Below are 55,103 nucleotides of genomic sequence, written 5' to 3'. Positions count from 1 at the left end.
CCGTACACGTCTTCCACGCTCAGGCCGGCGCGGAAGGCCTCGGCCACCTGGAACAGGCGCTCCGGGCCCGGCTCCTTGAGCTCGCGGCGGATCTTGACCAGGCCTTCCTCGCCGCGGCCGGCGTCGCCGGTCGGGTCGAAGCCGCACTTGCCGGTCTCCAGGCCACGCAGGGCCTTCTGCATGGATTCCTGGAAGGTGCGGCCGATGGCCATTACTTCGCCCACCGACTTCATCTGGGTGGTCAGGCGGGCGTCGGCGGCCGGGAACTTCTCGAAGGCGAAGCGCGGGATCTTGGTGACCACGTAGTCGATGGTCGGCTCGAACGAAGCCGGGGTGGCGCCGCCGGTGATGTCGTTGCGCAGCTCGTCGAGCGTGTAGCCGACCGCCAGCTTGGCGGCGATCTTGGCGATCGGGAAGCCGGTGGCCTTCGAGGCCAGCGCCGAGGAACGCGACACGCGCGGGTTCATCTCGATCACGACCACGCGGCCGTTCTGGGCGTTGATGCCGAACTGCACGTTCGAGCCGCCGGTGTCCACGCCGATTTTGCGCAGCACGGCGATGGAGGCGTCGCGCAGGCGCTGGTATTCCTTGTCGGTGAGCGTCTGCGCCGGGGCGACCGTGATGGAATCACCGGTGTGCACGCCCATCGGGTCGAGGTTCTCGATGGAGCAGACGATGATGCAGTTGTCGGCGGTGTCGCGCACCACCTCCATCTCGAATTCCTTCCAGCCCAGCACCGACTCCTCGACCAGCACTTCGCTGGTGGGCGAGAGCTCGAGGCCGCGGGTGACGATTTCCACCAGCTCCTCGCGGTTGTAGGCGATGCCGCCGCCGCTGCCGCCCAGGGTGAAGCTGGGGCGGATGATGGTGGGGTAGCCCACCGTGGCCTGGATGCGGATGGCTTCGTCGAGCGTGCGCGCGACTTCGGCCTTGGGGCATTCGAGGCCGATCTCGCGCATCGCGACGCGGAACAGCTCGCGGTCCTCGGCCATGCGGATGGCTTCGCGCTTGGCGCCAATCAGCTCGACGTTGTACTTGTCGAGCACGCCGGCGTCCGCCAGGTCCAGCGCGCAGTTGAGCGCGGTCTGTCCGCCCATGGTGGGCAGCAGCGCGTCGGGCCTTTCCTTGGCGATGATGCGCTCGACCGTGGCCGGGTTGATCGGCTCGATGTAGACGGCGTCGGCCATCTCCGGGTCGGTCATGATCGTGGCCGGGTTCGAGTTCACCAGCACCACCCGGTAACCCTCGTCGCGCAGGGCCTTGCAGGCCTGGGCGCCGGAGTAGTCGAACTCGCAGGCCTGGCCGATGACGATCGGACCGGCGCCGATGATCAGGATGGTCTTGATGTCTGTGCGCTTGGGCATGGCCTTGGTTCGTCCGGGGTGTTCGTGGGGGTTGGCGCCCGCCGGGGCGGCGGGCGCCGGTGCTTCAGGGCGCGCCGGTGGCGGCGCGCGGGTTGCCGATGTGCTTGCCGAGGAAGGCTTCCAGGGCGGTGTAGAGCTCGACCTGGTTGTCGTAGTCGTAGAAGCCGTGGCCTTCCTTCTCCTCGACGATGGTCACTTCCGGCGGCTTGCCGGCCTTCTGCAAGCGGTCGAGCAGGAAGTCGTACTGCGAGATCGGCACGCGCGGGTCCTTGGCGCCATGCACCAGCATCACCGCGGCCTTGATGCGGTCGACGTTGAAGGCCGGCGACTGCGCGGCGCGGCCGGACTCGGAATCCGGGAACACGTCGCGCTGGTAGTTGCGGCCCCACTCGCTCTCGGCCACGTCGCTGTCCTTCATCCACAGCGACATGTTGTACAGGCCGACGTAACCGACGGCGCAGCGGTACAGGTCCGGCTCGCGAACCACGCTCTGCAGCGCGGCGTAACCGCCGTAGGACGCGCCGTAGGTGCAGATGCGGTTCTTGTCGGCGACGCCCTGCCCGACCACCCAGTTCACGGCGTCGGTCATGTCGTCGATCATCGTGGTGCCCCAGTTGCGGTAACCGGTGCCCTCGAATTCGTCGCCGTAGCCGCCCGAGCCGCGGAAGTTGATCTGCAGCACGGCGTAGCCGCGGCTGGCCAGGAACTGCACGTCGGGGTTGAAGCCCCACTCGTCGCGCGGGCCGTGCGGGCCGCCGTGCGGGTGCAGGATGAGCGGCAGGTCGCGGCCGTCGGTGTGCGCCGGCACGGTGAGGTAGCCATGCAGCTTGCGGCCGTCGCGCGCGGTCACCGTGATCGGCTGCATCGGCGACATCTGCTCGGGCTTGATCCAGTCGCGCGAGGCCAGCAGGAACTGGGCGCGCGAGGTCTTGCGGTCGAACAGGTAGTAGGCGCCCGGGTCCACGTCGCTGTAGGTGCGGAACAGCACCAGGCGGCCGTCGCGGCTGATGCCGTCGAAGCGCACCGCGTGCTGCGGGAAGGCGTTGATCAGGCCGGCGTAGGTCTTCGACTCCGGGTGGTCCGGGTTGATGAAGTCGTAACCCGGGGTGCCGTCCATGTAGGCGATGGCCAGCAGGTGGCGCTCGTCGCTGCTGGCCAGGTAGCCGATCGGGTCCACGTTCGGGTTGCGCGAGAGCAGGGTCTCCTCGCCGCCGGCCGGGTCGGCCAGCACCAGGCGCGCGGGTTCGCCCTTGTCGCTCTTGGAGAAGATCACGCGCTTGTTCTCGGCGTCGAAGCCCAGCGGCGTGCGGATGGCGTCGCCCAGCTTGGCGCGGCCCAGCACGTCCCAGCCCTCGCCCTTGCGGCGCAGGGTGACGCGCACGCCTTCCTCGTCCTGGCCCACGGCATAACGCACCTCGCCCTCGTGGTCGAGGATGAAGGTGCCCATGCGCAGCGGCGCGCTGGCGACGGTCGTCACGCGGCCGGTGTTGACGTTGAGCTTGGACAGGAAGGCCGAGTCGACCGAGCGCACGACCAGGATGTTGGCCGGGTCGTCCCAGGTCTTGTCGACGATGAAGTAGGTGCCGCCGTTGGGCACGTCCATGCGCTTGGAGCCGTCGACGTTGCTGGCGTACACGTCGGGGTTGCCCACGCGCGCGTCGAAGCGGCCGACCTTGCGCGAGACGTACATGAAGAAGCGCTCGTCGTTGACCCATTCGACGCGGTCGATGTGGCGCTTCTCGCCGTAGTCCCACTTGCCGACCAGCTGCATGCCGTCGACGCGGAAGGCGGCCAGCACGGTCCGGTCGCCCTGCGGCACCGAGACGGTGATGTACTCGCCGGTCGGCGACAGCGACACCGAGGTGAACTCCGGGTCCTTGAAGAAATCGCCCAGCGGCACCTGCGTGCCCTCGGCAGCGGCCAGTGCCGGCATCAGCGCCAGCAGCGCGACCAGCTCGAACATCCTGAACTTCATCATCGTTACCCTCTCCCCAGGGTGGTTTACTTACGCGCCGACATCATGTCGACGAACTTGTCGAACAGCCCCGCCACGTCGCGCGGGCCGGGGCTGGCTTCCGGGTGGCCCTGGAAGCTGAAGGCCGGGGCATCGGTGAGTTCGATGCCCTGGTTGGAACCGTCGAACAGCGAGCGGTGGGTGACCCGCACGTTGGCCGGCAGGCTGGCCTCGTCCACGGCGAAACCGTGGTTCTGGCTGGTGATCATGACCCGCTTGCTGTCGAGGTCGATCACCGGGTGGTTGGCGCCGTGGTGGCCGAACTTCATCTTCAGCGTGTTGGCGCCGGCGGCCAGGGCCAGCAGCTGGTGGCCCAGGCAGATGCCGAACACCGGCAGCTTCGCCGCCAGGGCCTCGCGGATGGCGGCGATGGCGTAGTCGCAGGGCGCCGGGTCGCCGGGGCCGTTGGACAGGAACACGCCGTCCGGGTTTTCGGCCAGCACCTGCGCGAACGGCGTCTGCGCCGGCACCACGGTGACGCGGCAGCCACGCTCGGCCAGCATGCGCAGGATGTTGCGCTTCACGCCGAAGTCGTAGGCCACCACGTGGAAACGCGGCTCGGCGCGCACGAAGGCGTCGGCGTCGAGGTCGAGCTGGCCCTCGGTCCAGCTGTAGCGCTCGCGGGTGCAGACTTCCTTGGCCAGGTCCATGCCCTTCAGGCCCGGGAACTTGCGCGCCAGCTCCACCGCCTGGTCGCGGTCGATGGCCTCGCCGGCCATCAGGCAGCCGTTCTGGGCGCCGCGGTCGCGCAGCAGGCGGGTGAGCTTGCGGGTGTCGAGGCCGGCGATGGCGACCACGCCGCGCGCCGCCAGCCATTCCGGCAGCGGCGCCTGGCTGCGCCAGTTGCTGGGGCGGCGCGGCACGTCGCGCACGATCAGGCCGGCGGCCCAGGGGCGCTCGGCCTCGTCGTCCTGCGCGGTGCAGCCGGTGTTGCCGACGTGGGGGTAAGTCAGGGTGACCAGCTGGCGGGCGTAGGAAGGATCGGTGACGATCTCCTGGTAGCCGGTCATGGCGGTGTTGAACACCACTTCGCCGACGCTGGTGCCGGGCGCGCCTACGGAAACGCCCTCGAACACGGTGCCGTCTTCGAGCGCGAGGATTGCGGGATGGGTCACGGGCTATCGCCTTGCATGGGGGAACCCGTTCGCTGGATGTGCGAGCACCCGCGGACTGGGCGAAACCAGGTCCGTGCGGGTGAGGGTTCAGGCGAGCCGGAATTTTAGCGGCACCGGGCCCAAAAGGGAAACGCGGCCTTCGTTCAGGCCCGGGGCTCGGCCAGCAGCAGCGCGCCGAAATCGTGCCTGCCCGGGCCCAGCCGGGCCACGCGCGCCGCCGCTTCCAGCGCGCCGCGGGCGAAGATGTCGCGGCTGGTGGCGCGGTGGGCCAGTTCCAGGCGCTCGCCCGGCCCGGTGAGCTGCACCAGGTGCTCGCCGACGATGTCGCCGGCGCGCAGCGAGGCATAGTGCGGCGCCCTGCCCCGGCCGGCTTCCACCGCCGCGCCCAGCAGCAGCGCCGTGCCCGAGGGCGCGTCCTTCTTGTGCACGTGGTGCGACTCGACCACGTCGGCGTCCCAGCCCGGCACCGCCGCGGCTGCCCGCTGCACCAGCGCCCGCAGCACGGCCACGCCGATGCTGAAATTCGCCGACCACAGCACCGCCTGCCGCTCCGACAGGGCGTTGAAGGCCTCGAACTGGGCCTCCGACAGCCCCGTGGTGCCGCTCACCAGGCCCACGCCGCGGCGCCGGCACAGGCCCAGGATGCCGTCGAAGGCTTCGGGCAGGCTGAAGTCGATGGCCAGGTCGAAGACGGGCGCGGCGTCCAGCGCCGAGGTGGCCAGCACCGGCAGCCCCGGTGCTTCCGGAAGCGGCGCGCCGGCGCGGGTGGCGGCGGCGACCAGCACCAGGTCGCTGCGCTCGGGCGCGAGCCGCAGCAGGGCGCGGCCCATGCGCCCGGAGGCGCCGTGCACGAAGATGCGGAGGGGCGAAAGGTTCATCGGCGCCCACGCTAGCGGAAACCCGCCGGCACTGGCAAACGCTACACTCGGGGCGGTCGCGACGGGGGGAACGCATGGCGGGAAACAAGCAGGTGTCGGTCCGGCTGCCCTTGCTGGTGCTGGCGGCGATCGCGCTGGCGCTGCAGCTTTCCGGCCTGCTCGAGCGCGCCGACCACCGCCTGGGCGACTGGCTGCTGGCCCGCCACGCCGCTTCGCGCCTGCCTCCCGACGACATCGTGGTGATCGGCATCGACCAGCGCAGCCTGGAACTGATGCTGGAGGAAGCCGGCTCCTGGCCCTGGCCGCGCGCCATCCACGGCGAACTGCTCGAGGGCCTGGCGCCCTTCGAACCCAAGGCCATCGCCTTCGACCTGATGTTCAACGAGGCCGACGTGTTCGGCGGCGAGAGCGACGCCTATTTCAAGGATGTCGTGGCAGCGCAGGACAACCTGTTCATGCCCTCGGCCCTGATGGACAGCGGCAACCTCGCGCCGCTGTCGCGGCTGCCGCCCTCCTTCGGCGCCGTGCGCGGCCCGGGTGCCGATCCCGACGCCGCCGCGACCTTGCTGGTGCCGCTGGTGCTGGACGAAACCAGCTGGCGCGGCGGCCTGATCAACTTCGAGGCCGACGACGACGGCACCGGCCGCCACTACCGGCTCTGGAAGGAGATCGGCGGCTGGCGGCTGGGCTGGATGGCGCCCAACGTCGCCGCCTTCACGGGCGCCACCCTGCCCGACCAGGAAACCCTCCGCCTGCACTGGTTCGGCCAGGCGCCGAAGACGATTTCGTTCGTCGACCTCTTCCACGACCTGGGCCAGCGCGAGCCGCGCATCGCCCCGACCCTGCGCGGCAAGATCCTGCTCATCGCCCCGACCGCGCCCAGCCTGTTCGACCTGCGCCCCACGCCTGTCGCCACCGGCACGCCCGGCGTGCACATCCTCACCACCGCCATCGCCAACCTGCGCGCCGGCGACTGGCTGCGCGACCTGCCCAGCCGCTGGCCGCTGGCCCTGCTGCTGTCGGCCGCGGTGGTGGTGGCCTTCCGGCGCCGCGCCAGCCCGGTGCGCACCGGCCTGGGCCTGGGCCTGGCCAGCGCCCTCCTGGTGCTGGCGGCCTGGGCGCTGTTCCGGGCCAACCTGTACGCCCCCGTGGGCGCCGCCCTGCTGCTGGGCTGGGTGGCCTTCGCGGTGTTCACCGTCGAGGGCCAGCGCCGCGAGCGCCGGGAGCGCGAGGCCACCGTGGGCCTGTTCGGCCGCTTCCTCGACCCGCGCGTGGTGAAAGGCCTGGTCGAAAGCGGCGAACTCGACCGCGAGCGCCGCCCCGAAGCCCGCGAGATCACCATCCTGTTCTCGGACATCCGCGGCTTCACCACGCTTTCCGAAACCCGCAGCCCGGAGCAGGTGGTGGACCTGCTCAACCGCTATTTCACCCGCCAGGTCGAGGTGATCTACCGCCACGGCGGCACCCTGGACAAGTTCATCGGCGACGCCGTCATGGCCTTCTGGAACGCCCCTACCGAGAGCCCCGACCACGCCCGCCGGGCCGTGAACGCCGCGCTGGACATGCTCGAGGCCCTGGACGAGTTCAAGCGCGAACTGGCCGGGCGCGACGAGGGCCTGGGCGATTTCGACATAGGCATCGGCCTGCACACCGGCCCGGCCGTGGTGGGTTTCCTGGGCAGCGACAGCCGGATGGAGTACACCGCCATCGGCGACACCGTGAACCTGGGCAGCCGCATCGAGGGCACCACCAAGGGCGTGGCCCGGGTGCTTGTGTCGAACAGCACACGCGACGCGTGCGCCGGCAGCGCAGAATTGCGTTTTACCCATCGGGGGCAGTTCAAGGTCAAGGGCCGGGAACAGCCCGTGGACCTGTACGAACCCGAACGAGCCGACGATGCATCCTGAGGAGGAACCCGCGATGCGACACCCCAACCCCCCATCCGCCCGGCGCCACGCGCCGCTGGTGCTGGCCCTGGCCGCCGTGCTGGCGGCAGGCGCCGCGCTGGCCGAGTCCGGCACCGTGCTCAAGCCCACCGAACTGCGCAGCGAGCCCCTGGGCTCGGCCGGCGTGGTGGGTCGCCTGGCCGCCAAGGAATCGGTGGACATCACCGAACGCAAGGGCGCCTGGGCCGGCGTCAAAACCCCGGCCGGCGCCGCCGGCTGGGTGCGCATCCTCAACCTGCGCACCGGCACCGCCGACGGCAAGGCCGCCGGCGGCGGCAATTCGCTGGCGGCGGTCTTCCAGACCGGCTCCAGCGGCGGCGCGGTCACCACCGGCGTGAAGGGCCTCTCGCCCGACATCCTGCGCGGCGCCTACCCGGCCATGTCGGAAGTCGAGATGCTCGAGACCCTGGCCGCCTCTACCGACGACGCCCGCCTGTTCGCCATGACCGGTGGCCTCTCGGCCCAGAAGGTGGATTACCTCAAGGAAGGCCGCGGCGGCCGGAGGAAGCAGCGATGAACCGTACCCGCAACCGTGCCTTGGTCGCCGCGCTGGCGATCGCCCTGGCCGCGCCCGCGGCCGCCTTCAGCCGCCTCGGCGACGCCGAGCGCCTGTTCGGCCTCGGCAAGAAGGCCGCCGACGCCACCGCGCCCATCACCGACGAGCAGGAAATCGAGCTCGGCCGCGGCATCGCCGCGAACCTGCTGGGCGCCCGCCCGCTGGTGCGCGACCAGGCCCTGCAGCAGTACGTGAACCGCATCGGCCTGTGGCTGGCCCTGCAGACCGAACGCCCCGACCTGCCCTGGCGTTTCGGCGTGATGGACAGCACCGACGTGAACGCCTTCGCCCTGCCCGGCGGCACCATCCTGATCACCCAGGGCCTGTACGACCGCCTGCGCGACGAGGCCGAGCTGGCCTCGGTGCTCTCGCATGAAATCGCCCACGTGGTCGAGCGCCACCAGGTGAAGGCCATCAAGAAGGAAATGGGCCAGGCCTTCGCCACCGAGCTTGCCGGCGAAGCCGCGGGCCGCAGCGACAACACCATGGTGCAGATGTTCGGCGAGAAGGCCTTCAAGGCCGGCACCGAGGTGTTCGTGCGCGGCCTGGACAAGGGCGACGAGTACCAGGCCGACGTGCGTGGCATGGTCATCGCCGCGCGGGGTGGCTACAACCCCTACGCCCTCGCCGGCGTGCTGCAGACGCTCGACGGCACCCACGCCGACGACACCGGCGTGGCGCTGATGTTCTCGACCCACCCCACCTCGGTCAGCCGCATCGAGCACCTCGAGAACGTGGTGGGCGACAAGCTGGAGGCGTTCGCGAACGTCGAAACCCCGGCGCGCATGGTGCGGCCGCAGCAGCCCTGAAACGAAAACGGCGCCCGGGGATCCCCGGGCGCCGCGTTGTTCAGGAGGTCATGCGTTCCCAGAACGCCTTGACGCCGTCGAGGAAGCCGCTGGAGCGCGGCGAATGGCGGGCGCCGTGTTCGCCCTCGAAGGTGGACTCGAAATCCTTGAGCAGCTCGCGCTGCTTCGCCGTGAGGTTCACCGGCGTCTCCACCACCACCCGGCACAGCAGGTCGCCCGGCGCGTGCGCGCGCACCGACTTCACGCCCTTGCCGCGCAGCCGGAACAGCTTGCCGGTCTGGGTTTCGTGCGGGACCTTGATCAGCGCCTCGCCGCCCAGCGTGGGCACCACGATGTCGGCGCCCAGCGCGGCCTGCGAGAAGCGGATCGGCACTTCGCAATAAAGGTCGTTGCCGTCGCGCTGGAAGATGGCGTGCTGGCGCACGTCCACCTCGACGTACAGGTCGCCCGGTTGCGCGCCCGGCGGGCCAGCCTCGCCCTCGCCCGCGAGGCGGATGCGGTCGCCGGTGTCGACGCCGGCCGGGATCTTCACTTCCAGCACCTTGTCCTGCTGCACCCGGCCGTTGCCGTGGCAGCTCTTGCAGGGCTTGGCGATGGTCTGGCCGCGGCCGCCGCAGGCCGGGCAGGCCTGCTGCACGGCGAAGATGCCGCGCTGCATGCGCACCTGGCCGCGGCCGGCGCAGGTCTTGCAGGTTTCGACCTTGCCGTCCTCGGAACCGCTGCCCTTGCAGGGTTCGCAGGCCACGAGCGTGGGCACCTCGATGCGCTTCTCGACGCCGAAAACCGCCTCCTCGAGGTCGAGCTCGACCACGTAGCGCAGGTCGGCGCCGCGACGCGGGCCGCGCTGGCGGCCGCCACCGAAGATGTCGCCGAAGATGTCGCCGAAGATGTCGTTGACGTCGGCGAAACCCGGGCCGCCGTTGCCGCCGCCCATGCCATTTTCGAAAGCGGCATGGCCGTGCTGGTCGTACATGCGGCGCTTGCCGCCGTCGGACAGGACTTCGTAGGCCTCCTTGGCCTCCTTGAAGCGCACCTCGGCCTCGGCGTCGCCCGGGTTGCGGTCCGGGTGGAATTTCTGGGCCGCGCGCCGGTAAGCCTTCTTCAGCTCATCCTCGGTCACGCTCCGGGAAACCCCGAGAACTTCGTAGTAGTCGCGCTTGCTCATCAACCCATCCCAAACCCATCAATCCCGGAAAGTGGCTCGGGCCGCATCCGCGGCCCGGCCCCGTCGGCGTTGAGCCGCGCAAAGCGCGGCTCGAACGCCGACACATATTCGGGCCGCGCGCAGCGCGGCGGGAACATGCTTATTTGTCGTCCTTGACCTCGGTGAACTCGGCGTCCACCACGTCCTCGGCCTTGCCCTTCGGGCCGGCGTCGCCGCCGTCCTGCGGGCCCTGGTTGCCAGCCGCGGCCGCCGCGTAAAGCGACTGCGCGGCCTGCTGCAGGGCGTTGGTCTTGGCCTCGATCTGGCCCTTGTCGTCGCCCTTCATCGCGGTCTCGAGCTCGGACAGCGCGGTCTCGATGCCGGCCAGCTGCTCGCCCGGCACCTTCGAGCCGTGCTCGGTGATGGCGGTGCGGGTGGCGTGGATGAGGCCATCGGCGGCGTTGCGCGCGGTCACCAGCTCGTGGAACTTCTTGTCCTCCTCGCGGTGCGCCTCGGCATCGCGCACCATCTGCGCGATCTCCTCCTCGCTCAGGCCCGAGCCGGCCTTGATCTCGACCTTCTGCTCCTTGCCGGTCTTCTTGTCCTTGGCCGACACGTGCAGGATGCCGTTGGCGTCGATGTCGAACGACACCTCCACCTGCGGCATGCCGCGCGGCGCCGGCTCGATGCCGCTGAGGTCGAACTTGGCCAGCGACTTGTTGAAGCGGGCCTGTTCGCGCTCGCCCTGCAGCACGTGCACGGTCACGGCCGACTGGTTGTCCTCGGCGGTGGAGAACACCTGCGAGGCCTTGGTCGGGATGGTGGTGTTCTTCTCGATGATCTTGGTCATCACGCCGCCCAGGGTCTCGATGCCCAGGCTCAGCGGGGTGACGTCGAGCAGCAGCACGTCCTTGACGGTGCCGGCCAGCACGCCGCCCTGCACCGCGGCGCCGATGGCGACGGCTTCGTCGGGGTTCACGTCCTGGCGCGGCTCCTTGCCGAAGAACTCGGCCACGGCCGCCTTCACCTTGGGCATGCGGGTCTGGCCGCCGACCAGGATGACGTCGGAGATCTCGCTGGCGCGCAGGCCGGCGTCGTTGAGCGCGACGCGGCAGGGCTCGATGGTCTTCTTGACCAGGTCTTCCACCAGCGCCTCGAGCTTGGCCCGGGTGAGCTTGATGTTCAGGTGCTTCGGGCCCGAGGCGTCGGCGGTGACGTAGGGCAGGTTCACCTCGGTCTGCTGCGACGAGGACAGCTCGATCTTGGCGCGCTCGGCCGCGTCCTTCAGGCGCTGCAGGGCCAGCGGGTCCTTGCGCAGGTCCATGCCCTGCTCCTTCTGGAACTCCTCGACGAGGTAGTCGATGACGCGCTTGTCGAAGTCTTCGCCGCCCAGGAAGGTGTCGCCGTTGGTGGCCAGCACCTCGAACTGCTTCTCGCCGTCGATCTCGGCGATCTCGATGATGGACACGTCGAAGGTGCCGCCGCCGAGGTCGTAGACGGCGATCTTGCGGTCGCCGCCCTTCTTGTCCAGGCCGTAGGCCAGCGCGGCCGCGGTGGGCTCGTTGATGATGCGCTTGACGTCGAGGCCGGCGATGCGGCCGGCGTCCTTGGTGGCCTGGCGCTGGCTGTCGTTGAAGTAGGCCGGGACGGTGATCACTGCCTCGGTGACGGCCTCGCCCAGGTAGGCCTCGGCGGTCTTCTTCATCTTCTCGAGCACGCGCGCGGAGATCTCCTGCGGCGCCATCTTCTTGCCATCGGCGGTCTGCACCCAGGCGTCGCCGTTGTCGTGCGCGACGATGCCGTAGGGCACCAGGTCGAGGTCCTTCTTCACTTCCGCGTCGGCGAACTTGCGGCCGATCAGGCGCTTCACCGCGTAGAAGGTGTTCTTGGGGTTGGTGACGGCCTGGCGCTTGGCCGAGGCGCCGACGATGACCTCGCCGTCCTTGGTGAAGGCGACGATGGAGGGCGTGGTGCGGTCGCCCTCGGAATTCTCGATGACCTTGGCCACGCCGCCTTCCATCACGGAAACGCAGCTGTTGGTGGTGCCCAGGTCGATGCCGATGATCTTGCCCATGGTGATGCTCCCTGAAGGATCGGATTCTGTGGTTGCGGCGGCGGCCGCGGATGGTTCGAAGATGGGGCCCGCCGCGGGTTGTTCAAGGCCCGTGAAGGGCTCAGTCGGCGGCGACCACCACGAGGGCCGGGCGCAGCAGGCGCTCGTTGAGCGCGTAGCCCTTCTGGAACACCTGCACGACCGTGCCGGGCGCCGCGCCCGGGGACGCGAGCTGGCTGATGGCCTGGTGCCATTCGGGGTCGAAGGCCTGGCCCTGCGGGTTCACCTGGGTCAGGCCGTTGTCCTCGCCCACCTTCAGCAGCTGGCGCAGGGTCAGCTCCAGGCCGTCCTTGAGCGGGCCGGACTCGCCGGCGGCGGCCACCAGGCCGGCCTCCAGGCTGTCGAGCACCGGCAGCAGCTGGGACAGCAGCTTCTCGTTGGCGAAGCGGCGGGCCTGGTCGACGTCGCGGACCAGGCGCTTGCGCTGGTTGTCGAGCTCGGCGCGCTCGCGCAGGGCTTCCTCGCGCAGGTTGGCCAGGGCATGGCGCAGCTGCTCGAGCTCGTTGCCCAGGGTGTCGGTGTCGAGGTCGGGGACGTCGGCGGGCGCCTGCGCGCCCGGGGTCGGGTTTTCGCTGTGCATGGGTTTCCAGTGGCTGCCCCGCGTCCGGCGGGGGTCGGCAAGGCTATGGGGCCGAGGGCTCGGGATTCAAGGCGGCGCCCAGCAGGTCGGCCGTGGCCTGGACCATCGGGATGACCCGCTCGTAGGCCATGCGGGTGGGGCCGATGACGCCCAGCACGCCCAGCACCTTGCCGTTGGCGCCGTAGGGCGCGGTGACCACGGTGCAGGCGTCGAGCGGCGCGAGGCCGGTCTCCTCGCCGATGAACACGCGCACGCCCTGGGCCTGCAGGGTGCGGTCGAGCAGCTGCAGGATCTCGCGCTTGCGGGCGAAGGCTTCGAACAGGTCGCGCAGGCGGTCGAGGTCGGAGAGGTCCTGCAGGCCCATCAGCCGGGTCTGGCCGGCCAGCAGCATGTCCTCGGCGCTGGCCGGGCTGGCGGCGGCGCCCAGGGCCTGCTCCGACAGCTCCACCGCGGCCGAGAGCAGGCGCTCCATCTCGCTGCGGGTATCGCGCAGGTCGCGCAGCAGCACGGCGCGGATCTCGGCCAGCGGGCGGCCGGCGAAGTTCGCGTTGAGGTAGTTGGCGGTCTGCTCGAGTTCCGACGGGGTGTAGGTGCGGCGCGGGCTGATGATGCGGTTCTGCACCTCGTTGTCGGTGAAGACCAGGATCACCAGGATGCGCTGGCCGTCGAGCGGCACGAAGTCGATGTGGCGGAAGGCGAACTGGCTGCGCTGCGGCACGGTGACCACGCCCACGAACTGGCTCATGGCCGAGAGCAGCTCGCTGGTGTTCGACAGCAGGGCCTGGGTGCCGGCGCCGGCCGGCAGCTGGGCGCGCAGCTGCATCACCTCGGCGTCCTGCAGCGGTTTCATCTGCAGCAGGCTGTCGACGAACACCCGGTAGCCCTGGGCCGTGGGCACGCGCCCGGCCGAGGTGTGCGGGGCCGAGACCAGGCCGATTTCCTCGAGGTCGGCCATGATGTTGCGGATGGTGGCCGGGCTCACGTCCAGCCCCGAGCGCTTGGCCAGCGTGCGCGAACCCACGGGCTCGCCGTCCCGGATGTGCTGGGAAATCAGGGTCCGCAGCAGGCGGCGGGCGCGCGGGTCGAGGCTCAGGTCCATCTGCCATAGATAAGGCCGCGATGCCCCGGGCGCAAGCCGGCGCATTCCTACGCCAGGCCGGGTCGGCGGCGTCTTGGCCCGTGAGACGGGGGCAGCGCAGGCTGCCGGCTTTCAGGCAGAATCTGGCCCGCCATGCTCAGCCACCTCACGCTCCAGGACTTCGCCGTCGTCAGCCGCGCCGAACTGGCCTTCGGGCCCGGCATGACCGTGGTTTCGGGCGAAACCGGCGCCGGCAAGTCGCTGCTGGTGGACGCGCTGATGTGGCTCACCGGCGCCCGTGCCGACGCCGGCATCGTCCGCCACGGCGCCGAGCGCGCCGAATTGGCCGCCGAATTCCGCCTTTCCGACGCCCCGGCGGCCCTGGACTGGCTGCGCGAGAACGAACTCGACGACGGCGACGGCTGCCAGCTGCGGCGGGTCATCCGCGCCGACGGTGGCTCCCGCGCCTGGATCAACGGCCGCCCCGCCACCCTGGGCCAGCTGTCGGAGCTGGGCGGCCTGCTGGTGGAAATCCACGGCCAGCACGAACACCAGGCCCTGCTCGACCGCGGCCAGCAGCTGGCCCTGCTCGACGCCTTCGGCCAGCACGCCGGCCTGCTGGCCGAGGTGCGCGAACTGGCCCGCCGCTGGGCCGCGCTGGACCGCGAACTGGGCGAACTGGCCCGCGCCGGCGACGTCGGCGACCGCATCGCCTGGCTGCAGCACCAGGTCGAGGAACTGGCGGCCGAAAACCTCGACGCCGCCGACCTGGGCGAACTGGCCGCCGCGCACCGCCGCCAGGCCAATGCGGCCGGCCTGCTGCAGGGCTGCCAGGCCGCCCTCGCCCGCCTGGCCGGCGACGAGGGGCTGTCGGTGCAGCGCCTGCTGCACCAGACCCGCGGCGACCTGCAGCGCCTGGCCGCCGACGAACCGCGCCTGGCCGAGGTACTGGGCCTGCTCGAATCGGCCGGCATCCAGCTGGCCGAGGCCGCCGCCGGGCTGGAGCGCCTGCACGACGATTTCGACCTCGACCCCGAGCGCCTGCGCCGGCTCGAGGAGCGCCTGGCCCGCCTGCACGAGCTGGCCCGCAAGCACCGGGTGCCGCTGGACGCGCTGGCCGCGCGCCGCGACGCCCTGCAGGAGGAACTGGACGGCCTGAGCGGCGCCGGCGAACGCGCCGCGAAACTCGGCCGCGAACTCGACGCCCTCGCCCGCGACTGGCAGGCCGCCGCCAGCCGCCTGGGCCAGTCGCGCGCCGCCGCCGCGGCCCGTCTGGGCCAGGCCGTGGCCGCGCTCATGTCCGAACTGGGCATGGGCGGCGGCGTGTTCACGGTGGCGCTGGAGCCGCTCGACACGACCCGCCCGGCCCCGCAGGGCGCCGAACGCTGCGAATTCCTGGTGTCCGCCAATCCCGGCCAGCCGCCGCGCGCGCTGCGCAAGGTGGCCTCGGGCGGCGAACTGGCGCGCATCAGCCTGGCCATCGAAGTGGCCGCGCTGGGCCTGGACGCGGTGCCGACCATGGTGTTCGACGAGGTGGACACCGGCATCGGCGGCGCCGTGGCGGAAGTCGTGGGCCAGAAGCTGCGCGCCCTCGGCGCCGAGCGCCAGGTGCTGTGCGTCACCCACCTGCCCCAGGTGGCGGCCCAGGGCCACCACCACTACCGGGTCAGCAAGGCCGTCGAAGCCGACGCCACCCACAGCCAGGTCGAAGCCCTGGACCCGAAGGCCCGCGTCGAGGAACTCGCCCGCATGCTCGGCGGCGTCGAGATCACCAAGGAAGTCCGCGCCAACGCCCGCCAGATGCTCTCCCGCGCCCAGGAAAGCTGATTTTTTCCCGCAACTATTTCTTTTTCTTGGCGCGGACGTAGAGCACCAGCGAGTGCTCTTCGATGACGTAGCCGTGCTTGGCGGCGATTTCGTGCTGCAGGCGCTCGATCTCGGGGCTGGTGAACTCGATCACCTTGCCGGTGTCCACGTCCACCATGTGGTCGTGGTGCTGGCCGCGGTCGAGTTCGTAGACGGCCTGGCCGCCCTCGAAGTTGTGCTTGAGCACCAGGCCCGCGGCCTCGAACTGCGTGAGCACGCGGTAGACCGTGGCCAGTCCGATGTCGTCGCCCTTTTCCAGCAGCTGCCGGTAGATGTCTTCGGCGGTCAGGTGCTTGGGGCTGGTGCTTTCGAGCACATCGAGGATGCGGATGCGCGGATGGGTGACCTTGAGGCCGGCCTTTCGCAGGTCCTGGGATTCCATGTCGTCTCCTGAATACCGTCCGTCGCGCGGCGCGGGCGTGGCTGGCGGCTGCAATCGGTAGTGTATCATCGGGCCGTCACCGACCCCGGATCAGCACGCAATGCGCAAGGCCCTGACGCTCCTCCTCGCCACCGCCCTGATCGGCGGCTGCGGCATCATCTACCGACAGCCCGTCTTCCAGGGCAACCTGCTGGAATCGAAGAACGTCGAACAGCTGCAGGTCGGCATGACCCGCGGCCAGGTGTTCAGCCTGCTGGGTTCGCCGCCCATCGCCGACCCGTTCCACCAGTCGCGCTGGGACTACGTTGCCACGGAACGCCGTCGCGTCGGTGACACCGAGGTGAAGAACCTGACCCTGTGGTTCGAAGGCGATTCGCTGGCGCGCTGGGAAGGCGAGTATTTCCCCGAGGCCGATTCCAAGCTCGCCGCCGAGATGCGCCGCTTCGGCAACCTCGCGCGCGACAAGGACAAGCCGCGCCGCCCCGCCCCGAGCGGCGGCTAAGCCTTCCCGGCTTCGCGGGCGCGGCGCCGCCGCGCCTGCTTCGGGTCCGCCAGCAGCGGCCTGAGCACCTCCACCCGGTCCCCGTCGCGCAGCAGCGTTTCCAGCGCCACCGCCTGCCCGAACACCGCCAGGCCGGCCGGATCCGCCACCCAGCCCGGCACCACCGCGGCGATGTCGGCCGCGGCCAGCGCGTCGGCCACCGTGGCCCCCGCGGGCAGCCGCAGCGGCCAGCGCCAGCAGCGCGCCGGCAGCGCGTAGACCACTTCGACGGAAAGCGCGCCGGCCGCCATCTCAGGCCCGGTCGGCCTCGCGGCAGAAATCGTCCACCATGCGGTCGGCCACGCCCTGGAAGCCGATGGCCAGGGCCGAACCCAGCACCTTGCCGGCCACCTCGAAATCCATGGCCAGGCTGACCTTGCAGGCGTCCTCGGCGAGGCTGTGGAAGTGCCAGGCGCCGGTGAGCTTGCGGAACGGGCCCTCGACCAGCTGCAGGTCGATGCGGGTCGGCGCCTCCAGGGTGTTGCGGGTGGTGAAACTGGTGCGCAGGCCGGCCAGGCGCAGGTCCAGCCGGGCCAGCATGTGGGTCTCGGAAACTTCCAGCACCTGCGAGGACTCGCACCAGGGGAAACGCGCCGGATAGGCAGCGACGTCGTTGACCAGGTCGAACATGCGCCGGGCCGAATGCCGCACCAGCGCGTGCCGTTGGATGCTCGTCATGGGACAATGGCCGCCAAGGAAAGGACATGTCGAAGAAAAACAGCGCCAAGAATACCGGAAGCGGCAAGGACAAGGCGGAAGCCAACAAGACCATCGCCCTCAACCGCAGCGCCCGGCACGACTACCACCTCGAGGCCCGCTTCGAGGCGGGCATCGCCCTGCAAGGCTGGGAGCTCAAGTCCATCCGCGCCGGCCGCATGAACATGGGCGACGCCTACGCCGTGGTGAAGAAGGGCGAGATCTTCCTGTTCGGCGCCCAGATCACCCCGCTCAGCCAGGCCTCCACCCACGTGGTGGCCGACGACCGCCGCACCCGCAAGCTGCTGCTGCACCGGCACGAGATCGACAAGCTCGTCGGCAAGGTCGAGCGCGACGGCTACACGCTCATCCCCACCGCGGCCTACTGGAAGGGCAACAAGGTCAAGCTGGAACTGGCCCTGGCCAAGGGCAAGCAGTCGCACGACAAGCGCCAGGCCAGCAAGGACCGCGACTGGCAGCGCGACAAGCAGCGCGTCATGCGCCGCGCCAACAAGAACGCCTGATCCCGCGGGAGGGCCTCCAGGGCCCCGCAAGCATCAATCGCGCCTGAAGGCGTCCCCGCATGGCCTTGTGGCGGGGCGGGGCCAGCCCCATACTGGTGATGTCGGTTGATCAAAGATTTCCGAGTTTCCGGGGGTGTCCTGGCTTCGACGGGGGTCGCAAAGTCGACTGGCGCATGCCGAGGGGGCAGCTTTCCTCGTTAATCCAGCGGCAAAACCTTAGTTGCCAACGACGACAACTACGCTCTCGCCGCTTAAGGCGTAAGCCCCGAACCCACTTGTGCCCGTGCTCGTGGATGTAGGGTCATCATCACGGAACAGCTCCCGGCGGCGACCCGCCAACCGGGAGTGAACTTAGCGGGTGTGGACGACGGTGTGCCTCGCACGTTGTGTTGCCGTCGTACGAGAACCAACAACGAGCTAAGCATGTAGTGCCGGAGATGGAGTGCTCTCGGACGGGGGTTCAACTCCCCCCACCTCCACCAAACACGCCAACGCCGCCCCCGGGCGGCGTTGCCGTTTCCGCGGTGGCTCACCCGCCGAGCTTGCGCAGCGACAGCGCGTTGACGCAGAACCGCAACCCGGTGGGCGGCGGGCCGTCGGGGAACACGTGGCCCAGGTGGCCGTCGCAGGCGTTGCAGGTGATCTCGACGCGCCGCATGCCGTGGCTTTCGTCCATCCGGTAGGCCACGGCGGCATCGGCCAGCGGCGCCGTGAACGATGGCCAGCCGCTGTGCGATTCGAACTTGCTGCCGGCGTCGAACAGCGGCGCGCCGCAGCAGGCGCAGCCATAGCGGCCGGGCTCGAACAGGCTGCACATCGGCGAACTGAAGGCACGCTCGGTGCCGGCCTCGCGCGTGACGTGGAAGACGTCCGGCGGCAGGAGCTCGCGCCATTGCGCCGGGCTGCGTTCGACCCGTGCCGGCGGCATGGGGTTGCCACGGGCCAGGCGTTCGAGGACGTCTTTCCAGGTATGCATGCGCGCTATCCTAACCCCGGCCTGCGTCGAGGCTGCGTACAAGGGGACAGCGCGTGGAGACCATCAGCTTCTGGCCGCATGTCGGGGTTTCCATCATCGCGATCGCGCTGATCGCCGTCGGGTTCACCCTGCGGGCAAGGCCCCGGGGCATCTTCCTGCTCTGGCTGGGCGTCGCGGCGATGCTCGGGCTGGTGCTGCACACCATCCTGGCCGCCGTCGGCCCCTGACCCGGGCTGGCGACCATGTTGCGAGGCATCGCCACGCTCCCGCGAACCGTCTGGCTGGTCGGCCTGGTCAGCCTGCTCAATGACAGCGCCAGCGAGATGCTCTATCCGCTGGTGCCGCTGTACCTGGCTTCGGTGCTGATGGCGGGCCCCAAGGCCCTCGGCCTCATCGAAGGCCTGGCCGAGGCCACCGCCAGCCTGCTGAAACTGGTGTCTGGCGTCCTGAGCGACCGGACGCGGCGGACCAAGCCCTGGCTGGTGTTCGGCTATGGCATCGCCGGCTTCGCCCGCCCGCTGGTGGCCTTCGTCACTTCCTGGCCCTGGCTCCTGTGCATCCGCGTCGCCGACCGCGTCGGCAAGGGGCTGCGCAGCTCGCCCCGGGACGCGCTGCTCGCCGGCAGCGTGGCCCCGGGCCAGCGCGGGCTGGCCTTCGGCCTGCATCGCGCGATGGACAACGCCGGCGCCGTGGCCGGCCCCCTGCTCGCCGCCCTGCTCCTGGCCGCGGGCATGCCCTTGCGCGACATCTTCCTCTGGTCGGTCCTGCCTGCCATCGCCTGCCTGGGCCTGACCTTGCTGATGCGCGAACCCGCGGCCCTGCCCTCCCCGGCGCACCGCGGCTTCGACTGGCGCGTCCGGGACATGCCGCCGATGCTCCGGCGCTACCTGGTCGTGCTCGCGCTCTTCACCCTGGGCAATTCCTCGAACATGTTCCTGCTCCTGCGCGCGAGCGAGCTGGGCGTGCCCGCGTCGCAGGTTCCCCTGCTCTGGGGAGCCGTGTCCGCCGTGGCCATGGTGTTCTCGACGCCGCTCGCCGCGCTTTCCGACCGTTGGGGGCGGAAGCGGCTGCTGGTGGGCGGCTATTTCGCCTACGCGGCCTTCTACCTGGCCCTCGGCTGGACCACCCCCGGCCTGGGGATGCTGTTCGTCCTGTTCGCGGGCTACGGGCTGTTCCTGGCCGCGACCGAAGCCACCGAAAAGGCGCTCGTCGCCGACCTCGCCCCGGCGGACCGGCGGGGCACGGCCTTCGGCTGGTTCAACCTGGTGGCCGGCGCACTGCTGCTGCCGGCCTCGGCCCTGTTCGGATGGCTGTACGAGGCGGTGTCACCGGCCCTCGCCTTCGGCGTTTCGGCAGCCTGTTCCGCCGGCGCCGCCCTGCTGATGCTGGGCTGGGTCCAGGGCGCCCCGGCCAGGCCCTAACCTTCCCCGTCCTGCCCCAGGTAAGCGGCGACGCCGGTTTGCGCCGCGGCCACCGCCGACTGCGCCGCCACGATGGTGGCCTGGGCCTGGGTGATGGCGGCCTCGGCGGCGGCGATCTCGGCCCGCACCTCGCCGACGCTGGCGATGGCGCGCTGGACCATGCCCTTGAGTTCGTCCACCTGCGCCCGCGTGGCCTTGCCCTGGGCCGCCTGGGCCTGCGCCTCGGCCAGCCGCTGGGCGGCGACGTTGCGCGCCGACTCGGCGCGGGTCAGGTTGGCCCGCGCGGCCTTGAGCTGCGTGTCCCGGGCCTGGAACTCCACCCTGGCCGCTTCCACGGCTTCGGCGGCCAGCTTCAGCTGGGCCTCGACTTCGGCGCGGCCCGGGGCCGGCGTTTCATCCGTGCGCGCCTGCGCCGGAACGGCGGCCAGCAGCGCCAGCAACAATCCACCCGCGGCCAACGGCCGCCATGCTTTCGTATCCAAGCGACTCCTCCCGTGAACAGGCAGGCCGCCCCCTTCGGACCACGCCAACGGCCGGAGTCTAACCGGTTTTCACACGAATGCGACCCTGCCTCAGGCCACGTAGACGGTCTTGATGTTGGTGAACTCGTGGATGCCGTGGCCGGCCAGCTCGCGGCCGAATCCGCTGGCCTTGGTGCCGCCGAAGGGCAGCCGCACGTCGCTCCTCACCAGCGAATTGACGAAGCAGGCGCCCGCCACGACCCGGGCCGCGACGCGCTCGCCGCGGGCTGCGTCGGCCGTCCAGACGCTGGCGCCCAGGCCGAAGGCGGTGTCGTTGGCCACGCGGATGGCCTCGGCCTCGTCGCGCACGCGGATCAGGCTGGCCACGGGACCAAACAGCTCCTCGTCCCAGGCCGGCATGCCGGGCGCGACGCCATCGAGGATCGTGGCCGGATACACCGTGGCGCCCTGCCCCGGCTCGCCGCCCAACAGCACCCGCGCGCCTTTCTCCACGCTGGCCCGGACCTGCCGGTGCAGTTCGTCGCGCAAGTCGGCGCGGGCCATGGGCGCCAGCGTGGTGGCCTCGTCGTTCGGGTCGCCCGCGCGCAGCGCCGAAGCCGCCGCGGCGAAGGCCTGGATGAACCGGTCGGCCACCGCCTCCACCACGATGAAGCGCTTGGCGGCGATGCAGGTCTGGCCGGCGTTGCCGAAGCGCGAGGCCACGGCCACCGGCACGGCCTTGGCCAGGTCGGCGTCCTCCAGCACGATGAAGGGGTCGCTGCCGCCGAGTTCCAGCACGCACTTCTTCAGGTGCTTGCCCGCGGTGGCGGCTACCGAACGGCCGGCGCGTTCGCTGCCGGTGAGCGTGACGGCCTTCACCCGCGGGTCGGCGATGACTTCCGCGGCCTGTTCGCTGTCGATGTGCAGCACGCCGAACACGCCCTCCGGCACGCCCGCGTCCGCAAGCACGGCCGCAATCGCGTCGGCGCAACCGGGCACGTTGGTGGCGTGCTTGAGCAGGGCCACGTTGCCGGCCATCAGGCCCGGCGCCAGGAAGCGGAACACCTGCCACAGCGGGAAGTTCCACGGCATGATCGCCAGCACGCAGCCGATGGGCTCGTAGCGCACGTAGCTGCGCGCGGCTTCGGTGCCGATGGTTTCCTCGCGCAGGTAGTCGCCGGCGTGGCGCGCGTAATAGCGGCAGGCACCGGCGCATTTTTCGATCTCGGCCAGCGCCTCGCGGCGCAGCTTGCCCATCTCGGCCGTCATCGTGGCGGCGATGGCGTCGCGGCGGGCGTGCAGTTCGTCGGCCACGCGCAGCAGCAGCGCGCCGCGCTCCCCGAGCGGGCGCGCGGCCCAGGCCGGGAAGGCGCGGTCGGCGGCGGCCAGCTTCGCCTCCACGGCGCCGGCGGACATCATGGAATACGCGCGGACCTCCCCGGTCCAGGGATCGCGGTTCTCGACGGTCATGGCTTCAACCCTTCTGCAGCGCCAGCTGGATGTCGCGCTGGCGTTTCTTGTCTTCGCGCGTCATCACCCACCAGCCGATGACGGCGGCGACGGTGACGACCAGGATCATCAGGGTCGCCAGCGCGTTGATCTTGGGGCTGACGCCCAGGCGCACCGACGAGAACACCTTCATCGGCAGCGTGGTGGACGAGGGGCCCGAGACGAAGCTGGCGATCACCAGGTCGTCCAGGCTCAGGGTGAAGGCCAGCAGCCAGCCGGAAATCAGCGCGGGCGCGATGATGGGCAGGGTGATCACGAAGAACACCTTCAGCCGGTTCGCGCCCAGGTCCATCGCCGCTTCCTCCAGCGAGCGGTCCAGCTCCTGCAGGCGCGATGAGATCACGACGGTCACGAAGGCCATGCAGAAGGTGACGTGGGCGATCCAGATGGTCAGCATGCCGCGCTGCTCGCCGATGCCGATGACCGGGCCGATGGACACGAACAGCAGCAGGATGGACAGGCCGGTGATCACTTCCGGCATCACCAGCGGCGCCGTGATGAGCCCGCCGAACAGGGTCTTGCCGGGGAAATGGCGGAAGCGCGTCATCACCATCGCCGCCATCGTGCCCAGCACCACCGAGGCGCAGGCGGTCCAGAACGCCACCTGGATGCTCACCCAGGCCGCGTCCATCATCTGCTGGTCGCGGAACAGTTCGCCGTACCACTTCACCGAGAAGCCCGACCACACCGTGACCAGGCGGGACTCGTTGAACGAATAGACCATCAGGCTGAGGATGGGCGCGTACAGGAACACGAAGCCCAGCACCAGCATGGCCCGGGTGAAGCCGGAATTGCCGCGGCCGGGGCTCATGTCAGCTTCGACTCCATTTCCTTCGACTGGTAGCGGTGGAAGATGGTGATGGGAACGATCAGCAGCACCAGCATCACGATCGCCACGGCCGAGGCCACCGGCCAGTCGCGGTTGTTGAAGAATTCCTGCCAGAGCACGCGGCCGATCATCAGGGTGTCGGCGCCGCCGAGCATCTCCGGGATGACGAACTCGCCCACCACCGGGATCATCACCAGCATCGAACCGGCGATGATGCCGGCCTTCGACAGCGGCAGCGTGACCGTGAGGAAGGCCTTCCAGGGCCGCGCGCCCAGGTCGGACGCGGCCTCGAGCAGGCGGTGGTCGTGCTTGACCAGGTTCGAATACAGCGGCAGCACCATGAACGGCAGGTAGGCGTAGACGATGCCGATGTACACCGCCACCGGCGTGTGCAGGATCTGCAGCGGCTCGTCGATGAGCCCCAGCCCGATCAGGAAGTTGTTGAGCAGGCCGTTGTTCTTGAGGATGCCCACCCAGGCGTAGATGCGGATCAGGAAGCTCGTCCAGCTGGGCAGGATGACCAGCATCAGGGCCACGTTGCGGGTGGCCGGGTCCATGCGGGCGATGGCGTAGGCGATGGGGTAGCCCAGCAGCAGGCAGAGCGCCGTGGACACCACCGCGATCTCCAGCGAGCTCAGGTAGGCGTTGACGTACAGGCTGTCGCGCACCAGGAACAGGTAGTTCGCGGTGTTGATGGTCAACTGCACCTTGTCGCCGGCCCACTGCACCAGGTCGGTGTAGGGCGGCATGGCGATGGCGGCGCTGGCGAAGCTGATCTTGAGCGCGATGGCGAACGGGATGGCGAAGAAAAGCAGCATCCACAGGTAGGGCACCGCGATCACCAGCCAGCGCGAGCCCGGCAGGCGCCTCCGCACCGAACGCAGCAGCCTGCCGGTCACGAAGTGAGCACCACGCCGGCCTGGTCGCCCCAGCTCAGCCAGACGCTGTCGTTCCAGGTGAACTTCTCGCTGGCCCAGCGCTGGCTGTTGACCATGTTCGCCAGCAGCTTGGTGCCGCCCGGCAGGCGCACGTGGAATACCGAGTGGCTGCCGAAGTAGGCGATGTCCTCGATGGTGCCGCGCACCTTGTTGTGCGGCTGGGCGGGTTCTTCCTTGTCCACCTGGATCTTCTCGGGGCGCAGGGCCAGGGCCACCGCCTGCCCTTCGAAGCCGGTGACGCCGTGGCCGACGTAGACAAGGTGCTCCATGGCCGGGCTGGCGATGGTGACGAAGTCCTTCTCGTCGTCCTTGATCTGGCCCTCGATCAGGTTCACCGAGCCGATGAACTCGGCGGTGAAGCGGCAGCTCGGCTGCTCGTAGATCTCGTCGGGGGTGCCGACCTGGCGGATCCAGCCGGCATCCATCACCGCGATGCGGTGGGCCATGGTCATGGCCTCTTCCTGGTCGTGGGTGACCATCACGCAGGTCACGCCCAGGCGCTCGACGATGTTCACCAGCTCGAGCTGCATCTGCGAACGCAGCTTCTTGTCGAGCGCGCCCATGGGCTCGTCGAGCAGCAGCAGCTTGGGGCTCTTGGCCAGCGAACGCGCCAGCGCCACGCGCTGCTGCTGGCCGCCCGAGAGCTGGTGCGGCTTGCGCCTGGCGTACTTGCCCATCTGCACCAAGGCCAGCATTTCCTCCACCCGCCGGGCGATGTCGGCCTTGGCCATGCCGTCCTGCTTGAGGCCGAAGGCCACGTTCTGCTCCACGCTCATGTGCGGGAACAGCGCGTAGGACTGGAACATCATGTTGATGGGCCGCTCGTAGGGCGGCAGCCCGACGATGTCCTGGCCGTCGAGGATGATCTGGCCCTTGGTGGGCCGCTCGAAGCCGGCGAGGCAGCGCAGCAGCGTGGACTTGCCGCAGCCCGAGGCCCCCAGCAGGGCGAAGATCTCGCCCTTGCGGATGGACAGGCTGACGTCGTCCACCGCGACGAAACCGTCGAATTCCTTGCGGACCGACTCGATGCGGAGGTAACCCTCCGCACCGAGCATGTCGTTCTTCGGGGCGCCGGCGAGGGCGCCGCTTGCCGTTGCTGCCATCGTGGCTTACTGCCCGGTCTTGAGTGTGGTCCAGTGGCGCGTGAACAGGCGGTCCACTTCCGGCGGCAGCACCGCCAGGGTGAACAGCTTGGCCTTGGTCTCCTCGGTCGGGTAGATGCCCGGGTCCTGGAGCACGGCCTCGTCCACCAGCGGCAGCGCCGCCTGGTTGGCGCTGGCGTACATCACGTAGTTCTGCACGCCGGCCATCACCTCGGGGCGCATCAGGTAGTCGAGGAACAGGTAGGCGTTGTCCACGTTGGCCGCGCCCTTGGGGATGGCCAGCATGTCGAACCACATGGGCGCGCCTTCCTTCGGGATCGAATAGGCGATCTCGATGCCCTTGCCCGCCTCGGCGGCGCGGCCCTGGGCCTGGATGATGTCGCCCGACCAGCCCACCGCCACGCAGATGTCGCCGTTGGCCAGGTCGTTGATGAACTGCGAGGAATGGAAGTAGGTGATGTGCGGGCGCAGTTCCTTCAGGCGGTCCACGCCCTTCTGGATCACCGCCTCGTCGAAGCTGTTCGGGTCCTCGCCCAGGTAGCGCAGCACCGGCGGGATGATCTCGGACGGGGTGTCGAGGATGGCCACGCCGCAGCCCTTGAGCTTGGCCAGGTTCTCCGGCTCGAACACCAGCGCCCAGCTGTCCACCGGCGCGTCCTCGCCCAGCGCTTCCTTCACCTTGGCCACGTTGTAGCCGATGCCCGTGGTGCCCCACAGGTAGGGCAGCGCGTGGGCGTTGCCCGGGTCGTTCTGGGCCAGCAGGGACATGAAGGCCGGGTCCAGGTTGCCGTAGTTGCTGAGCCGGGACTTGTCGAGTTCCTGGAACACGCCGGCCTGGATCTGCCGCGAAAGGAACGTGAGCGACGGAACCACGATGTCGTAGCCGGTGTTGCCGGCCATGAGCTTGGCCTCGAGCACCTCGTTGGAGTCGAACACGTCGTAGGTGACCTTGATGCCGGTCTCCTTCTCGAAGTTGGCGATGGTGTCCTCGCCGATGTAGTCCGACCAGTTGTAGACGTTGAGGACCTTGGGCGCGGCCTCGGGCGCGGCGGCGGCCTGTTCCCCGGCCCCGTCGGCGGGCTGCTCGCGGCCGCAACCGGCGGCGAGCAGGGCGACAAGCAAAGCGGACATCCTGAGTTTCATCGGCACTCTCCCCAAAAAGGTGAATGAAACAGCGGTTCCTGCGGATTGCATCATACACACGGCCCGCCAGGCCCCGGCACGCCGGGGCGGCGGGCTCAGCCGGTCGGCATGCCCAGCTCCTTCGCGGTCATGTCGAGCGATTTCCAGGCCTTCTCGGCCAGCTCGTCCACCTGCGCCCGGGTGATCACCAGGGGCGGCGACAGCAGCATCGAATCGTTGGTGGCGCGCAGGATCAGGCCGTTGCGCAGGGCGACGTCGCGGCACAGCTGCCCCACCCTGCCCCGGTCCGGGAAGAATTCCCGCGCCGGCTTGCGCGGCACCAGTTCCAGCGCGCCCACCATGCCGGCGATGCGGGCCTCGCCCACCAGCGGGTGTTCGCCCAGCGCCTTCCACTTTTCGGCCAGGTAGGGGCCGGTGTCGGCCTTGCAGGTCTCGACGATGCGCTCGTCCTGCAGGATGCGGATGTTCTCCAGCGCCACCGCCGCGCAGACCGGGTGCCCCGAGTAGGTGTAGCCGTGCGCCAGTTCGCCGCCCTTGGTGGCCAGCACGTCCGCCACCCGGTCGTTGAACATCACGGCGCCCAGCGGGATGTAGCCCGAGGTGATGCCCTTGGCCAGGGTCATCACGTCCGGTCGGAAGTCGTAGTACTGGCTGGCGAACCACTCGCCGGTGCGGCCGAACCCGCAGATGACCTCGTCGGCCACCAGCAGCACGTCGTACTTGCGGCAGATGCGCTCGATTTCCTTCCAGTAGTTGCGCGGCGGGATGTAGACGCCGATGGCGCCCATGATCGGTTCGCCGATGAAGGCGGCCACGCGGTCGGGGCCGAGTTCGAGGATCTTGTCCTCCAGCCGCTTCGCGCAGTGCAGGCCGTATTCCTCCTCGCCCATCTCGCCGCCGTCGCCGAACCAGAACGGCGGGTCGATGTGGTGGATGTCGGGGATGGGCAGGCCGCCCTGCTTGTGCATGCCCTTCATGCCGCCCAGGCTGGCGCCGGCCACGGTGGAGCCGTGGTAGCCGTTGTGGCGGCCGATGAAGATGTTCTTGTGCGGCTGGTCCTGCACCGCCCAGAAGTGCCGCACCAGGCGCAGGATGGTGTCGTTGGCCTCGGAACCGGAGTTGGTGAAGAACGCGTGGTTGAGGTCGTGCGGCGTGAGCTCGGCCAGCTTGGCGGCCAGGTGCACCGTGGGTTCGGTGGTGCAGCCGAAGAAGCTGTTGTAGTAGGCCAGCTGCGTCATCTGCCGCGAGGCCACCTCGCCCAGTTCCTTGCGCCCGTAGCCGACGTTCACGCACCACAGGCCGGCGAAGGCGTCGAGCAGCTTGTTGCCCTCGGCGTCCCAGACGTAGCAGCCCTCGCCCTTGGTCAGGATGCGGGTGCCCTTCTTGGCCAGCGCGGCGTTGTCGTTGAACGGGTGCAGGTGGTGGGCGGCGTCGAGCGCCTGCAGGGTCCGGGTGTCGATCGAGTCCATGGGTGCTCCGAGGGGTTCAGACGTTCAGCAGCAGGAACTCGCGTTCCCAGGAGCTGATGACGCGCAGGTAGGTCTGGTGTTCCTTGTCCTTGACCGCCGTGTAGGCGCGCACGAAGCGTTCGCCCAGCAGCTGGCGCAGCGGCTTGCAGGCGCGCAGCTCGGCGATGGCCTCCTCCAGCGAACGCGGCAGGTCGTAGCCCTTGGCGTGCGCGCTGCCGGCCAGCGGCTCGGTGGGCTGCAGCTTTTCCTTGATGCCCAGGTAGCCGCAGGCCAGGGTGGCGGCCAGGGCCAGGTAGGGGTTGACGTCGGAACCGGCGAAACGGCTTTCGACGCGGGCGTTTTCCGGCGTGTCCAGCGGCACGCGCAGGCCGCAGGTGCGGTTGTCGTAGCCCCACTGCACGTTCTTGGGCGAGACCTCGCCGAAGGCCAGACGCCGGTACGAGTTCACGTTCGGGCCGAAGAAGGCCATGGCCGCCGGCACGTACTTCTGCAGGCCGCCCATGTAGTTCATGAAGACCTCGGTGTGGGCGCCGGCCTTGCCGCTGGAGAACACGTTCTTGCCAGTCTTGAGGCTGTGCAGGCTCTGGTGGATGTGCATCGAGCTGCCCGGCTCGTTTTCCATCGGCTTGGCCAGGAAGGTGGCGTAGATGCCGTGGCGCATGGCCGCCTCGCGCATGGTGCGCTTGAACAGGAACACCTGGTCGGCGCGCGACATCGGGTCGGCATGCACGAAGTTCACTTCCAGCTGGGCCGCGCCGGATTCGTGCACCAGCGTGTCCACGTCCAGGTCCATGGCCTCGCAGTAGTCGTACATCAGGTCGAGGATGGGGTCGAATTCGTTGACCGCGTCGATCGAATACGACTGCCGCGCCGTTTCCGGGCGACCGTTGCGGCCCGCCGGCGGCTGCAGCGGGAAATCGGGGTCGGTGTTGCGCTGGACCAGGAAGAATTCCAGCTCGGGCGCGATCACCGGCTGCAGGCCGAGGCCTTCGTACAGCGCCAGCACGCGGCGCAGCACGTTGCGCGGGGCCAGTTCGTGCGGGCGGCCGTCCTTGGTGAAGCAGTCGTGGATCACCTGCGCCGTCGGGTCGGTGGCCCAGGGCACCATGCGGATGGTCTCCGGGTCCGGGCGCAGCACCATGTCGGAATCGGAGGGGCTGACCAGGTCGTCGTACTCGTCCGGGTATTCGCCGGTCACCGTGGTGGCGAAGATGCCCTCGGGCAGGCGGGTGCCGTAGTCGTGCGAGAACTTCGCGGCCGGGATGATCTTGCCGCGCGCGTTGCCGGTGATGTCGGGCACCAGGCACTCGACCTCGGTGATGCGGCGGTCCTTGAGCCAGCGCTTGAGCGTGCTCTCCTGCTGTTCCTGCTCGGTCTTTACTGGTTCTTTCTTCTTGGCCATGGGGCTACTGCCTGTTCGCTGCGCGTTCGCGGCAGGCCGCCGCGAATGCCTGGAAAGTGCCCAGGTAGAAGGGATTTTCCGTGACCCTCCACTCCGGGTGCCACTGCACCGCCAGCAGGAATGGGTCAGGCGCGTCCGGGCGGCCGCGGTCGAGCCGCACCGCCTCGACCAGGCCGTCGGGCGCCGTGGCTTCCACCACCAGGCCTTCGCCCAGGCGGCGGATGCCCTGGCCATGCAGCGAATTCACCCGTGCCTCGCGGCCGCCGGCGATGCGCGCCAGCAGCCCGCCTTCGGCCAATTCGACCACGTGCGAGGGCGCGTACTGCACGCCCAGCGGTTCGTCGGGATTTTCGCGGTGGTCGTCGAAGCCGGCGATGTCGTGCACCTTCTGGTGCAGGCTGCCGCCGAGGGCCACGTTCACTTCCTGCAGGCCGCGGCAGATCGCCAGCACCGGCAGGCCCAGCTCGATGGCCAGGGGCACGATGCCCAGGGTGGTGGCGTCGCGGGCGGGGTCGTGCAGGTTGCCCTCGAAGCTGGGCTCGTTTCCGTAATGGTGCGGCTCGATGTTGCTGTAGGCGCCGGTGAGCAGCAGCCCGTCGAGCGACCCGAGCAGCGCCCGCAGGTCCAGCGGCGGCGACAGCGAGGGCAGCAGGACCGGCAGGCAGCCCGCCCCGTCCACCACCGCCCGGATGTATTTCTCGCCCACGGCCTGGAACGGGTGGTGCCCGATCTGCTTTCGATCGCATGGCAGGCCGACCAGCGGGGCTCGACGCATACAGGGGCTCGGCGAAGGGATGCCCGACCTTACTCCCGGCGTTCGATTTTATCAACGCAAGGCCCCAAATGATGAGGATTCTTTACAAACGGGCGCCGGTGGTATGCTCCCGCCACCTCCGTGGATGCCCCGCCATGACCCAGCTCGCCCTGCCCGCCGCCGACGCCGCCGTGCTCGACCAGCTCAAGGACTGCGAGCAGGTCGACCTGCTGCTGCCCGACATGAACGGCCTGATGCGCGGCAAGCGCATTACCCGCGACGCGCTGGAAAAGGTCTACCGAGACGGCGTCTGCCTGCCGATGTCGCTGATCGCCACCGACATCACCGGCAACACCGTCGAGGAAACCGGCCTCGGCTACGACATCGGCGACGAGGACCGCATTTGCCGCCCGGTGCCGGGCACGCTGCGCCCGGTGCCCTGGCAGCCCCGCCCCGCCGCCCAGCTGCTGCTGCAGATGGAAGACGGCCAGGGCGGCCTGTTCGAAGCCAACCCGCGCGAAGTGCTCAAGCGCGTGGTCGAACGCTTCAAGGCCCTGGGCCTGACGCCGGTGGTGGCGGTGGAGCTGGAGTTCTACCTGCTCGACGCGGAGCTCGGCGCCGACGGCCGGCCGCAAACCTCGGTGAACCCGGCCACCGGCGAGCGCAACCGCACCACGCAGGTCTATTACATGCAGGACCTGGACGATTACCGCGGCTTCACCGACGCGGTCACCCGCGCCTGCTGCGCCCAGGGCATCCCGGCCGACACCGCGGTGGCGGAATACGCGCCCGGCCAGTTCGAGATCAACCTCAAGCACCGCGCCGACGCCGTGCAGGCCTGCGACGACGCCATCCTGCTCAAGCGCGCGGTGAAGGCCGTGGCGGCGCAGCAGGGCCTGATGGCCAGCTTCATGGCCAAGCCCTTCGTGGACCAGGCCGGGAGCGGCACGCACATCCACGTGAGCCTGCTCGACGCGGCCGGCAACAACGTGTTCGCCTGCACGCCCGAGGCGCCGTCCGACGCGCTGCGCCACGCGGTGGCCGGCCTGCAGCGCGCCAGCACCGACTGCATGCTGCTGTTCGCGCCGCACGCCAACAGCTACCGCCGCTTCGTGCTCAACGCCTTCGTGCCGCTCAACGACGCCTGGGGCTTCAACAACCGCACGGTGGCCATGCGCATCCCGCACAGCGACCAAGCCAACGTGCGCATCGAGCACCGCATCGCCGGCGCCGACGCCAACCCCTACCTGGTCACGGCGGCGGTGCTGGCCGGCATCCTGCAGGGGCTGGAGGACAAGGGCGACCCGGGCGCGCCGATCGTGGGCAACGCCTACGAGCAGACCGAACACCGCGAGCTGTTCTGGCGCGACACCCTGCGCGATTTCATGGCCAGCGACTTCGTGCTGCGCCACTTCGGCGAACGCTTCCGGCACATCTTCGGCCAGCAGAAATTGAAGGAACTGCGCAGCTTCCACCGGGAAGTCACCACGCTGGAAGTGGACTGGTACCTGCGGCAGGTCTGACATGGCCGTGCGCAACCCATCGGCGCACGTCGACTCCTGGTATTCGCGCAGCGCCACGCCGTCGCCGGCGCGGCCGCCGCTGCAGGGCCGCGACACCGCCGACGTGGTGGTGCTGGGCGCCGGCCTGACCGGCCTTTCGGCCGCGCTGGAGCTGGCCCAGGCCGGGCTGAAGGTGATCGTCCTGGAAGCCCGGCGCACCGGCTGGGGCGCCAGCGGCCGCAACGGCGGCCAGGTGATCTTCGGTTACGGCTGCGACCAGGCGAAGATCGCCGCCATGGTCGGGCGCGAGGCCTCGAAGGCGCTGTTCGACTGGTCGGTCGAAGGCGTCGACCTGGTGAAACAACGCATCGCCGACCACGGCATCGACGCGCACTGGCGCGACGGCCACGCCCACGTGGCCATCAAGCCGCGCCACGTCGCCGAACTGAAGGCCTGGCAGGCCGACCTGGCCGACACCTACGGCTACGGCGTGCAGTGGTGGGACCGCGAGCAGCTGCGCGCCCAGCTCGACAGCCCGCGTTACCTCGGTGGCCTGTACGACCCGCGTTCGGGCCACCTGCACCCGCTCAACTACACCCTGGGCCTGGCCCGCGCCGCCGAAGCCGCGGGCGTGCGCATCCACGAGGGCAGCGAGGTGCTCTCGCTGCAGCGTGGCGCCCGGCCCGTGCTGCGCACCGCGAAGGGCGAGGTGCAGGCCGGTTTCGTGGTGCTGGCCGGCAACGCGCTGGCCTACCGCATCGCGCCCGAGCTCGACGACAAGATCATGCCGGTGGGCACCTACGTGGGCGCCACCGAGCCGCTGGGCGAAGAGCGCGCGCAAGCCCTGATCCGCAACGGCATGGCCGTGGCCGACATCAACTGGGCGCTGGACTATTTCCGGCTCAGCGCCGACCACCGCCTGCTGTTCGGCGGCCGCGCCAGTTATTCCACCCTGCCGCCGCCGAACCTGGCCGGCACCATGCGTGCGCGCATGACGCGGGTGTTCCCGCAGCTGCGCGACGTGAAGTTCAATTCGGTCTGGGGAGGGCTGATCGACATCAGCCTCAACCGCGCGCCGCACTGGGGCCGGCTGGGCGACAACGTGTATTTCGCGCAGGGCTTCAGCGGCCATGGCGTGGCGGCCACGGGCCTGGCCGGGCGCGTCATCGCCGAAGCCATCCGAGGCCAGGCCGCGCGCCTGGACGCCTTCGCCCGCATCCCGCACCGCAACTTCCCCGGCGGCCGCGCCCTGCGCACGCCGCTGCTGGTGGCCGCGATGGCCTGGTTCAAGCTGCGCGATGCGCTCTGGTAAGCCGGCTCAGCGGAACTCGAACTGCTCGTAGCGAAGCTTGGACGCCGGAATGCCGTGCCGGGCCATTTCGGCGCGCACGGCGGCGAGCAGGCCGGCCGGGCCGCAGAAACGGATGGAAATTTTCGCGGCGCCCACCTGCCCCACCAGCCACTCGAAGCGCTCGCGGAATTCCGGCGCGCCCGGGCCGCCGGCCACCGGCACCCAGTCCACGCCGCGCTTGCGCGCCAGCGCGCCCAGTTCGTCCATGCCCGGGAACTCGCGCCCCGGCGTGTAGAAATTGAACAGCGTGACGCGGCCCAGTCCCTCGGCGCCATCGTCCTGCAGCCAGGCGATGAAGGGCGACAGGCCCACGCCGCCGGCGATCCACACTTCGAAATCGCCCGTGGCATAACGCTGGAAGCGGCCGAAGGGCGCGTATACCTCGGCGTGCATGCCCGGCGCCGCCTCGGCCACCAGCTTGCTGGTGTAGTCGCCGAGCGCGCGGATCACGAACTGCACGGGCTGGCCGGGGCCGCCGGCGCTGGCCAGGGTGAACGGATGCGGCTCGCGCAGGCCCGGCTGCAGCAGGCGCAGGAAGGCGAACTGCCCCGCCTCGAAGGCGATGCCGCGCCCCACCGGCGCCAGTTCCAGCCGCACCGAGGACGGGCCCGGCGTGACCGCCGTGACGCGGTACTCGGCATGGCGCGAGAAGAAGGGATACAGCAGCAGCTTCCACGCCGCGCCGGCGATGCCGAGCGCCGCGCACAGCGCCAGCCAGAGCCCCGCCGGCGACGCCAGCGCGATCGGCGACTTGAAGCTCAGCCAGTGCAGCACGACGATGAGGAACAGCGGCCCGGACAGCTTGTGCCACCAGCGCCAGGTGCCGTAGGGAATCTTGCGGTTGAGCGCCAGCAGCACGATCAGCCCGAGCGCCACGTAGCTCAGCTGGCGCACCAGCCGCGTCCAGTACGGCGGCAGCGGCAGGATGGACGCCGTTTCCCAGCCCGGCGCGCCGGCCTTGAACACCAGGTGCACCGAGGCCAGCGCGAGCGCCCACACGCCCAGCCACTTGTGCACTTCGTAAACGCGGTCGAGCCCGCCGAACAGGTCCTCGACCCAGCGCCAGCGCGCGCCCAGCAGCGCCGCCAGGCCCATCATGGCCAGGGCCGCCACGCCGGCGGCGAGGCTCAGTGCAGCGGTCGAGGCCCAGGTGGCGGCCGGCACCTCGGCCAGCACCAGCCCGGTGGAGACCACGACGATGGCAGCCAGGAAAGGGGCGGTGGTCAGGCGCATGAGAGGCCAATCCTTCGGGTTCCAAGCGTTGCGCAAAGACTGGACCCGTTCGACGGCCTGGCCCTTGATACGCATCAAGCAGGCCTGAGCCGACGGCCGGCGCCCGCCCCTTGACCCACGTCAATCCGGGAGTCTCGCCACGGGAGCAGTGTTTGGCTGCCGGACAAGTCCGGCCATCCCCCCCAAGGTGATCCCCATGAAAAAGACATCCGCGTTGTTGTTCCTGTGCCTGGGCTTGGCGACCGCGTTGCCCGCATCGGCACAGACCCCGCAGGACCCGTCGCCGGCCGGCGCGGCCCAGGACCAGGATCGCGACCAGGATCGCGACCAGGACCGTGACCAGGACCGCGACCAAGACCGCGACCAGGACCGCCTCCGCGATCCGGACCAGGACCGCGACCAGGACCGCACCCGCGATCGCGACATGATGTACGGCTACGACCTGATGACCGACGAAGAGCGTGCGACCTACCGCAACCACATGCGCAGCCTCGCCACCGAGCAGGAACGGCAGGCCTTCCGCACGCGGCACCACGAGCAGATGAAGGAGCGCGCCAAGGCCCGCGGCGTCGAGATCCCCGACGAGCCGCCGCAGGACCGCATGTACCGTCGCCAGGCCAGTCCGACTTCGCCGCCGGCCGCGCCGCAGCCCCCGCCGCCCCCCAAGCGCCGGAACCGCTGAAGCCCGCGCCACGGGAGGCGGCCAACGCTGCCTCCCGTGCTGCTCAGGCGTCGAGGTTGATCCAGGTGGCCTTGACCTCGGTGTACTTCTCGAAGGCGTGCAGGGACTTGTCGCGGCCGTTGCCGCTCTGCTTGTAGCCGCCGAACGGCGCGGTCATGTCGCCGCCGTCCCAGTAGTTCACCCACACGCTGCCGGCGCGCAGCTTGCGTGCCACGCGGTGGGCGCGGCCGAGGTCGGACGTGAATACGCCTGCGGCCAGGCCGTAGTCGCTGTCGTTGGCGATGCGCACGGCTTCCGCCTCGTCGTCGAAGGCGATCACGCTCAGCACCGGCCCGAAGATCTCCTCGCGGGCGATGGTGTGGCCGGGCTGCACGCCGTCGAAGATGGTGGGCGCCAGGTAGCAGCCGCCGGCCACGGTCTGCAGGCGCTGGCCGCCGATCACCACGCGCGCGCCCTCCTCCCGGCCCTTGGCGATGTAGTGCAGCACGCGTTCGGTCTGGGCCTCGTCCACCATGGCGCCCATGGGCGCGCCGGGCTCGAGCGGGTGGCGCGGCTGCATGCGCTCGCCGAACTTCGCCACCATCGCGACGAACTCGTCCTTGACCGAACGCTGCACCAGCAGGCGCGACGCCGCGGTGCACACCTCGCCCTGGTTGTAGAAGATGCCGCTGGCCGCGGCCTTGGCGGCGCGCTCGAGGTCGGGCGCGTCGGCGAAGACGATGTTCGGGCTCTTGCCGCCGCACTCCATGTAGGCACGCTTCATGTTCGACATGCCGGCGCACACCATCAGGTGCTTGCCCACCGCGGTGGAGCCGGTGAACACCAGCCCGTCCACGTCCATGTGCATGGCCAACGGCTCGCCGGCGCCGCGGCCGAAGCCGGGCAGCACGTTGAACACGCCGGCCGGGATGCCCGCCTCGATGGCCAGCTCGGCCAGGCGCAGCGCCGTGAGCGGGGATTTTTCCGAAGGCTTGAGCACCACCGAATTGCCGGTGGCCAGCGCCGGGGCCAGCTTCCAGCAGGCCATCAGCATGGGGAAGTTCCAGGGCACGATGGCGCCCACCACGCCCAGCGGTTCGCGCGTGACCAGGCCCAGTTCGTCCTGGCCGGTGGCGGCCACCTCGCCGTAGACCTTGTCGATGGCCTCGCCGGTCCAGGACAGGCAGCGTACCGAGGCGGCCACGTCCACCGAGAGGGCGTCGTCCACCGGCTTGCCCATGTCCAGCGCCTCGAGCAGGGCGAGCTCCTCGCCGTGCTCCTGCACCAGCTGGGCGAACTTCACCAGCACCTTCTTGCGGTGCGTGGGGCGGGCATTGGCCCAGCTGCCGGCGTCGAAGGCACGGCGCGCGGCGACGACGGCACGGTCCACGTCCAGCGAGCCGCATTCGGCCACCTTCGCCAGCACGCGGCCGTCGATGGGGCTGGTGCAGTCGAAGGTGCGGCCGCTGGCGGCGTCCACCCACTGGCCGTCGATGAAGGCCTGGTGGCGGATGGACAGCGCGGCGGCGCGCTGCTCCCAGTCTTCGCGGGTCTTGGGTCGGGTCATGGCGGCCTCAGAAGGTGGGCGGGGTGTTGGCGCTGACGATCACGGCGTCGTCGTCGCCGACGTTGCGGAAACGGTGCGGCTGGCGGCTTTCGAAGTAATAGGCCTCGCCGGGGCCGAGCACGCGCACCTGGTCGCCGACGGTGATTTCCACCTGCCCCTGCACGACGACCCCGCCTTCCTCGCCGTCGTGGCTGAGCATGGCTTCGCCGGTGTCGCTGCCGGGCGGCATCACTTCGCGCAGCACGCACATCTGGCGGTTGCGCCGGTGCTGGCCGACCAGGAAGTAGTGGATTTCGTTGTTGCCCACGTCGGGCTGCTCGTCGGCCGGGTAGAAGGGGCTGTCGCCGCCGTCGGCCAGGTCGAGGGTGAAGAAGTCGGCCAGGGAGATCGGGATGCCGTCGAGCACCTTCTTGAGCGAACTCACCGAGGGGCTGACCTTGTTCTGCTCGATCAGCGAGATGGTGCTGTTGGTGACGCCCACCCGCTTGGCCAGCTCGCGCTGGCTCAGCCCCTTGCTCTTGCGCACGGCCTGCAGCCGGATGCCGATGTCCAAGTTCGAATGCCTCGCCGCGGTTGCTGAATATTTAACGCCAATTGTAAAGTTTATTCAACGCTGCTAGCGTTTCACGCACCCCACGCCCTGCCCCGCGAGCCTGCCATGAGCCCCTCCGATCCGCACGCCGACGACGTCCTGGCCCAGGCGACCGAAACCCCGGAACGCACCGACGCGTTCTGGATGCCGTTCACCGCCAACCGCCAGTTCAAGAAGACGCCGCGCCTGCTGGCCAGCGCCGAGGGCATGTACTACCGCAGCACCGACGGCCGCGAGATCCTCGACGGCACCGGCGGCCTGTGGTGCGTCAACGCCGGCCACGCCCGGCCGCGCATCGTGCAGGCCATCCAGAAGCAGGCCGCCACGCTCGATTTCGCGCCCACCTTCCAGATGGGCCACCCGCTGCCCTTCATCCTGGCCGAGCGGCTGGCCGAGATCGCGCCGGACCCGCTCAAGCATGTCTTCTTCACCAATTCCGGTTCGGAGTCGGTGGACACCGCGCTCAAGATCGCCCTGGCCTACCACCGCGTGCGCGGCGAAGGCCAGCGCACCCGCCTGATCGGCCGCGAGAAGGGTTACCACGGCGTCGGCTTCGGCGGCATCTCGGTCGGCGGCATGGTCAACAATCGCAAGTTCTTCGGCGCCATGCTGCCGGGCGTCGACCACCTGCGGCACACGCTGGACCTGCAGCGCAACGGCTTCAGCCGCGGCCTGCCGCAGCACGGCGCCGAGCTGGCCGAGGACCTCGAGCGCCTGGTGCAGCTGCACGACGCCAGCACCATCGCCGCGGTCATCATCGAGCCCATCTCCGGCAGCGCCGGCGTGGTGCTGCCGCCCGAGGGCTACCTCAGGCGCATCCGCGAGATCTGCGACAAGCACGGCATCCTGCTGATCTTCGACGAGGTGATCACCGGCTTCGGCCGCGTCGGCAAGGCCTTCGCCGCGCAGCGCTTCGGCGTCACGCCGGACATGATCACCACCGCCAAGGGCCTGACCAACGGCGCGGTGCCCATGGGCGCGGTGTTCGCCTCGAAGGCCATCCACGACGCCTTCATGCACGGCCCCGAGGGCGCCATCGAACTCTTCCACGGCTACACCTACTCGGGCCACCCGCTGGCCTGCGCCGCGGCCCTGGCCACGCTCGAGGTCTATGCCGAGGAAGACCTGTTCGAGAAGGCCATCGAACTCGGCCCCTACTGGGAAGACGCCATCCACGCCCTCAAGGGCCTGCCCAACGTGGTGGACATCCGCAACTTCGGCCTGATCGGCGCGGTTGAGCTGGCCGCCCGGCCCGAGGGCGTGGGCCAGCGCGGCTACGAGGTGTTCAACCGGGCCTACCACCAGCAGAACCTGATGGTGCGCTGCACCGGCGACGTGATCGCCCTGTCGCCGCCGCTGATCCTGAACAAGGAGCACATCGACCGGATTTTCGACCGGCTGGCGGCTACCATACGCGCCACCGCCTGACCGGGCGGCCGCTCAAACCATCAGAAAGTACCGCCCCGGGAGGGCAGCTCCATGCTTATCGGCGTCCCCAAGGAAATCAAGAACCACGAATACCGCATCGGCCTGACCCCGGCCGGCGTCCGCGAACTGTGCGCGCAGGGCCACCAGGTGATGGTGCAGCGCGACGGCGGCAAGGCCATCGGCCTGACCGACGAGATGTACGAGAAGGCGGGCGCCAGCATCGTCGACAGCGCCGCGGCGATCTTCGCCAAGGCCGAGATGATCATCAAGGTGAAGGAGCCCCAGCCCGTCGAGTGCGCCATGCTGCGCCCGGGCCAGATCCTGTACACCTACCTGCACCTGGCGCCGGACCCGGACCAGACCGCGGCCCTGGTGAAGTCGGGCTGCACCGCCATCGCCTATGAAACCGTCACCGACCGCAAGGGCGGCCTGCCGCTGCTGGCGCCGATGTCGGAAGTGGCTGGCCGCATGTCCATCCAGGCCGGCGCGCACGCGCTGGAGAAGGCCCAGGGCGGCTCCGGCGTGCTGCTGGGCGGCGTGCCGGGCGTGAAGCCGGCGGAAGTGCTGGTGATCGGCGGCGGCGTGGTCGGCATCAACGCCGCCCGCATGGCCATGGGCCTCAACGCCCGCGTCACCATCCTCGACCGCTCGCTCGACCGCCTCAAGTACCTCGACGAGCTCTACGGCGACAAGATCACCACGCTCTACTCAACCCTCGACGCCATCGAGGAACTGCTGCCGCAGTCCGACCTGGTGATCGGCGCCGTGCTGATCCCGGGCGCCGCCGCGCCGAAGCTGGTGTCGCGCAAGCAGCTGGGCCTGATGAAGCCGGGCTCGGTGCTGGTGGACGTGGCCATCGACCAGGGCGGCTGCTTCGAGACCTCGAAGGCCACCACGCACCAGAACCCCACCTACGAGGTGGACGGCATCATCCACTACTGCGTGGCGAACATGCCGGGCGGCGTGGCCCGCACCTCCACCTTCGCGCTCACCAACGCCACCCTGCCCTACGCGGTGCAGCTGGCGAACAAGGGCGTGCAGGCGATGCTGGACGACCCGCACCTGCTCAACGGCCTGAACGTGCACGCCGGCAAGATCACCTACGAAGCCGTGGCCAGGGACCTGGGCTACGACTTCGTCCCCGCCGCCACCGCCCTCAAGGGCTGAGCCATGACCGACCTCCGCCGCGTCCCGCACTTCATCCACGGCCAGCCGCAGGAAGGAAGCTCGGGACGCTGGGGAGAGGTGTTCGACCCGGCCACCGGCGCCGTGCAGGCGAAGGTGGCCCTGGCCTCGGCCGACGATGTGTCGGCCGCGGTCGCCGCCGCGCAGGCGGCCTTCCCCGCCTGGGCGGCCACGCCGCCGCTGCAGCGCGCGCGGGTGCTGTTCAAGTACAAGGAACTGCTGGAGCGGCACGCCGATGAAATCGCCGCCGCCATCACCGCCGAACACGGCAAGGTGCTGGCCGACGCGCGCGGCGAACTGACCCGCGGCATCGAGGTGGTGGAGTTCGCCTGCGGCGCCCCGCAGCTGCTCAAGGGCGAACACTCGATGGACGTGGGCCGCGAGGTGGACTCGTGGAGCGAATACGCGCCGCTGGGCGTGGTGGCCGGCATCACGCCGTTCAACTTCCCCTGCATGGTGCCGATGTGGATGTTCCCGGTGGCCCTGGCCTGCGGCAACACCTTCGTGCTCAAGCCCAGCGAACGCGACCCGGGCCCGCCCATGATCCTGGCGCGCCTGCTCAGGGAAGCCGGCCTGCCCGACGGCGTGTTCAACGTCGTGCACGGCGACAAGACCGCGGTGGACGCCCTGCTCGACGACCCGCGCGTGCAGGCGGTGAGCTTCGTCGGCTCCACGCCCATCGCCGAATACATCTATGCGCGCGGCAGCGCCAACGGCAAGCGCGTGCAGGCGCTGGGCGGCGCCAAGAACCACATGGTGGTGCTGCCCGACGCCGACCTGGACCAGGCCGCCTCGGCCCTGCTGGGCGCGGGCTTCGGTTCGGCCGGCGAGCGTTGCATGGCCATCTCGGTGGCCGTGTGCGTGGGCGAAGCCACCGCCGACGCGCTGGTGGCCAGGCTCAAGCCCATGGTCGAGGCGCTGCGCGTCGGCCCGGGCTGCCAGGGCGAACCCGACATGGGCCCGCTGGTCACCGGCGCGCACCGCGACAAGGTGCGCGCTTACGTGGACGCCGGCGTGGCCGAAGGCGCGACGCTGGTGGTGGACGGCCGCGGCTTGCGCGTTCCCGGCCACGAGGCCGGCTTCTTCCTGGGCGGCTGCCTGTTCGACCACGTGACGCCGGGCATGCGCATCTACCGCGAGGAGATCTTCGGGCCGGTGCTGTGCGTGGTGCGCGTTCCCGATTTCGACGCGGCGCTGGCGCTGGTGAACGCGCACGAATACGGCAACGGCACCGCCATCTTCACCCGCGACGGCGACGCCGCGCGGCAGTTCGCGCACCAGGTGCAGGCGGGCATGGTCGGCATCAACGTGCCCATCCCGGTACCCATGGCCTTCCACAGCTTCGGCGGCTGGAAACGCAGCCTGTTCGGCCCGCTGCACATGCATGGCCCCGACGGCGTGCGCTTCTACACGCGGCTCAAGACCATGACCGCGCGCTGGCCCCGGGGCGTGCGCGACCCCGAGTTCGTCATGCCCACCATGAAATGAGCACGCCGATGCGCGGACGACCCTGGAAAAGGATGCTTCTCGCCACGGCGCTGCTGGCCGCCGCGTTGCCGGCGATGGCCGACAACGCCATCCTGCGGCTGCGCCAATTCCTCGATGCCCATGGTCGCCAGGACGGGCTGCCCAAGGGCGCGGAGGCCGTCGCCATCGCGCCGCACCTGAGCGCGGCACTCAACGCCGCGATCGAATCGGCACGCGCCGAACAGGCCGCTTTCGTCCGGGACAACCCCGGCGAAAAGCCCCCTTACATCGAAGGCAAGCTGTTCACCTCGGTGCTGTTCGAGCCGTTCACGGCGTATGCGCCGGTAATGCCAGCGGGTGGCTGCCCGGCGCCGCGCTGCGTGATCCGCGTGGATTTCGTCGACGCCGCGTCCAGCCCGGACGTGGCCTGGCACGACGAGTACGTCCTGGTGCTCGAAGACGACCGCTGGCGCATCGACGACGTCCATTTCCGCGGCGGTTTCGACTTCGGCAACCACGGCTCGCTGCGGGCCTCGCTTCCGGCGCCGGTGGCCCGGTAGCCGCGGGCCCACCTGCCCGCAGGAGCGGCTTCAGCCGCGGCCCATCCCACCCAGCATCCCGGGAAACGCCTGCACCAGCTTTTCCACCTTCGGCAGCGACACGAAGCGGATGTACGGCTGCCCCGGATTCTTCGCCGCGTAATCGTGGTGGTAGGCCTCGGCCACGAAGAACACGTCCAGCGGCTCGAGCGTGGTGGCCAGCGGCGAGGCGTACACGCCGGCGGCCTCCAACTGCGCCAGGTAGGCGGCGGCGACACGGCGCTGGGCCTCGTCGAGCGGGAAGATGGCCGAGCGGTACTGCGTGCCCACGTCGTTGCCCTGGCGGTCTTTCTGGGTGGGGTCGTGCGCCACCGCCATGAACACGCGCAGCAGCTGGCCGTAGCCAATGACCGCCGGGTCGTAGGTGATGCGGATGGCCTCGGCGTGGCCGGTGCCGCCCCCGCACACCGCCTTGTAGTTGGCCGTGTCGGCGCTCCCGCCGGCGTAGCCTGGCAGCACCTCGCGCACGCCCGCCAGTTGCCGGAACACGGCCTCGGTGCACCAGAAGCAGCCGCCGGCCAGCACCGCTTCGCCCCGGTCCTCGCCCGGCGCGAGCGCCAGCGCCGGCGGCGGAACCTCGGTGGCCGGGACGCGCAGGCCCAGGCCCGGCAGGTCGCAGGAAGACATTCGCGGGTTTCCTCTCAGGCGGGCGCCGGTTCTTCCAGCAGCGCCTCGGCGTCCTCGGGGCCGAACTCGCCCTCCCAGCGCGCCATCAGCGCGAGGTAGAGCAGCTTCTCGAACTCGGGCTGGAAGCGGCGGATCACCGAATCCGGGTCGGGCATCAGCTTGGCGTCGGCGATCAGGCCGAAGTGCACGGCGCCGTTGTAGCTCAGGATGGAAATGCCCAGGCCGATCGAACCGGTCTGCGGCACCCAGAACATCAGGTCGCTGATCTTGCTGCCGCCGAAATACAGCGGCACCTGCGGCCCGGGCACGTTGGTGGCCACGGCCGAGGCCTTGCGGCTGAACATTTCCAGCGCCAGCGCCTGCACCGGCGGCGGCGCCATGCCCACCGCCGCCAGCGCGCCGAAGGTGGCCACGGCCTGGCGCGACTTGCGCAGCACCTTCATGCACTCGGCCACGCGCGCCAGCCGGCGCATCGGGTTGGGCTCGCCCACCGGCAGGTCCAGGAACACCAGGCCGAAGTGGTTGCCCAACTGCTTGGCGTGCTCCAGCGGCCGCAGGTTCACCGGCACGGTGGCGCGGATGGTGATGCCGTCGAGCTGTTCGCCGCGCTCGAGCAGGTAGCTGCGCAGCGCGCCGCTGGCCGAGGCCAGCAGGATGTCGTTGACCGTGCAGTGCAGCGCCTGGCTCACCGACTTCACCTCGGCCAGCGACAGCGGTTCGGCCCAGGCCACGCGCTTGCTCACGCCCAACCGGCCCTTGAGCACGGTGTCCGGGTCGTCGGGCAGCGCCAGCGCATGGCCGATCTCGCGGGCGATCTCGACGCCTTCGTTGGCCAGCACCGCGGCCAGGGTCGGGTCGCGGTAGAAGTCCATGCCCTTCTCGAGCATCTTGTTGCCGAGCTTGACGTAGCGGTCGATGGCGCCGACGCGCTGCGCCACCGGCGCGTGTTCTTCCTTCCTGAGCCAGCGCTTGGCCAGTGCGGCCTTGCGCTTCTCGTCGAGCTGCATTTCGGTGAGCGAGAGCAGCACCTGCACCAGCGCGATGCCGTCGGCGTAACAGTGGTGGATGCGGGCGATCAGCGCCGAGCCGCCGTTGTAGCGCTCCACCAGGTGGAACTGCCAGAGCGGCTTGGACTTGTCGAGCGGCGTCGAGGCCAGCTGGCTGGTCAGGCGTTCGAGCTCGCGCTTGCCGCCCTTGCCCGGCAGCGCGGTCAGGTGCAGGTGCCAGTCGAGGTCGAAGTCGGCGTCCTCCTGCCAGAAGGCGCCGGTGGGGCCGTCCACCGCCTTCTGGCGGAAGCGCGGGTAGGACAGGAACTTCTGCTCGATGACCTTGCGCAGGGTCTTGATGTCGAGCGGGCTCTCGAGCATCAGCACGCCGGTGATCATCATCAGGTTGGTGGCGCGCTCCATGCGCAGCCACGCGGTGTCCACCCGGGACATCGGCGTCTTGCGGTGCTTCTTGCGGGCCTCGGCCATGCGTGCTCCCCCGGTACCCGGGCAGGATGCCGGCCGCGCCGTGCGGGCGTCAACGCTCGGCGGGCGGCTTGGTCTTGGGGCCGGAGTAGGCCTCGAGCGCGGCCTCGCGGCTGGCCTTGAGGTCCACGATCGGCTTCGGGGGGTAGTCCGGCGCCAGCCGGCGCAGCAGGTCGGCGTGTTCCCAGGGCGCCGACAGCGCCGCGTCGGGCAGCTTCGCCAGCTCGGGCACCCAGCGCCGCACGTACTTGCCGGCGGCGTCGAACTTCTCGGCCTGCGCCACCGGGTTGAAGATGCGGAAGTACGGCGCGGCGTCGGCGCCGGTGCCGGCGGTCCACTGCCAGCCCTGGGTGTTGTTGGCCAGGTCGGCGTCCACCAGGGTGTCCCAGAACCACTGCGCGCCGTGTTTCCAGTGGTAGCGCAGGTTCTTGGTGAGGAAGCTCGCCACCACCATGCGCGTGCGGTTGTGCATCCAGCCGGTGTGCCAGAGTTCGCGCATGCCGGCGTCGACGATGGGCACGCCGGTGCGGCCGCGCTGCCAGGCCGCCAGCAGGCGTGCGTCGGGGCGCGCCCAGCGGAACTCCCGGAAGCGCGGGTTCATGTTCTCCTGCGCCGTGTGCGGGAAGTGGAACAGCAGGTGGTGGCTGAATTCGCGCCAGCCCAGTTCGCTCAGGAAGTGGTCGATGTCGGGCTGCACGGCCGCCGGCCAGGCTTGCGCCAGCACGCGCGCGACGATGGTGCGCGGCGAGATCTCGCCGAAATGCAGGTGCGGCGACAGCTTCGAGGTGGCGATGCGGTCGGGGAAGTTGCGCTGCTCCTTGTAGCCGCGGGCAGCGCCGTCGAGGAAGGCGTCGAGCAGCTCGAGCGCGCCGGCTTCGCCCGGCACCCAGTGCTCCCAGAAACCCGCGTCCCAGCGGGGCTCGGGGCGCTGGGGCTCCAGGCGCAGGTCTTCCACGCCCAGGCCGGCCAGCATCGGCGGCAGTTCGGGCAGGCGCCTGGGCGCCCCGGCCGGCATCGTGGCGTCCAGGCGCTGGCGGGCGTTTTTCCAGAACGGGGTGAACACGCGGTAGGGCTCGCCCTGCCCCGTCTGCACGGTCCAGGGTTCGACCAGCAGCGCGGCGTTGTGGCTTTCCACGTGCAGGCCGCGCGACTTCAGGCCCTGCTTGATGCGGGTGTCGCGGGCGATGGACGCCGGTTCGTAGAGCCGGTTCCAGTGCAGCGCCTCGGCCTTGGTTTCGGCGATGAGCTTTTCGATCTCGGCCAGGCTGTCGCCCTGGCGGATGATGAGCCGGGAGCCGCGCGCGCGCAGGTCGGCGTCCAGCGCCAGCAGCGAACGGTGCAGCCAGGCGTGGCTGGCCGCGCCCGGCGCCCAGGGCGCCTCTTCATCGGGCGCATGGATGTAGACGGGCACCGGCGCCAGGCCGGCGTCGAGCGCGGCCTTCAGGGCCGGGTTGTCGGCCAGTCGCAGGTCGCGGCGGAACCAGACGAGCGCGTGGCCCATCTCAGCCCGCCCGCACCAGCGGCCGCACGGCCTGGAAACCGCCGTCGAGCGCGATCACCTGGCCGGTGACCCAGCCCGCCTCCTCCGACAGCAGGAAGGCGCCGAGCGAGGCGGCGTCGTTGGCTTCGCCGTGGCGGCCCAGCGGGTACTGCGCGGTGATGGCGCGCGCCGAGGCTTCGGTGGACAACATGCGGGCGGTGGCCGGCGTGTGCATCAGGCCCGGGGCGATGGCATTGACGCGCAGGCCCGCGGCGGAGAAATCCGCCGCCAGCGCGCGCACCAGGCCTTCCACGCCGCCCTTGGCCATGGCGATGGCCGCGTGGTTCGCCACGCCGATGCCCGCCGCCACCGAGCTGAAGAACAGCAGGCTGCCCGGATGCTCGGATTTCTGCACGCGCGGCGCGTAGGCCTTGGCCACGAAGAAGGCGCTGTCGAGGTTGGCGGCCATGCACTGCCGGTACTGCGCCTCGGTGGTGCGGCCGATCGGCGCCACCAGCACCGCGCCGGCGCAGTGCGCCACGGCGGCGGGCGGTGCGCCGAAGGCGTCGCTGGCTTCGGCGAGGGCGGCCTCGGCGCCTTCCTCGGTGCCGACGTCGGCCTGGATCACGAGGTCGCCCTCCTCCGCAGCCACGCGCGAGGCGTCGCGCGACACCAGCGCCAGCCGCCAGCCGCGCGCGCGCAGCAGTTCGGCCAGGGCGGTGGCGACGCCGCCGGAGGCGCCGGTGATCAGGCAGGTGCGCATGGGGTGTTCCTGGTGGCCGTGGATGGCCGCCAGCCTACCGCTTCGGGCCGTGTTCCGGTCGTGAACCGGCGGCCAGCGCGGCCCGCAGTTCCGTGGCCTGGCGGCGGATGGCGGCCAGTTCCTCCGACGGCTTCCGGCCCAGGTGCGTCCATTGCAGGGCCGTGCGCGGATGGCGGGCGAATCGCGCCTCGTGCCGGGCCAGGAAATCCCAGTACAGCGTGGTGTAGGGGCAGGCGCGCGGGCCGGTGGCCTCGTCGGGCCGGAAGCGGCAGCCGGCGCAGTGGTTGGACATGCGCTGGATGTACTTGCCCGAGGCCGCGTAGGGCTTGCTGACCATGCGGCCGCCGTCGGCGTACTGCGACATGCCCAGCACGTTCGGCAGCTCCACCCACTCCACCGCGTCCACGTACACGGCCAGGAACCATTCGTGGATGGCGCGCGGGCGCACGCCCAGCAGCAGGGCGAACAGGCCCAGCACCATCAGCCGCTGGATGTGGTGGGCATACCCCAGGTCCAGCGTCTGCCGCAGCGCGTCGCGCAGGCAGGCCAGGTCGGTGTCGCCGGTCCAGAAGAAGGCGGGCAGCGGTTCTTCGGCGCCCAGCGCGTTGTCGTCCAGGAAACCCGGCATGCGCTTCCAGTACAGGCCGCGCACGAACTCGCGCCAGCCCAGCACCTGGCGCACGAAGCCTTCCACGGCCTCGATGGGCGCGTGGCCCTGTTCCCACGCGCGCACCGCGGCCTGCACCACCTCGCGCGGATCGAGCAGCTTGAGGTTCAGCGCGACCGAGAGGCGCGAATGGTAGAGCCAGGGTTCGCCCTCCCACATCGCGTCCTGGTAGCGGCCAAACAGCGGCAGGCGGTGGCGGATGAAGTCATCGAGCGCGGCGCGGGCCTGGGCGGGATCCAGCGGCCAGTCGAAGCCGTCGAGGCGGCCGGGGTGGCTGGCGAAGCGCGTGGCCACGAGCGCGAGCACCCCGCGGGTGCGTTCGTCCGGCGGGAAGGCGCGCGGCGCCGGCAGCAGGCCCGGGCCGCGGCGGTCGAAGCTGCCGCGGTTGGCGGCGTCGAAGTTCCACTGGCCGCCGACCGGTTCCTTGCCGTCCATCAGCACGCCTTCGCGCTTGCGCAGCCAGCGGTAGAACAGCTCGAGCCGGAATTCGCGGCGCTTGCCGGCCCAGGCCTCGAAATCGTCGGCGTCGCAGTAGAAATGCCGGTCCGGGCGTTCCGCCCAGGCCACGCCGGTCTCGCGGCAGATGGCCGGCAGCGACTGCGCGAGCCGCCATTCCCCGGGCTTCACCGCCAGCACTTTGGCCGGGCGCAGCGCCGCCAGGTCGGCGGCCAGCGCCGCTTCCAGCGTGGGATGCGGGTGCTCGTCGAGCGCGCGGTAGTGCACGGTCCAGCCGCGGGCGCGCAGTTCGTCGCGGAAGGCGCGCATGGCGGCCAGGAACACGGCGATGCGCGGCTGGGTCGACCAGACCTGGGTGGCCTCGTGCGCCACCTCGGCCATCCAGACGGCGTCGGTGGCCGGGTCGAAGTCGTCGAACGCGGCCGAGCCGCGGTCGAGCTGGTCGCCGAGCACGAGCACGAGGTGGCGCAGGGAGGCTTTCATCGCGGCAGTCTGGCGCCGCGGCCGTGCAGGAAACGCCAAAGGCGGCCGGCCTACCCCACGCCGCCCACGTACTCGCGCGGGATGCGGCCGTTCAGTCCCACCAGGATTTCGTAGGGGATGGTGCCCGCCGCCTGGGCCACCTCTTCGCAGCGGATGCCGCGGCCGCCCTGGTGGCCGATGAGTACCACCTCGTCCTCGTTGTAGGCGGTGCCGGCCGGGCCGATGTCCACCATGAACTGGTCCATGCAAATGCGGCCGACGATGGGGTGGCGCTGGCCGCGGATGAGCACCTCGCCGCGCGAGGACAGCGCACGCGGGAAGCCGTCGCCATAGCCGATGGGCACCGTGACCACGCGGGTGTCGGTGGCGGGCGCCCAAGTGGCGCCGTAGCTCACCGGCTGCCCGGCCGGCACCACCTTGAAGTACACCACCTGCGAGACCAGCGACAGCGCCGGCCGCAGCGCCACCGTGGCGCGCGAGGCCGGATCGGGCAGCACCCCATAAAGCGCGATGCCCGGGCGCACCATGTCCAGGTGGGTGTCCGGGAAATGCAGCACGCCGCCGGAATTGGCCAGGTGCCGCAGCGGCATGGGCGCGCCGATGCGCTCGAAGTGCGCGCAGGCGTCCAGGAACCGCTCCAGCTGCCGCGCCGTCATGGGCGAATCGGGCTCGTCGGCGCAGGCCAGGTGCGAGTACACGCCCTTGACCCGGCACCAGCGCGAGGCCACCGCCGCCTCGATGAAGGGGCCGGCGTGGTAGCTGTGCACGCCGATGCGCTCCATGCCCGTGTCGATCTTCAGGTGCACGGTGGCGGGGCGACCCAGGGCCTCGGCCGCCGCCTCGACCTGGCGCAGCTTGTCGAGCGAGGAGACGGTGATCTCGAGGTCGTGGGCGATCAGCGCCGCCGCCTGCGGCCCGAAGATGCCGCCCATCACCAGGATCGGCAGGTGCACGCCGGCCTGGCGCAGCGCGATGCCCTCCTCCAGGAAGGCCACGCCCAGCTGCTCGACGCCTTGCGCCTGCAGGTGCAGGCCCACCGGCACCAGGCCGTGGCCGTAGGCATTGGCCTTGACGATGCCCATCACCGGCACCCCGGCGTGGGCCCGCAGGGCGCGCAGGTTGTGGCTCAGCGCGTCCAGGTCGACGCGGATGCGGGTGGGACGCGCGGTGTCGGTCATGCCGGGATTCTAGCCCGCGCCGCGCCGGCTTACTCGAAGCTGCCGACGCTGTCGCGGGCCAGGTTGTCGAAGCGGGTGTATTCGCCGAAGAACTTGAGCTTGATGGTGCCGGTGGGGCCGGAGCGCTGCTTGCCGATGATCACTTCGGCCAGGCCCTTGTCGGGCGAGTCCTTGTGGTAGTACTCGTCGCGGTAGATGAACATGATGATGTCGGCGTCCTGCTCGATGGCGCCGGATTCGCGCAGGTCGGCCATGACCGGGCGCTTGTCGGTGCGCGATTCCAGGCCGCGGTTGAGCTGGGACAGCGCGATCACCGGCACGTTCAGCTCCTTGGCCAGCGCCTTGAGCGAGCGCGAGATCTCGGAGATTTCCGTCGCGCGGTTCTCGCCGGTGCCCGGCACCTGCATCAGCTGCAGGTAGTCGATGACGATCAGGCCCAGGTCGTGTTCGCGCTTGATGCGGCGGGCCTTGGAGCGCAGCACGTCGGGCGACAGCGCCGGCGTGTCGTCGATGAAGACCTTCACGTCCGAGAGCATCTTGATGGCCATGTTCACGCGCGACCAGTCCTCGTCCTCGAGCTGGCCGGTGCGCAGCCGGGTGGCGTTGACGCGACCAATGGACGAGATCAGGCGGAAGGCCAGCTGCGAGGACGACATTTCCATCGAGTAGACGGCCACGGCCTTCTTGGTCTTGATGGCGCCGTACTCGGCGATGTTGAGCGCGAGGGTCGTCTTGCCCATGGCCGGGCGCGCCGCCAGGATGATCAGGTCGGACGGCTGCAGGCCGGCGGTCATTTCGTCGAGGTCGGTGAAGCCGGTGGGCAGGCCGGTGACGTTGCCCTGGTTCTCGTAGCGTTCCTGCAGGATCTGGAAGGCGTCCTTCATGGCGTCGCGCAGCGACACGAAGTCGGCGCGGCCGCGGCGGCCCTGCTCGGCGATCTTGAACACGCGCTGCTCGGCGGCCGACAGCACTTCCTGGCTGTCGCGCCCGTCGGGCTGGAAACCGTCGTTGACGATCTCGGTGCCGGCCTCGATCAGCTGCCGCAGCACGGCCTTCTCGCGCACGATCTCGGCGTAGGCCTTGATGTTGGCGGCGGAGGGGGTGCTGGAGGCCAGTTCGATGAGGTAACCGGTGCCGCCGATCTGCTCGGACAGGCCGTTGGCCTCGAACCACTCGCCCAGGGTGACGGCGTCGAAGGGTTTGTTCTTCTCGCTCAGGTCGCGGATGGCGCGGTAGATCAGCCGGTGGTCGCGGCGGTAGAAGTCGTGCTCGGTCAGGAAGTCGCCGACGCGGTCCAGCGAATCAGGCGCCAGCATCAGGCCGCCGATGACGGCCTGCTCGGCCTCCACGGACTGCGGCGGCACGCGCAGGGCGTCGATGCGGGCTTCGGTGCGTTGCGATTCGGGGCGTGCGGACATGGTCGCCTGGTTCTGGGGGCGCCTGGCGCCGGTGGATGGGACTCGGGTCGGCCATCGTAGCCATCCCCTGCCCCGTGCGTTAGGCATAAGCCTGTGTATAACCGGTGGGAATCTCACCCGGCGAGACGCCAGCCACCCCTTGAAACAACGGGGGCGCCGCAGCGCCCCCGTGGTGCCACGCGTGCCCGGGGCGGGCTCAGTGCACGCAGATCGCGTCGCCGGCGCCGCCCTTGCCGGTGCCGCCCTGCTCCTCGCAAAGCAGGATGAACAGGTTGCAGCTGCCGCCCTCGCCGTTGTCGGTGCAGCAGGTGATGGACTTGGTCTCGGTGCTGCAGTCGGCGGTCTCGTAGGCCTGCGGGTTGCCGTTCGGGTCGGTGGCCGGCGCGAACTTGCCCGGGGTCGGAACCGTCGTGGCGGGTGGCTTGCGCGTGGCCGGGACCGCCCGGGCCGGGCGCGGCGCCGGGGTTTCGGCGCGTTGGCGGGCGTCGATCTCGTCCGGCTCCACGCCCTGGGTGGCGGCGGGCGCCGTGGCCGGCTTGCGCACGGCGGTGGACGCGGCGGCGGTGGCGACGGCCGCACCCAGGGCGAGCGCGACCAGCAGGCGGGCAAGTGGTTTCATGGCCGTTCTCCTGTGTGGCGGGATGCCACAAGGACAACAACGCCCCGCGACCACGCGCTCGGCCATCCCGGGTCCCGGAAACACGAAGGCCGCCTTGCGGCGGCCTTCGCGGGAAACCCGGTCGCGGGGGCGATCAGGCTTCGGCTTCGACCAGCACCTTGACGCTGGTGTGGACGTCGGCGTGCAGGCGAACCTCGATCTCGAATTCGCCGGTGCGGCGCAGCGGGCCTTCGCCCATCACCACCTCGTTCTTCTCGAGCGGGAAGCCGGCGGCGGTGAAGGCCTCGGCGATGTCGCGCGGGCCGACCGAACCGAACAGCTTGCCTTCGGTGGAGGCATTGGCGGCGATGGTCACGGTGGCGCCTTCGAGCTTGGCCTTGCGGGCTTCGGCTTCGGCGTGCACGGCGCTGGCCTTGGCTTCGTACTCGGCGCGCTTGGCTTCGAACGCGGCCACGTTGTCGGCGGTGGCCGGCACGGCCTTGCCGTAGGGGATCAGGAAGTTGCGGCCGTAGCCCGGCTTGACCTTGACCTTGTCGCCCAGGCCGCCGAGGTTGACGACCTTCTGCAGGAGGATCAGTTCCATTTCATTTACTCCGTAACGTTAGCGGGGCGCGCGGCCCCGCAACTGTGGCTGTCCGTCAGGATCAGTTCTGGTGGTTGTCGGTGTACGGGATCAAGGCCAGTTCGCGGGCGCGCTTGATCGCGGTCTGCAGCTGGCGCTGGTACTTCGACTTGGTGCCGGTGATGCGGCTCGGGACGATCTTGCCGTTCTCGGTCAGGTACTGGCGCAGGGTGTTGAGATCCTTGTAGTCGATCTCCTTGACGCCCTCGGCCGTGAACTTGCAGAACTTGCGGCGGCGGAAAAACTTGCTCATGTCGGTCTCCTAGTCCCGGGCTCAGGCGGCGTCGGCGTCGGTGCCGATCGCGTTCTCGTCATCGTCGCGGCGCGGGCGGCGCTCGCCCTTCTCGTCCTTGCTCTTCATGATCAGGGACTGCTCGGTGACGGCCTCTTCGCGGGCGATGACCATGTGGCGCAGGACCGCGTCGTTGAAGCGGAAGCCGTCGACGAGCTCGGTCAGCACGGCCTTGCCGCACTCGATGTTCATGAGCACGTAGTGGGCCTTGACGAGGTTGTCGATGGCGTAGGCCAGCTGGCGGCGGCCCCAGTCCTCGAGACGGTGGATCTTGCCGTTGTCGCCTTCGATCAGCGCCTTGTAGCGCTCGACCATGGCCGGCACCTGCTCGCTCTGGTCCGGATGGACCATGAACACGATTTCATAGTGACGCATTGGATTTTCCTTGTGGATGCGGCCGCTTATTCGGCCTGGCAGCCCCCGGCGCGAGGCCGTGGAGCAAGGTCTCCCGGGGATCGGGAGCCGGCAATTATGCCCCGAACCGGCTTTTCCACGCAAGTCAGGCACTTGGGGGCGGGAAACCGGCTCAGGCGGCGCGGTCGGCCTTGGTGGAGAAGGACTCGCCGCAGCCGCAGGCGTCCTCGACGTTGGGGTTCCGGAACACGAACTGCTGGTTCAGGCCCTGGCTGACGAAGTCGATCTCGGTGCCGTCCACCTGGGGCAGGCTGGCCGCGTCCACCCGCACCGCGACGCCGTCGGTCTCGAAGACCGTGTCGTCCGGGCCCGGGGCGGTGGCGATATCCACGACGTAGGCGAAGCCGGTGCAGCCGGACTTGCGCACCCCGAAGCGCAGGCCGATGCCGCCCGGCGTCTCGGCCAGGTAGCTGCGGATGCGGTCGGCGGCGGCGGGGGTGAGCGTGATGGCCATGGCGGGGTCCGTGCTTAATCGGGGGCTGGCGGGAGGACAGTATATCGGCGCTGCGCGGACGCGCGCCTGCGGGTATCCTTGCCGTCTTCACCAGATTGGCCCGTCCGGGCAGGGATTCAAGGCATGGCAGTGGTCAGCGTGCAGCAGGCGCTCTCGGGCTCGGTGGCCCCGGGCAAGGAAGTCACGGTCCGCGGCTGGGTGCGCACCCGGCGCGACTCCAAGGCCGGGCTGAGCTTCGTCAACGTCAGCGACGGCTCCTGCTTCGCCCCGATCCAGGTCGTCGCCCCGGCCGACCTGGCGAACTACGAGGACGAGGTCAAGCGACTCACCGCCGGCTGCGCGGTCATCGCCACCGGCACCCTCGTGCCCTCGCAGGGCCAGGGCCAGGGCTTCGAGCTGCAGGCCACGGCCATCGAAGTGAGCGGCTGGGTGGACGACCCGGAAACCTACCCGATCCAGCCCAAGGCGCATTCGCTGGAGTTCCTGCGCGAAGTGGCCCACCTGCGCCCGCGCACCAACCTGTTCGGCGCGGTCACCCGCATCCGCCACTGCCTGGCCCAGGCCGTGCACCGCTTCTTCCACGAGCAGGGCTTCTACTGGATCAGCACGCCCATCATCACCACCTCCGACGCCGAGGGCGCGGGCCAGATGTTCCGCGTCTCCACGCTGGACATGGCCAACCTGCCGCGCACCGGCAAGGGCGAGGTGGATTTCTCCAAGGACTTCTTCGGCAAGGAAACCTTCCTCACCGTCTCCGGCCAGCTCAACGTCGAGGCCTACTGCCTGGCGCTGAGCAAGGTCTACACCTTCGGCCCGACCTTCCGCGCCGAGAACTCGCACACCACCCGCCACCTGGCCGAGTTCTGGATGATCGAGCCGGAGATCGCCTTCGCCGACCTCAACGACGACGCCAACCTGGCCGAAGCCTTCCTGAAGTACCTGTTCAAGGCGGTGCTCGAGGAGCGCGGCGACGACATGGCCTTCATCGCCGAACGCGTGCAGAAGGACGCCATCACCCGCCTGCAGGCCTTCATCGACGCGCCGTTCGAGCGCATCGACTACACCGAGGCGGTGTCGCTGCTGCAGAACTCCGGCCACAAGTTCGACTACCCGGTCGAATGGGGCCTGGACCTGCAGACCGAACACGAGCGCTGGCTCACCGAGGTGCACGTCGGCCGCCCGGTGGTGGTGATGAACTACCCCGAGCAGATCAAGGCCTTCTACATGCGCCTCAACGACGACGGCCGCACCGTGGCCGCGATGGACGTGCTGGCCCCGGGCATCGGCGAGATCATCGGCGGCAGCCAGCGCGAGGAGCGCCTGGACGTGCTGGACCGGCGCATGGCGCAGTTCGGCCTCGACCCGGCCCACTACCAGTGGTACCGCGACTTCCGCCGCTACGGCACCGTGCCGCACGCCGGCTTCGGCCTGGGCTTCGAGCGCCTGGTGGTCTACACCTGCGGCCTGGCCAACATCCGCGACGCCATCCCCTACCCGCGCGCGCCGGGCCTGGCGACGTTCTGAACCGGCCATGGAGACGGGCGCCGGTTCACTGCTGATCTTCCTGTTCCTGGGCCTGGCCGGTTCGGCCGGGCCGGCCCATTTCGGCTTCCGGGTCCTGGCCTTCCGGCACCAGCTCGACAAGGGCATCGCCTTCGCGCCGGGCACCGAGGACGGCGGCTGGGGCTACAGCTGGTGGCTGATGCGCTGGAAGCACCGCGCGGCCCGCGACCCTTCACTGAATTTCTTCGGCGGCATCACCGCCGGCAGCGGCTGGCTCACCCTGGTCGGCACCGCCGGCCTGCTGGTGCTGATCGGCCTGCAATGAGGACACGACCATGAGCGACGAAACCCCGCACGACAACGACCAATGGTGGCTGGCCGCCCTGCCCCGCATGCTGGTCTGGTCGCGCCTGCGCGTGCTCGACAGCGGCGTGGCCGAGGTCTTCGACTGCGACGGCCGGATCAACGTCTATGAAAGCGAGGACGTGGCGCGCGCCGCGCTGATGGACGCCGAGTTCCGCGCCCTCGACGGCATGGACGCCGACGACGCCGAGGCCTGGGGCCTGGACCTCGAGGAGCTGGAGCCGCCGCGCGGCGAGGACGACGAGGACCTGCGCGAGCGCATGATCCAGCCGCTCAAGAACCCGCTCACCGGCCGCGACTGAGCATGTACCGCCCGGGCGCGTTCGCCGAAACCGACCTCGCCGCGCTGGACTGGCTGCTGGCCCGCGACGCCTTCGCCACCCTGGTCACCTTCGACGGCCAGCAGCCTTTCGCCACCCCGCTGCCGGTGCTTTACGCCCGCGACGGCGACGCCGTGGAGCTGCGCGGCCACTGGTCGCGCGCCAACCCGCAGTGGCGGCACGGCGGCAACGCGCTGGTGATCGTGCACGGCCCGCAGGCCTACGTTTCGCCGGGCTGGTACCCGGACAAGCGGGAAAACAACCGCGTCCCGACCTGGAACTACGCCGTCGCCCACCTGCGCGGCCGTCTGGAAATCCACGAGGACCCCGGGTTCCTGGCCGCCGTGGTGGCCGACCTGAGCCAGCGCCACGAAGACGCCATCGGCAGCGACTGGCGCTACGAGCCCGAAAACCCGGCGCACGTGTCCCAGCTGCGCGGCATCGTCGGTTTCCGGCTGCGGGTGGAGCAGGTGGACCTGAAGTTCAAGCTCAACCAGAACCACCCCGCCGCCAACGTGCGGGGCGTCGCGGCCGCGCTGGCCGCCAGCACGCGCGAGGGCGACCGCGAGGTCGCCGCGCTGATGCTCGACCGCCTCGCGCGGCGGGAACCGGGGAACTGACCGCATGGCTTACGAACTGCAAGGCAAGCACGCGCTGGTGTGCGGCGGCTCCGAAGGCATCGGCCTGGCCGCCGCCGAAGCGCTGGCCGCGATGGGCGCCGACGTGACCGTGCTGGCGCGCCGCGCCGGCCGCCTGGCCGACGTGGCCGCGGCGCT

The 55,103-nt window shown here is 70.0% G+C and carries 56 protein-coding genes and 1 other RNA gene (1 of these 57 running past the window's edge); 21 read left to right on the top strand and 36 right to left on the bottom strand.

Translation table 11 applies throughout. The features are described from left to right. The 4 genes from carB to dapB all read right to left on the bottom strand — a co-directional run. Nucleotides 1-1,364: the beginning of a carbamoyl-phosphate synthase large subunit gene (carB, locus tag N790_RS05450; RefSeq protein ID WP_043801761.1), read on the bottom strand. It extends 1,879 nt beyond the left edge of the window; the window shows 1,364 of its 3,243 coding nt (coding positions 1-1,364); the start codon lies at nt 1,362-1,364; its stop codon lies beyond the left edge, outside the window. A gap of 64 nt (nt 1,365-1,428) precedes the next feature. Then, a complete protein-coding gene (locus N790_RS05445; protein WP_084062678.1) occupies nt 1,429-3,342 on the bottom strand; it encodes an alpha/beta hydrolase family protein in 1,914 nt (637 codons plus the stop codon). A gap of 23 nt (nt 3,343-3,365) precedes the next feature. After that, complete coding sequence (carA, locus tag N790_RS05440) at nt 3,366-4,493, bottom strand: glutamine-hydrolyzing carbamoyl-phosphate synthase small subunit (protein WP_043801755.1); 1,128 nt, start codon at nt 4,491-4,493, stop codon at nt 3,366-3,368. A gap of 143 nt (nt 4,494-4,636) precedes the next feature. Next, a complete protein-coding gene (gene dapB, locus N790_RS05435; protein ID WP_052385711.1) occupies nt 4,637-5,371 on the bottom strand; it encodes a 4-hydroxy-tetrahydrodipicolinate reductase in 735 nt (244 codons plus the stop codon). 74 nt (nt 5,372-5,445) lie between these two features. Between dapB and N790_RS05430 the strand changes: the two genes are divergently transcribed. From N790_RS05430 to N790_RS05420, 3 genes are read left to right on the top strand one after another with little or no spacing between them, the layout of a single operon-like run. Next, on the top strand, nt 5,446-7,278 hold the full coding sequence (locus N790_RS05430) for an adenylate/guanylate cyclase domain-containing protein (protein WP_052385710.1): 1,833 nt from the start codon (nt 5,446-5,448) through the stop codon (nt 7,276-7,278). A 13-nt stretch (nt 7,279-7,291) separates the two neighbouring features. After that, on the top strand, nt 7,292-7,834 hold the full coding sequence (locus N790_RS05425) for an SH3 domain-containing protein (protein WP_043801753.1): 543 nt from the start codon (nt 7,292-7,294) through the stop codon (nt 7,832-7,834). Continuing rightward, nucleotides 7,831-8,682: a M48 family metalloprotease gene (locus N790_RS05420; RefSeq protein WP_043801751.1), complete on the top strand. Its 852-nt coding sequence runs from the start codon at nt 7,831-7,833 to the stop codon at nt 8,680-8,682. The genes N790_RS05425 and N790_RS05420 overlap by 4 nt, the downstream gene beginning before the upstream one ends. Before the next feature lie 40 nt (nt 8,683-8,722). On the opposite strand, the gene dnaJ is transcribed toward N790_RS05420, so the two are convergent. The 4 genes from dnaJ to hrcA all read right to left on the bottom strand — a co-directional run bounded on the left by dnaJ (nt 8,723) and on the right by hrcA (nt 13,618). Beyond that, nucleotides 8,723-9,847, bottom strand: coding sequence for a molecular chaperone DnaJ (gene dnaJ, locus N790_RS05415; protein WP_043801749.1), 1,125 nt, complete (start codon nt 9,845-9,847; stop codon nt 8,723-8,725). A gap of 139 nt (nt 9,848-9,986) precedes the next feature. Continuing rightward, nucleotides 9,987-11,900, bottom strand: a complete 1,914-nt coding sequence (dnaK, locus tag N790_RS05410; protein WP_043801745.1) for a molecular chaperone DnaK — start codon at nt 11,898-11,900, stop codon at nt 9,987-9,989. Nucleotides 11,901-12,000: 100 nt separating this feature from the next. After that, the gene (grpE, locus tag N790_RS05405) at nt 12,001-12,519 is read right to left on the bottom strand and encodes a nucleotide exchange factor GrpE (RefSeq protein ID WP_043801743.1); all 519 of its coding nucleotides are present in this window, start codon (nt 12,517-12,519) and stop codon (nt 12,001-12,003) included. A 43-nt stretch (nt 12,520-12,562) separates the two neighbouring features. After that, the gene (gene hrcA, locus N790_RS05400; RefSeq protein ID WP_043801742.1) at nt 12,563-13,618 is read right to left on the bottom strand and encodes a heat-inducible transcriptional repressor HrcA; all 1,056 of its coding nucleotides are present in this window, start codon (nt 13,616-13,618) and stop codon (nt 12,563-12,565) included. Between the two features lie 132 nt (nt 13,619-13,750). On the opposite strand from hrcA, the gene recN reads away from it, so the two are divergent. Then, nucleotides 13,751-15,424 (top strand): DNA repair protein RecN, encoded by a 1,674-nt coding sequence (gene recN, locus N790_RS05395; protein ID WP_043801739.1) that lies wholly within the window; start codon nt 13,751-13,753, stop codon nt 15,422-15,424. Nucleotides 15,425-15,437: 13 nt separating this feature from the next. Here the strand turns inward: recN and fur are convergent, their stop codons facing one another. Next, nucleotides 15,438-15,845 (bottom strand): ferric iron uptake transcriptional regulator, encoded by a 408-nt coding sequence (fur, locus tag N790_RS05390; protein WP_043801737.1) that lies wholly within the window; start codon nt 15,843-15,845, stop codon nt 15,438-15,440. Nucleotides 15,846-15,945: 100 nt separating this feature from the next. Here fur and N790_RS05385 point away from each other — a divergent pair, with 100 nt between their 5' ends. Next, nucleotides 15,946-16,347, top strand: a complete 402-nt coding sequence (locus N790_RS05385; protein ID WP_052385709.1) for an outer membrane protein assembly factor BamE — start codon at nt 15,946-15,948, stop codon at nt 16,345-16,347. Here N790_RS05385 and N790_RS05380 read toward each other — a convergent pair. Together N790_RS05380 and N790_RS05375 are read right to left on the bottom strand one after the other, a co-directional pair. Beyond that, a complete protein-coding gene (locus N790_RS05380; protein WP_043801734.1) occupies nt 16,344-16,637 on the bottom strand; it encodes an RnfH family protein in 294 nt (97 codons plus the stop codon). The two genes, N790_RS05385 and N790_RS05380, sit on opposite strands and share 4 nt — an antisense overlap. Before the next feature lies 1 nt (nt 16,638). Beyond that, entirely contained in the window at nt 16,639-17,064 is a 426-nt protein-coding gene (locus tag N790_RS05375) for a type II toxin-antitoxin system RatA family toxin (protein WP_043801732.1), read from the bottom strand. A 26-nt stretch (nt 17,065-17,090) separates the two neighbouring features. Between N790_RS05375 and smpB the strand changes: the two genes are divergently transcribed. Then, a complete protein-coding gene (gene smpB / locus N790_RS05370; RefSeq protein WP_043801730.1) occupies nt 17,091-17,606 on the top strand; it encodes an SsrA-binding protein SmpB in 516 nt (171 codons plus the stop codon). Between the two features lie 129 nt (nt 17,607-17,735). Beyond that, nucleotides 17,736-18,088, top strand: a transfer-messenger RNA (tmRNA) gene (ssrA, locus tag N790_RS15520). Nucleotides 18,089-18,135: 47 nt separating this feature from the next. Here ssrA and msrB read toward each other — a convergent pair. Then, complete coding sequence (msrB, locus tag N790_RS05365; protein WP_043801728.1) at nt 18,136-18,582, bottom strand: peptide-methionine (R)-S-oxide reductase MsrB; 447 nt, start codon at nt 18,580-18,582, stop codon at nt 18,136-18,138. A gap of 53 nt (nt 18,583-18,635) precedes the next feature. On the opposite strand from msrB, the gene N790_RS15925 reads away from it, so the two are divergent. Further along, nucleotides 18,636-18,809, top strand: a complete 174-nt coding sequence (locus N790_RS15925; protein WP_156969948.1) for a hypothetical protein — start codon at nt 18,636-18,638, stop codon at nt 18,807-18,809. A gap of 15 nt (nt 18,810-18,824) precedes the next feature. Next, on the top strand, nt 18,825-20,003 hold the full coding sequence (locus N790_RS05360) for an MFS transporter (protein WP_043801726.1): 1,179 nt from the start codon (nt 18,825-18,827) through the stop codon (nt 20,001-20,003). On the opposite strand, the gene N790_RS05355 is transcribed toward N790_RS05360, so the two are convergent. The 9 genes from N790_RS05355 to N790_RS05310 form a co-directional block, all read right to left on the bottom strand. After that, complete coding sequence (locus N790_RS05355; RefSeq protein WP_156969947.1) at nt 20,000-20,485, bottom strand: hypothetical protein; 486 nt, start codon at nt 20,483-20,485, stop codon at nt 20,000-20,002. The two genes, N790_RS05360 and N790_RS05355, sit on opposite strands and share 4 nt — an antisense overlap. 90 nt (nt 20,486-20,575) lie before the next feature. Beyond that, entirely contained in the window at nt 20,576-21,934 is a 1,359-nt protein-coding gene (locus N790_RS05345) for an NAD-dependent succinate-semialdehyde dehydrogenase (RefSeq protein WP_043801721.1), read from the bottom strand. 4 nt (nt 21,935-21,938) lie between these two features. After that, nucleotides 21,939-22,784, bottom strand: a complete 846-nt coding sequence (locus tag N790_RS05340) for an ABC transporter permease subunit (protein ID WP_052385707.1) — start codon at nt 22,782-22,784, stop codon at nt 21,939-21,941. Next, nucleotides 22,781-23,689, bottom strand: a complete 909-nt coding sequence (locus N790_RS05335) for an ABC transporter permease subunit (protein ID WP_043801816.1) — start codon at nt 23,687-23,689, stop codon at nt 22,781-22,783. The genes N790_RS05340 and N790_RS05335 overlap by 4 nt, the downstream gene beginning before the upstream one ends. Nucleotides 23,690-23,697: 8 nt before the next feature. Then, nucleotides 23,698-24,795 carry an ABC transporter ATP-binding protein gene (locus N790_RS05330; protein ID WP_043801720.1) on the bottom strand — a complete coding sequence of 366 codons (1,098 nt, stop codon included), beginning with the start codon at nt 24,793-24,795 and terminating at the stop codon, nt 23,698-23,700. 54 nt (nt 24,796-24,849) lie between these two features. Next, on the bottom strand, nt 24,850-25,986 hold the full coding sequence (locus tag N790_RS05325) for an extracellular solute-binding protein (protein WP_043801718.1): 1,137 nt from the start codon (nt 25,984-25,986) through the stop codon (nt 24,850-24,852). Nucleotides 25,987-26,081: 95 nt separating this feature from the next. Continuing rightward, the gene (locus tag N790_RS05320; protein ID WP_043801717.1) at nt 26,082-27,455 is read right to left on the bottom strand and encodes an aspartate aminotransferase family protein; all 1,374 of its coding nucleotides are present in this window, start codon (nt 27,453-27,455) and stop codon (nt 26,082-26,084) included. Nucleotides 27,456-27,471: 16 nt separating this feature from the next. After that, nucleotides 27,472-28,857, bottom strand: a complete 1,386-nt coding sequence (locus N790_RS05315) for a glutamine synthetase family protein (RefSeq protein ID WP_043801715.1) — start codon at nt 28,855-28,857, stop codon at nt 27,472-27,474. 4 nt (nt 28,858-28,861) lie between these two features. After that, nucleotides 28,862-29,632: a gamma-glutamyl-gamma-aminobutyrate hydrolase family protein gene (locus N790_RS05310; protein WP_043801713.1), complete on the bottom strand. Its 771-nt coding sequence runs from the start codon at nt 29,630-29,632 to the stop codon at nt 28,862-28,864. Between the two features lie 134 nt (nt 29,633-29,766). On the opposite strand from N790_RS05310, the gene N790_RS05305 reads away from it, so the two are divergent. Together N790_RS05305 and N790_RS05300 are read left to right on the top strand one after the other, a co-directional pair. Then, nucleotides 29,767-31,134: a glutamine synthetase family protein gene (locus tag N790_RS05305; RefSeq protein WP_043801711.1), complete on the top strand. Its 1,368-nt coding sequence runs from the start codon at nt 29,767-29,769 to the stop codon at nt 31,132-31,134. Between the two features lies 1 nt (nt 31,135). Next, on the top strand, nt 31,136-32,425 hold the full coding sequence (locus N790_RS05300) for an NAD(P)/FAD-dependent oxidoreductase (protein WP_043801709.1): 1,290 nt from the start codon (nt 31,136-31,138) through the stop codon (nt 32,423-32,425). A gap of 6 nt (nt 32,426-32,431) precedes the next feature. On the opposite strand, the gene N790_RS05295 is transcribed toward N790_RS05300, so the two are convergent. Continuing rightward, nucleotides 32,432-33,697 carry a ferredoxin reductase family protein gene (locus tag N790_RS05295; protein ID WP_043801707.1) on the bottom strand — a complete coding sequence of 422 codons (1,266 nt, stop codon included), beginning with the start codon at nt 33,695-33,697 and terminating at the stop codon, nt 32,432-32,434. Nucleotides 33,698-33,893: 196 nt separating this feature from the next. Here N790_RS05295 and N790_RS15180 point away from each other — a divergent pair, with 196 nt between their 5' ends. Next, a complete protein-coding gene (locus N790_RS15180) occupies nt 33,894-34,379 on the top strand; it encodes a hypothetical protein (protein WP_156969946.1) in 486 nt (161 codons plus the stop codon). A gap of 43 nt (nt 34,380-34,422) precedes the next feature. On the opposite strand, the gene N790_RS05285 is transcribed toward N790_RS15180, so the two are convergent. Together N790_RS05285 and N790_RS05280 are read right to left on the bottom strand one after the other, a co-directional pair. After that, entirely contained in the window at nt 34,423-35,925 is a 1,503-nt protein-coding gene (locus tag N790_RS05285; RefSeq protein ID WP_043801704.1) for an aldehyde dehydrogenase, read from the bottom strand. A gap of 7 nt (nt 35,926-35,932) precedes the next feature. Continuing rightward, nucleotides 35,933-36,478 carry a cupin domain-containing protein gene (locus tag N790_RS05280; RefSeq protein ID WP_043801703.1) on the bottom strand — a complete coding sequence of 182 codons (546 nt, stop codon included), beginning with the start codon at nt 36,476-36,478 and terminating at the stop codon, nt 35,933-35,935. A gap of 105 nt (nt 36,479-36,583) precedes the next feature. Here N790_RS05280 and aptA point away from each other — a divergent pair, with 105 nt between their 5' ends. Genes aptA through N790_RS15175 form a run of 4 tightly spaced genes read left to right on the top strand, consistent with a single transcriptional unit; the run spans nt 36,584 to nt 41,157 of the window. Next, entirely contained in the window at nt 36,584-37,945 is a 1,362-nt protein-coding gene (aptA, locus tag N790_RS05275; protein WP_043801700.1) for an omega-aminotransferase AptA, read from the top strand. Nucleotides 37,946-37,996: 51 nt separating this feature from the next. After that, nucleotides 37,997-39,112 (top strand): alanine dehydrogenase, encoded by a 1,116-nt coding sequence (gene ald / locus N790_RS05270; protein WP_043801699.1) that lies wholly within the window; start codon nt 37,997-37,999, stop codon nt 39,110-39,112. Between the two features lie 3 nt (nt 39,113-39,115). Next, a complete protein-coding gene (locus N790_RS05265) occupies nt 39,116-40,618 on the top strand; it encodes a CoA-acylating methylmalonate-semialdehyde dehydrogenase (RefSeq protein ID WP_043801696.1) in 1,503 nt (500 codons plus the stop codon). Between the two features lie 32 nt (nt 40,619-40,650). After that, nucleotides 40,651-41,157 carry a YqhG/Tai3 family protein gene (locus tag N790_RS15175; RefSeq protein ID WP_052385705.1) on the top strand — a complete coding sequence of 169 codons (507 nt, stop codon included), beginning with the start codon at nt 40,651-40,653 and terminating at the stop codon, nt 41,155-41,157. A gap of 30 nt (nt 41,158-41,187) precedes the next feature. On the opposite strand, the gene msrA is transcribed toward N790_RS15175, so the two are convergent. The 12 genes from msrA to N790_RS05200 all read right to left on the bottom strand — a co-directional run bounded on the left by msrA (nt 41,188) and on the right by N790_RS05200 (nt 52,141). Further along, nucleotides 41,188-41,823 (bottom strand): peptide-methionine (S)-S-oxide reductase MsrA, encoded by a 636-nt coding sequence (gene msrA / locus N790_RS05255; protein ID WP_043801694.1) that lies wholly within the window; start codon nt 41,821-41,823, stop codon nt 41,188-41,190. Between the two features lie 14 nt (nt 41,824-41,837). Further along, nucleotides 41,838-43,298 (bottom strand): WS/DGAT/MGAT family O-acyltransferase, encoded by a 1,461-nt coding sequence (locus tag N790_RS05250; protein ID WP_043801692.1) that lies wholly within the window; start codon nt 43,296-43,298, stop codon nt 41,838-41,840. Between the two features lie 49 nt (nt 43,299-43,347). Continuing rightward, entirely contained in the window at nt 43,348-44,796 is a 1,449-nt protein-coding gene (locus N790_RS05245; protein WP_043801690.1) for a cryptochrome/photolyase family protein, read from the bottom strand. Nucleotide 44,797: 1 nt separating this feature from the next. Next, nucleotides 44,798-45,538 (bottom strand): SDR family NAD(P)-dependent oxidoreductase, encoded by a 741-nt coding sequence (locus N790_RS05240; RefSeq protein WP_043801688.1) that lies wholly within the window; start codon nt 45,536-45,538, stop codon nt 44,798-44,800. A 34-nt stretch (nt 45,539-45,572) separates the two neighbouring features. Beyond that, the gene (locus tag N790_RS05235) at nt 45,573-47,144 is read right to left on the bottom strand and encodes a cryptochrome/photolyase family protein (protein ID WP_043801686.1); all 1,572 of its coding nucleotides are present in this window, start codon (nt 47,142-47,144) and stop codon (nt 45,573-45,575) included. A gap of 50 nt (nt 47,145-47,194) precedes the next feature. After that, entirely contained in the window at nt 47,195-48,322 is a 1,128-nt protein-coding gene (gene alr / locus N790_RS05230; RefSeq protein WP_043801684.1) for an alanine racemase, read from the bottom strand. A 29-nt stretch (nt 48,323-48,351) separates the two neighbouring features. Further along, a complete protein-coding gene (locus tag N790_RS05225; RefSeq protein WP_043801682.1) occupies nt 48,352-49,740 on the bottom strand; it encodes a replicative DNA helicase in 1,389 nt (462 codons plus the stop codon). A 196-nt stretch (nt 49,741-49,936) separates the two neighbouring features. Next, on the bottom strand, nt 49,937-50,359 hold the full coding sequence (locus N790_RS15170) for a hypothetical protein (RefSeq protein WP_052385704.1): 423 nt from the start codon (nt 50,357-50,359) through the stop codon (nt 49,937-49,939). 133 nt (nt 50,360-50,492) lie between these two features. After that, nucleotides 50,493-50,942, bottom strand: a complete 450-nt coding sequence (gene rplI / locus N790_RS05215) for a 50S ribosomal protein L9 (protein WP_043801680.1) — start codon at nt 50,940-50,942, stop codon at nt 50,493-50,495. 61 nt (nt 50,943-51,003) lie between these two features. Continuing rightward, nucleotides 51,004-51,234, bottom strand: coding sequence for a 30S ribosomal protein S18 (gene rpsR, locus N790_RS05210; RefSeq protein ID WP_026816203.1), 231 nt, complete (start codon nt 51,232-51,234; stop codon nt 51,004-51,006). 21 nt (nt 51,235-51,255) lie between these two features. Then, complete coding sequence (gene rpsF, locus N790_RS05205) at nt 51,256-51,648, bottom strand: 30S ribosomal protein S6 (protein WP_043801678.1); 393 nt, start codon at nt 51,646-51,648, stop codon at nt 51,256-51,258. Nucleotides 51,649-51,799: 151 nt separating this feature from the next. Then, on the bottom strand, nt 51,800-52,141 hold the full coding sequence (locus N790_RS05200; protein WP_043801676.1) for a HesB/IscA family protein: 342 nt from the start codon (nt 52,139-52,141) through the stop codon (nt 51,800-51,802). Between the two features lie 123 nt (nt 52,142-52,264). Here N790_RS05200 and asnS point away from each other — a divergent pair, with 123 nt between their 5' ends. The 5 genes from asnS to N790_RS15515 all read left to right on the top strand — a co-directional run. Beyond that, nucleotides 52,265-53,665 carry an asparagine--tRNA ligase gene (gene asnS, locus N790_RS05195; protein ID WP_043801674.1) on the top strand — a complete coding sequence of 467 codons (1,401 nt, stop codon included), beginning with the start codon at nt 52,265-52,267 and terminating at the stop codon, nt 53,663-53,665. A gap of 7 nt (nt 53,666-53,672) precedes the next feature. Beyond that, nucleotides 53,673-53,969, top strand: a complete 297-nt coding sequence (locus N790_RS05190) for a hypothetical protein (RefSeq protein ID WP_043801673.1) — start codon at nt 53,673-53,675, stop codon at nt 53,967-53,969. 10 nt (nt 53,970-53,979) lie between these two features. Continuing rightward, entirely contained in the window at nt 53,980-54,309 is a 330-nt protein-coding gene (locus N790_RS05185; protein WP_043801670.1) for a hypothetical protein, read from the top strand. Nucleotides 54,310-54,311: 2 nt separating this feature from the next. Then, nucleotides 54,312-54,947, top strand: a complete 636-nt coding sequence (locus N790_RS05180) for an FMN-binding negative transcriptional regulator (protein ID WP_043801668.1) — start codon at nt 54,312-54,314, stop codon at nt 54,945-54,947. Between the two features lie 4 nt (nt 54,948-54,951). Continuing rightward, nucleotides 54,952-55,103, top strand: a 152-nt coding sequence (locus N790_RS15515; RefSeq protein ID WP_156969945.1) for an SDR family NAD(P)-dependent oxidoreductase, incomplete at its 3' end; no start/stop codon positions are given.

This window comes from Arenimonas malthae CC-JY-1 (assembly GCF_000747075.1).
GTDB classification, from domain to species: Bacteria; Pseudomonadota; Gammaproteobacteria; order Xanthomonadales; family Xanthomonadaceae; genus Arenimonas; species Arenimonas malthae.
Note: the sequence above shows the minus strand (reverse complement) of the source record. Positions and strands in the feature narration are given on the sequence as shown.

Bases quoted from the DNA above. Each gene is read 5' to 3' on its own strand.
- N790_RS05310 (WP_043801713.1), bottom strand. From the start codon at position 29,632: ATGCGTCGAGCCCCGCTGGTCGGCCTGCCATGCGATCGAAAGCAGATC.
- msrB (WP_043801728.1), bottom strand. From the start codon at position 18,582: ATGCATACCTGGAAAGACGTCCTCGAACGCCTGGCCCGTGGCAACCCC.
- N790_RS05420 (WP_043801751.1), top strand. From the start codon at position 7,831: ATGAACCGTACCCGCAACCGTGCCTTGGTCGCCGCGCTGGCGATCGCC.
- N790_RS05325 (WP_043801718.1), bottom strand. From the start codon at position 25,986: ATGAAACTCAGGATGTCCGCTTTGCTTGTCGCCCTGCTCGCCGCCGGT.
- N790_RS05240 (WP_043801688.1), bottom strand. From the start codon at position 45,538: ATGCGCACCTGCCTGATCACCGGCGCCTCCGGCGGCGTCGCCACCGCC.
- ald (WP_043801699.1), top strand. From the start codon at position 37,997: ATGCTTATCGGCGTCCCCAAGGAAATCAAGAACCACGAATACCGCATC.
- N790_RS05245 (WP_043801690.1), bottom strand. From the start codon at position 44,796: ATGGGCCACGCGCTCGTCTGGTTCCGCCGCGACCTGCGACTGGCCGAC.
- N790_RS05380 (WP_043801734.1), bottom strand. From the start codon at position 16,637: ATGGCGGCCGGCGCGCTTTCCGTCGAAGTGGTCTACGCGCTGCCGGCG.
- N790_RS05250 (WP_043801692.1), bottom strand. From the start codon at position 43,298: ATGGCCGAGGCCCGCAAGAAGCACCGCAAGACGCCGATGTCCCGGGTG.
- rplI (WP_043801680.1), bottom strand. From the start codon at position 50,942: ATGGAACTGATCCTCCTGCAGAAGGTCGTCAACCTCGGCGGCCTGGGC.
- N790_RS05300 (WP_043801709.1), top strand. From the start codon at position 31,136: ATGGCCGTGCGCAACCCATCGGCGCACGTCGACTCCTGGTATTCGCGC.
- dnaK (WP_043801745.1), bottom strand. From the start codon at position 11,900: ATGGGCAAGATCATCGGCATCGACCTGGGCACCACCAACAGCTGCGTT.
- N790_RS05445 (WP_084062678.1), bottom strand. From the start codon at position 3,342: ATGATGAAGTTCAGGATGTTCGAGCTGGTCGCGCTGCTGGCGCTGATG.
- aptA (WP_043801700.1), top strand. From the start codon at position 36,584: ATGAGCCCCTCCGATCCGCACGCCGACGACGTCCTGGCCCAGGCGACC.
- N790_RS15175 (WP_052385705.1), top strand. From the start codon at position 40,651: ATGCTTCTCGCCACGGCGCTGCTGGCCGCCGCGTTGCCGGCGATGGCC.
- N790_RS05430 (WP_052385710.1), top strand. From the start codon at position 5,446: ATGGCGGGAAACAAGCAGGTGTCGGTCCGGCTGCCCTTGCTGGTGCTG.
- N790_RS05185 (WP_043801670.1), top strand. From the start codon at position 53,980: ATGAGCGACGAAACCCCGCACGACAACGACCAATGGTGGCTGGCCGCC.
- N790_RS05320 (WP_043801717.1), bottom strand. From the start codon at position 27,455: ATGGACTCGATCGACACCCGGACCCTGCAGGCGCTCGACGCCGCCCAC.
- N790_RS05375 (WP_043801732.1), bottom strand. From the start codon at position 17,064: ATGACGAGCATCCAACGGCACGCGCTGGTGCGGCATTCGGCCCGGCGC.
- N790_RS05305 (WP_043801711.1), top strand. From the start codon at position 29,767: ATGACCCAGCTCGCCCTGCCCGCCGCCGACGCCGCCGTGCTCGACCAG.
- N790_RS05190 (WP_043801673.1), top strand. From the start codon at position 53,673: ATGGAGACGGGCGCCGGTTCACTGCTGATCTTCCTGTTCCTGGGCCTG.
- alr (WP_043801684.1), bottom strand. From the start codon at position 48,322: ATGACCGACACCGCGCGTCCCACCCGCATCCGCGTCGACCTGGACGCG.
- dapB (WP_052385711.1), bottom strand. From the start codon at position 5,371: ATGAACCTTTCGCCCCTCCGCATCTTCGTGCACGGCGCCTCCGGGCGC.
- N790_RS15180 (WP_156969946.1), top strand. From the start codon at position 33,894: ATGAAAAAGACATCCGCGTTGTTGTTCCTGTGCCTGGGCTTGGCGACC.
- N790_RS05385 (WP_052385709.1), top strand. From the start codon at position 15,946: ATGCGCAAGGCCCTGACGCTCCTCCTCGCCACCGCCCTGATCGGCGGC.
- N790_RS05225 (WP_043801682.1), bottom strand. From the start codon at position 49,740: ATGTCCGCACGCCCCGAATCGCAACGCACCGAAGCCCGCATCGACGCC.
- asnS (WP_043801674.1), top strand. From the start codon at position 52,265: ATGGCAGTGGTCAGCGTGCAGCAGGCGCTCTCGGGCTCGGTGGCCCCG.
- N790_RS05295 (WP_043801707.1), bottom strand. From the start codon at position 33,697: ATGCGCCTGACCACCGCCCCTTTCCTGGCTGCCATCGTCGTGGTCTCC.
- smpB (WP_043801730.1), top strand. From the start codon at position 17,091: ATGTCGAAGAAAAACAGCGCCAAGAATACCGGAAGCGGCAAGGACAAG.
- N790_RS05340 (WP_052385707.1), bottom strand. From the start codon at position 22,784: ATGAGCCCCGGCCGCGGCAATTCCGGCTTCACCCGGGCCATGCTGGTG.
- N790_RS05265 (WP_043801696.1), top strand. From the start codon at position 39,116: ATGACCGACCTCCGCCGCGTCCCGCACTTCATCCACGGCCAGCCGCAG.
- N790_RS05285 (WP_043801704.1), bottom strand. From the start codon at position 35,925: ATGACCCGACCCAAGACCCGCGAAGACTGGGAGCAGCGCGCCGCCGCG.
- grpE (WP_043801743.1), bottom strand. From the start codon at position 12,519: ATGCACAGCGAAAACCCGACCCCGGGCGCGCAGGCGCCCGCCGACGTC.
- N790_RS05235 (WP_043801686.1), bottom strand. From the start codon at position 47,144: ATGAAAGCCTCCCTGCGCCACCTCGTGCTCGTGCTCGGCGACCAGCTC.
- N790_RS05345 (WP_043801721.1), bottom strand. From the start codon at position 21,934: ATGACCGTCGAGAACCGCGATCCCTGGACCGGGGAGGTCCGCGCGTAT.
- N790_RS05330 (WP_043801720.1), bottom strand. From the start codon at position 24,795: ATGCTCGGTGCGGAGGGTTACCTCCGCATCGAGTCGGTCCGCAAGGAA.
- msrA (WP_043801694.1), bottom strand. From the start codon at position 41,823: ATGTCTTCCTGCGACCTGCCGGGCCTGGGCCTGCGCGTCCCGGCCACC.
- N790_RS05315 (WP_043801715.1), bottom strand. From the start codon at position 28,857: ATGGCCAAGAAGAAAGAACCAGTAAAGACCGAGCAGGAACAGCAGGAG.
- N790_RS05200 (WP_043801676.1), bottom strand. From the start codon at position 52,141: ATGGCCATCACGCTCACCCCCGCCGCCGCCGACCGCATCCGCAGCTAC.
- hrcA (WP_043801742.1), bottom strand. From the start codon at position 13,618: ATGGACCTGAGCCTCGACCCGCGCGCCCGCCGCCTGCTGCGGACCCTG.
- rpsR (WP_026816203.1), bottom strand. From the start codon at position 51,234: ATGAGCAAGTTTTTCCGCCGCCGCAAGTTCTGCAAGTTCACGGCCGAG.
- rpsF (WP_043801678.1), bottom strand. From the start codon at position 51,648: ATGCGTCACTATGAAATCGTGTTCATGGTCCATCCGGACCAGAGCGAG.
- N790_RS15170 (WP_052385704.1), bottom strand. From the start codon at position 50,359: ATGAAACCACTTGCCCGCCTGCTGGTCGCGCTCGCCCTGGGTGCGGCC.
- dnaJ (WP_043801749.1), bottom strand. From the start codon at position 9,847: ATGAGCAAGCGCGACTACTACGAAGTTCTCGGGGTTTCCCGGAGCGTG.
- N790_RS05425 (WP_043801753.1), top strand. From the start codon at position 7,292: ATGCGACACCCCAACCCCCCATCCGCCCGGCGCCACGCGCCGCTGGTG.
- N790_RS05180 (WP_043801668.1), top strand. From the start codon at position 54,312: ATGTACCGCCCGGGCGCGTTCGCCGAAACCGACCTCGCCGCGCTGGAC.
- fur (WP_043801737.1), bottom strand. From the start codon at position 15,845: ATGGAATCCCAGGACCTGCGAAAGGCCGGCCTCAAGGTCACCCATCCG.
- N790_RS05360 (WP_043801726.1), top strand. From the start codon at position 18,825: ATGTTGCGAGGCATCGCCACGCTCCCGCGAACCGTCTGGCTGGTCGGC.
- recN (WP_043801739.1), top strand. From the start codon at position 13,751: ATGCTCAGCCACCTCACGCTCCAGGACTTCGCCGTCGTCAGCCGCGCC.